Here is a 57,671-nt window from a genome sequence, read left to right on the forward strand (position 1 = left end):
TCGGCAACTTTCACTTCAATTTCGTCTCCAATTCGGAAGACGTTGCCCGTTCTTTCTCCAATCATCGCATAATGACGTTCGTCGTAACGATAATAGTCATCCGTTAAGTCACTAACATGAACTAACCCTTCAATCGTATTTTCCAGCTCCACGAACATCCCAAAGTTTGTAACAGAGCTAATAATACCATTGAATACTTCCCCAACTTTATCAGCCATAAACTCAGCTTTTTTCATATCGTCCGTTTCTCGCTCAGCGTCAACTGAACGACGTTCCATATTAGAAGAATGCTCAGCAACATCAGGCAGAAGCTCGCGCCATTTTTCTTGCGTTTGCTGATCTGTTTTTCCTTCAATTAAATACGTACGAATGAGACGATGAACGATTAAATCCGGATAACGACGGATTGGAGACGTAAAATGCGTATAGAATTCAGCTGATAAACCAAAGTGGCCTAAACTTTCTGCTTCATATTTCGCTTGTTTCATCGAACGAAGCATAACAGTTGAAATAACCATCTCTTCAGGCGTACCCTTTACTTCTTCTAAAATATCTTGCAGCGCACGCGGATGAATATCGTTGCCTGTCCCTTTCACTGTATAACCAAAGTTTGTAATAAACTCTAAGAAACGAGTAAGCTTCTCTGCATCTGGATCTTCATGAATACGATAAATAAACGGTACGTTCATCCAGTGAAAATGTTCTGCTACTGTTTCATTCGCCGCCAGCATAAATTCTTCGATTAGCTTTTCAGCAACTGAACGTTCACGCAAAATAACATCGTGAGGGTGTCCATCATCATCTACCAATACTTTTGCTTCTTTGAAATCAAAATCAATGGCACCGCGATCCATTCTCTTTTTACGAAGAATAGCTGCCAGCTTTTCCATACGCTCAAACATCGGAACGATTGGCTCGTAGCGTTCTAACACTTCTTCATCTTTATCCACTAAGATTTTGTTCACATCTGAATACGTCATTCGTTCTGTCGTTTTGATGACACTTTCAAAAATCTCATGTTTTACTACTTCACCTTGTGGATTAATTTCCATCTCACAAGAAAGTGTAAAACGGTTAACTTTTGGATTTAATGAGCAGATTCCGTTAGATAAACGGTGAGGAATCATCGGAATAACTCGGTCTACTAAATAGACGCTTGTTCCGCGCTCTGCTGCTTCTACATCAATCGGAGAACCTTCTTTAACGTAGTGACTTACATCTGCAATATGAACACCTAATTTGTAGTTTCCGTTTTCAAGCTCTGTAACCGTTACAGCGTCATCCAAATCTTTTGCATCTGCTCCGTCAATGGTTACAATAACTTGATCCCGAAGATCGCGACGGTTACCGATATCTTTTTCATCAATCGTCTCAGGTGTATCAATTGCTTGCGTTAAAGCGTCAGCAGGAAATTCTTGAGGAAGACCGTGCTTATGGATAACAGAAATGATATCGATCCCCGGATCGTTTTTATGTCCAAGAATTTGAACAACTTTTCCTTCTGCATTCATGCGGCCTTCCGGATAGGTTGTGAGCTCTACTACTACTTTATGGCCTTCAACTGCACCGTTTCTTGCTGCTTTGGGAATAAAGATATCACCTGCAATTTTTTTGTCATCCGCAATCACAAAGCCGAAATTCTTGCTTTGCGTATACGTACCTACAATTTGCTGGGTACCTCGTTCTAAGATTTTTACAATGGTTCCTTCACGACGAGCACCTGATGATTCTGATAACACTCTTGCAAGCACAATATCTCCGTGCATAGCATTGTTTGTTTCAGTAGGGGGAATAAATACATCACCCGCATCTTTTTCTTCAGGAACTACGAACGCAAACCCTTTTGCATGTCCGCTTACTTTCCCTTTGACAAAATTCATTTGTTCCGGCAGCCCGTAGCGGTCATTTCTTGCTCGGATAATTAAACCCTTCTCTTCCATAATAACAAGTGCCTTAACAAACTCTTTAAATGACTCTGCATCCTCCGTATTAAATTCTTTTGCAAGCTCTTGGACAGTCAAAGGTTTGTAATTATCCCTTTTCATAAAATCCAATATTTCATTCATATAGGGCTGATTTTCTTCTTTCACATCATGTCCCTCCTTTTTCCTTATTCGTATTATCTCTATTACCAATCAAGTGATTCCAAAAATGCATATACATCCTCGTGAAGCTGATCTCGCTCTTTATCAAAGGTAATGGTATGACCAGATTCTTCGTACCACTTTATATCTTTTGTAGGAGACTCGACGCTATTATAAATAATATTGGCGCTGTCTGTATTAATCATATGATCATGACGACCTTGTACGACAAATGTCGGTGCATAAATCATATCAACTGAATTTCGCACTTCAGCGATTAATTCCTGTAAAGACTTTAACGTGTTCATTGGTGTTTGTTTGAACTCTTCCATTTCTTGTTCAATCTGTTCAGACGATTTACCTTCACGCTTTTTATATTCGCGTGCATACGCTAAAACACCTTCATACATGACTTCTTCACTCTTTATATACATAGGCGCGCACATAGGCACAATACCCTTTATAGGTACAGTGTAACCTAATTTCAGTGAAAATACGCCACCTAGTGAAAGACCTACAGCGGCAATACTTTCATGGCCTTTACTTTTCAAAAACTCATAGCCTTCCATGACATCTTTCCACCAATCTTTTGGACCAGTATGAACAAGCTCTTCAGGCGCTACACCGTGTCCTTTATAGTGAGGTGCGTGGCATGTGTATCCTTTTTTCTCTAAAAAACGACCTAACATACGAACATCAGCAGAATTTCCGGTAAAACCGTGAAGTAATAAAACAGCCTTTTCGCCGCCTTCAAACGTAAATGGCTTTGGTTGTGCAATTTTCATATATCATTTAACTCCTTTTAGTTATAATATCTGCAGTCATAATAGAAAAAAACATGTATTTATGTGACGGTCATCACATAACAAGAGATGTGTCCGTCAACTTTTACGCTTTTATACTATATTTAGTACTTTTTTCTAAAGCTATATTATATCATTACTTAAAAATGAAATTAAAGTATTCAACACGCCCATTAAAAAAGCCACCTAATACATAAGTTGGTATACACCAAGTACGTATGCATTAGGTGGCAGTCTATCCAGTAACATATTAAAGTTTGAAATAAGATACAGCAAGTGTTAACGCAAAGAATAAGATAGATAACACTACTGTCAAACGGTGTAAAACTAAGTCAATTCCACGTGCTTTTTGTTTTCCAAATAACGTTTCAGCTCCACCGGAAATAGCTCCAGATAATCCAGTAGTTTTGCTTGATTGTAAAACGACCACAACAATCAATGCAATTGAAACAATCACTAGCAAAGTAATCAGCAATGTATGCACTAAGACACACCTCCTACACCAAGTAATAGTCAATCAGCGGGGTTTCTTCATCCCTTCTGATTGGCATTACCGGGGATAAAGTACGCGCACTACGCTAAGGTTAATTTATCATAAAAAACCCTCTCATACAAGTAATGACAGCGAAATACACCGGATTTTAACATAAAAAAACGGATGACAATCGTCATCCGTTTTTTATGATTTCAACTTATTTTTTTAAGTTGTAGAAAGATTTAGCGCCATCGTATACAGCTAGAACACCTAGCTCGTCTTCGATGCGTAGTAATTGGTTGTATTTCGCAATACGGTCTGTACGGCTCATAGAACCAGTTTTGATTTGACCAGCATTTGTTGCAACAGCGATATCAGCGATTGTTGCATCTTCAGTTTCACCAGAACGGTGAGAAACTACTGCTGTGTAACCAGCACGTTTAGCCATTTCAATAGCTTCGAACGTTTCAGTTAATGTACCGATTTGGTTAACTTTGATAAGGATAGAGTTACCTACGCCTTGTTCGATACCTTGAGAAAGTTTTTTCGTGTTTGTTACGAATAAATCGTCACCAACAAGCTGTACTTTGCCGCCAATGCGCTCAGTTAATAGCTTGTGACCATCCCAGTCATTTTCGTCTAAACCGTCTTCGATTGAAACGATTGGGAATTCGTTAACTAACTGCTCGTAGAAATCTACCATTTCAGCAGAAGTTACGCCTGTACGACCTTCGCCTGCTAAGTCATATTTACCAGTTTCTTTGTTGAAGAATTCAGAAGAAGCAACGTCCATACCTAATTGGATGTCTTGACCAGCTTTGTAGCCAGCTTTTTCGATTGCTTCAACAATTACTTCTAATGCTTCACGGTTAGAACCAAGGTTTGGAGCGAATCCACCTTCGTCACCTACAGCTGTGTTTAAGCCTTTTGCAGATAAAACAGATTTTAACGCGTGGAATACTTCAGCACCCATACGGATTGCTTCTTTGAATGTAGGAGCTCCTACAGGTAAAATCATGAACTCTTGGAAGTCAACGTTGTTATCAGCATGAGAACCACCGTTGATGATGTTCATCATTGGAGTTGGTAATTGCTTCGCGTTGAATCCACCAAGGTAACGATATAATGGAAGACCTACGAAATCAGCTGCTGCGTGAGCTACTGCCATAGATACACCAAGGATAGCGTTAGCACCTAATTTACCTTTGTTTTCCGTACCATCTAGCTCAATCATAAGGCGGTCGATACCGATTTGATCAGTTGCGTCCATACCTACTAATTCAGGAGCGATAATTTCGTTTACGTTTTCTACTGCTTTTAATACACCTTTACCTAGGTAGCGAGATTTGTCACCATCGCGTAATTCTACTGCTTCGTGTTCACCAGTAGAAGCACCACTTGGTACGATTGCGCGTCCGAAAGCGCCTGATTCAGTATATACTTCTACTTCAACTGTTGGGTTACCGCGAGAATCTAATACTTCGCGTGCATAAATGTCAAGAATTGTTGGCATTTTAAAACTCTCCTTTATAATTAATTATTTAATTAATGTTTTACCTGTCATTTCTTTTGGCTGTGCTACATCTAGAAGAGTAAGCATTGTAGGAGCTAGATCCCCTAGAATACCGTCTTCACGAAGCTCTAAGCCTTGTTTTGTTACAATTACCGGAACAGGATTCGTTGTATGAGCCGTCATTGGATTACCTTCAAGTGTAATCACTTCATCAGCATTACCATGGTCTGCTGTGATAATTGCTGTACCGCCTTTAGCTAAAATTGCATCTACAATTTTGCCTAAGCACTCATCTACTGTTTCAATCGCTTTTACCGTTGGTTCTAACATACCTGAATGACCTACCATATCAGGGTTTGCAAAGTTTAATAAAATAGCGTCCTGCTTGTCGCCCTCGATTTCTGCAAGCAACGCGTCCGTCACTTCATAAGCACTCATCTCAGGTTTCAAGTCATATGTTGCTACTTTTGGTGAATCGATTAAGATACGTGTTTCACCAGGAAACTCTGCTTCACGTCCACCGCTCATAAAGAACGTTACGTGAGGATATTTTTCCGTTTCAGCAATACGAAGCTGCTTTAAGTTATTTTGAGATAATACTTCACCAAGCGTATTATCTAAGTTAATTGGCTTAAAGGCTACATATCCGTCAACTGTTTCGCTGAAGTGAGTTAGACATACAAAATGTAAGTTTTTCGGATGTTTCTCACCGCGATCAAATGAGCGGAAATCTTCGTTTGCGAACGTATTTGAAATTTGAATTGCGCGATCGGGACGGAAGTTGTAGAAAATGACTGCATCTTCGTCTTGAATTGTCGCAACTGGCGATCCGTCTTCCTTTGTAATAACAGAAGGTAAAACGAATTCGTCATAGATTCCATTTTCATATGAATCTTTTACGCACTCTTCAGCGCTTGTATATGATGGACCTTCACCGTACACCATTGCGCAGTATGATTTCTCTACGCGCTCCCAGCGTTTGTCGCGGTCCATTGAGTAGTAACGTCCTGAAAGTGTTGCAATTTCACCAACGCCGTACTCTTCAATTTTTTCATTAAGTTCTTTTAAATACGTTTCAGCAGATTGAGGTGCTACGTCACGACCATCTAAGAAGCCATGAATGTAGACTTTTTCTAAGCCTTCACTCTTAGCTAGACGCAATAATGCATAAAGATGTTCGATATGACTGTGTACACCGCCATCAGATAAAAGTCCGAAAAGATGAAGGTTTGTACCCTTTTCTTTTGCGTGCTTTACAGCTGCTACAAGCGTTTCGTTTTGTTCAAACTCGCCTTCACGAATTGCTACGTTTACACGAGTTAAGCTTTGGTACACAATTCGGCCTGCACCGATGTTTAAGTGACCTACTTCAGAGTTACCCATTTGGCCTTCCGGTAAGCCTACAGCTTCTCCAGACGCCTGAAGTGTAGCATGAGGATACTCGTTCCAGAAACGGTCGAAGTTTGGTTTTTTTGCATGTGTTACCGCATTACCTTTATCTTCATCGCGTAATGCAAAACCATCTAAGATGATTAATGCTACTGGCTTTTTACTCATTACTTACCAGCCTCCAAAAGCTGTAAGAAAGAATCTGCTTCTAAGCTTGCTCCACCTACTAAAGCTCCGTCAATGTCTGATTGAGACATATATTCTTTAATATTAGCAGGTTTTACGCTACCGCCGTATTGAATACGTACAGCATCTGCAACATCTTGAGAGAATTGCTCTGCAACAACGCTACGGATGTATGCACAAACTTCGTTTGCACCTTCAGCAGTTGAAGATTTACCTGTACCGATTGCCCAGATTGGCTCATATGCGATAACCGTTTGTTTTACTTGCTCATCAGTTAGACCAGCTAATGCTTTTTGTACTTGATTAGCTACAACTGTTTTTGTTTGGTCTTGTTCATACTCTTCGTTTGTTTCACCGCAGCAAACGATTGGTGTTAAACCGTGTTTGAATGCAGCAATTGTTTTTTGGTTTACTGTTTCGTCCGTTTCAGCAAACATTTCACGACGTTCAGAGTGTCCTAAAATTACGTAGTTCACACCTAGGTCTGCTAATGCAACAGGGCTCACTTCTCCAGTGAACGCACCGTTTTCTTCGAAGTGCATGTTTTGTGCACCAATTTTTAAGTCTGTGCCTTTAGTCGCTTCTACTAAACGATCTAAAAATAGTGCAGGTGCACATACTACTGAATCTACGCTTTCAGGAGATGGTACTGCTCCTTTTACTTCTTCAACAAAGCTAGTTGCTTCAGAAAGTACTTTATTCATTTTCCAGTTTCCTGCAATAATTGGTTTACGCATGTGTAACACCGTCCTTTGTTTATTGTGGGTTTTCACTTCACGCGTTAGATGTCCAAGAGGGTGCTGTTAAAAGTGATTCGGTCCCTTTTATCTCTTGGTCATCCTTCTTCGCTGCTTGATAATTATTTATATTATCAGTCGTCAGGTCGGTCCTCCGTCTTACTGAAACATAAACTTACTTATCGTTTAGTGCAACTACGCCTGGAAGTTCTTTACCTTCCATAAACTCTAGTGACGCACCGCCACCTGTAGAAATATGGCTCATTTTATCAGCTAGGTTGAATTTTTCAACAGCTGCTGCAGAGTCTCCTCCGCCGATTACTGAATATGTGTCAGTTGCTTCTGCTAAAGCTTCAGCTACTGCTTTTGTTCCATTAGCAAATGCGTCTAATTCAAATACACCCATTGGTCCATTCCAAATAACTAACTTAGAGTTTTTGATTACGTCAGCATAGATTTCACGCGTTTTCGGTCCTGCGTCTAAGCCTTCCCAATCGCTTGGAATGTTTTCAATTGATACAACTTGAATATTAGCATCATTTGAGAAGTCATCTGCTACTACCACGTCCACTGGCATGTAGAAGTTTACTCCGTTTTTCTTAGCTTTTTCCATGAAAGATTTTGCAAGTTCAATCTTGTCTTCTTCAAGAAGTGATTTACCTACTTCATGGCCTAGTGCCTTAATAAATGTGTAAGAAAGTCCTCCACCGATGATTAAGTTATCTACTTTATCAAGTAAGTGGTCAATTACACCGATTTTGTCTTTAACTTTTGCTCCACCAACGATTGCAGTAAATGGACGTTCTGGGTTCGATAATGCTTTTGAAAGCACATCAAGCTCTTTTTCCATTAAGAAACCTGCTACTGCTGGAATGTGTTGAGCAATTCCTTCTGTTGAAGCATGCGCACGGTGAGCTGCACCGAATGCATCGTTTACGTATACATCTGCTAATTCAGCAAACGCTTTTGCTAATTCAGGATCGTTTTTCTCTTCGCCTGGGTAAAAACGTACGTTTTCAAGTACTAAAACATCGCCTTCGCTCATGCCGTCGATTGTTTTCTTTACTTCTTCACCAAAAGCTTCGTCAGCTTTTGCAACGTCTTTACCAAGAAGAGCTTGTAAACGTTCTGCAACAGCATTTAGACGTAATTCTTCAACAACTTCGCCTTTTGGACGTCCAAGATGGCTAGCTAAAATTACTTTTGCACCTTGTTCTACTAAATATTGAATAGTAGGAACAGCTGCACGAATACGAGTTTCGTCTGTTACTTTTCCGTCTTTCATTGGTACGTTAAAGTCTACGCGACAAAATACTCGCTTTCCTTTTACATCGATGTCTTTCAACGTTTTTTTGTTCATCGTTAAAAGGCCTCCTTAAGTATTTATGGTACTAAGCAAGTAGGCTTCTATGTAATCATCAATCCACAAACCAACGTACATTTCATTTTATATATTGGCGCCTTTCTATATAAAGTGAAACTCGAGTTAGCTGTTTATGACGCTTTTTCATGTAGAAGCCAATACATAAATCAAGGAAGAGGGGGTATGCCCCTCTCTTCCTTAGCAAGTCTTATTATAGTCGTTCTATTTTCAGATATCCAATAAAAAAGGAAAGTCTAGTCGATTTCTGTCTTATTGAATCAAATAGAAGCGAATTTTAAGTTATTCTTATAGTCCTTTAGCAGCGATGTATTGAGCAAGGTCTACTACACGGTTAGAATATCCGCTCTCGTTATCGTACCAAGAGATAACTTTAACCATGTTACCTTCCATTACCATTGTAGATAATGCATCGATTGTAGAAGAGTTGATGTTACCATTGTAGTCACCAGATACTAGTGGCTCTTCGCTGTAACCAAGGATGCCTTTAAGATCGCCTTCAGCAGCTTCTTTAAGAGCGTTGTTTACATCTTCAACAGTTACTTCTTTATCAAGTTCAGCAACTAAGTCTACTAAAGAAACGTTTGGAGTTGGAACACGCATAGCTCCACCGTTTAATTTACCTTTTAATTCAGGTAATACTAGAGATACAGCTTTAGCAGCACCAGTTGAAGTTGGGATGATGTTTTCAGCAGCTGCACGAGCACGACGGTAATCTTTGTGTGGTAAGTCTAAGATTTGTTGGTCGTTTGTGTAAGAGTGAACTGTTGTCATCATTCCGCGTTTAAGACCGAACTTGTCGTTTAACACTTTAGCAAATGGCGCTAAGCAGTTAGTTGTACAAGAAGCATTTGAAATTACGTTGTGGTTAGCTGCATCGTATTTGTCTTCGTTAACACCCATTACGATTGTGATGTCTTCATCAGATGCTGGAGCAGAGATAATTACTTTTTTAGCTCCTGCTTCTAAGTGTTTTGCAGCGTCAGCGCGTTTTGTGAAGAATCCAGTAGATTCAACAACAACTTCTACGCCTTGTTTGCCCCAAGATAATTGAGCTGGGTCGCGTTCAGCAGAGATTTCGATTGTTTTACCGTTTACTACTAAGTTGCTACCATCTACTACTACTTCTGCATCTAATTTTCCGTGTACAGAATCATATTTTAAAAGGTGAGCAAGCATGTTAGCATCTGTTAAGTCGTTGATTGCTACTACTTCAACGTTATCATTTTTTAAAGCTGCGCGGAATACATTACGGCCGATACGACCAAATCCGTTAATACCAATTTTTACTGCCATGGGTATTTCCTCCTTGAATGTAAAAAGTATTTTTTTATATGAGGGATTAATTAAAATCCCTTACTAACTCTTTTGCGGCGCCTTCATCTGTAATGAGAATCGAATCATGCGCTTGTTGCATAAACGCTTTAATTGCCTTTGCTTTTGATGAACCTCCTGCAACAGCAATAACACATTTATTGTTCTTTAAATCATCGAGTTGTATGCCAACTGTTTTAACTTTATGAACAACTTCGCCTTGATGATTAAAATAGTATCCAAATGCCTCACCTACAGCATGTCCATTTTTCACTTTTTCTAAGTCAGCTTGTGGTGTTTTACGGCGTTCTGCCATTGTCATAGCGTCTCCTATTCCGTGAACAACCATACCAGCGGACTTGATTAAATGAAGCATGTCTTTAATAGATGGCTCACCGATAATGGATCGGTATGCTTCATCACTAAGCTGATCTGGAACATGAAGCAAGCGATAGTGACTCATGGACTTTTCAGCCATCTTAGCACAAATCGTGTTTGCTTGGTTTTGTACATTTTCACCTAACCCTCCGCGAGCAGGTACAAAAAGTACATCAGGGTGTTTTGAATCAGGTGTCATCATTTCGGCAACGGCGGCAAGCGTTGTACCACCTGTAACAGCAACGGTATTTTTTTCACCAACAAGGCGCTCCTTGATACACGAAACAGATGCTCGACCCATTTCATTTTTGACCCAAGGAGACTGATCACTATCTCCAGATACAACAACAACTTCTGATAAAGAAAACGCCTCTTTTAATGTTGTTTCCAATAATCGAAGTCCTGAAACTTCCTTCATTACTTCTTCTAACTCAGCTAGAAGTAGTTCTCCCTCGTTTGTAAGCGTCATCCCACTAGGGTAAATGTCAATCAAATCTTGTTCTTTTAAGAATGTTACTTCGCTTCGTAACACACGCTCTGTTAGCCCAAGGCTTACAGCTAAGTTTCTGCGGCCAATCGGCTGCATTAAACGTATGTATTGCAAGATTTGATAGCGCTTTTGCATAACTGAGAGAAGTTCAGGTAATAATTTTCGTTGTACTTCTATTAAAGAACGCATGTTAAAATCCCCTTAAGGCATAAACTTGCTGGACATATTTTGTCCCATATAGACATATTATGTCCCACCTTGCGCAAAAAAAATTCACCCTGCTACAAAATCTATTCTAACAGGAGTGAATCCTTTATTCAACTCATGTGTTGCCTATTTTTAAAAGTAAGCGTTTTCTTAATGGAATACCTGTTATTTTTCCATATTCCACTTCTTCTCCATCCATTTCTACTACAGGAATCGCAAGGTGATACTTTTCCAACCACTCATCGTTTTTGTAAATATCTCGTTCCATAAGCTGAAAGGGAAACTCAGACTGCATCTCTGCAAGCAGCTTCTTTGCATCATCGCATAAATGACAGCCATTTTTGGTATATAGTACGACTTCCACATTCCCACTCCTTTACTGCGTGACAAAAAGTTTTCGTTGACTGGATGGTAGAACGTTTAATTGGTCTCGATATTTGGCTACCGTTCTTCTTGAAATAGTAACGTTATAATTGCTTTGCAAGACGTTAGCCAACTGCTGATCTGAAAGCGGACGCTGTTTGTTTTCTTCTGATACTAGCTTTTTAAGCAGTTCTTTTACGTGAGTTGTAGAAGTCGCTTCGTTGTTGCCCAGTTGAATACTAGTTGAGAAAAAAGATTTCATTGAAAAGGTGCCAAAAGGTGTTTGAATATATTTGTGCCGAGTAGCACGGCTAATCGTTGATTCATGCACAGAGGTTTGTTCCGCTACTTCCTTCATCGTTAACGGCTTCAAATACGAAGGGCCCTTTTTAAAAAATGCTTCTTGTTCAACGAGTAAAGTATTCATTAATGCGTTTAATGTGTCTTTGCGTGTGTGTAAACTTTTCATAATCCATTGAAATTCACGATATTTCTCTTGCAAATAAGAAAACATTTCTTGGTTCTGCTTATTTTTCAGCTGAAGTTTGTATTGTTCGTTCACTGAAAGACGAGGTTCCAAATCCTCATTTGCATAAGCAACGACATTTCCATCTTCAATTTTCACAATAAAATCCGGTACAATGAATCGTTCATTGGACTTCATATAAAATGATCCAGGACGAGGATTTAATTTCTTAATCTGTTCATGTAATTGTTGAAGAGCTTCAAGTGAGATTTGACATAACTTTGAGATTTTCATCCATTTTTTATAAGCAAATTCCTCAAAGTGATGTGTCAAAATTTGCTCTATTTTTTCTGTCCATTGATTACTTCTTTTTAATTGGAGCATTAAGCACTCCTGTAAACTTCTCGCCCCTACTCCTGCCGGGTCCATCTGCTGCACAAGTTGAAGAGCCTTTTCAACCTGCTCTTGATCTTGGCCAAGCTGGTTAGCAAGTATGATTAACTCATCGTGCAAATAGCCAGCATCATCCAGACTATGAATAACAAACTCAACGGCTGCCTGCTCACATTCATCTAATTTTAATAATGCGGATTGATTCATTAAATGTTCGTACAGCGTTTCTTTAGGAGCTGGTATACTGCTCATATAATCTGTTGAATCAGAAGTTGCATGATTTTTTTGATTGTGAGATGTATTGACGGGCAGCTCTGAAAAATCTATAAGCGGATTTTGAAGCGCCTGCTCATGTAAAAACGCTACAATATCCATCGATGAATATTGTAAAAGAGAAATAGCTTGTGATAATTCTTTTGACATCGTCAGTTTTAACGACTGCTGCTGAAATAATCCAATCTCCATTATTTCTCCCCTCCCCTTCATCTATTTTACTATAAAAACGCTTTCAAAGAGCATGTAACTATTTTTTATATGTAATTTTTTCATCAAAAAATCTCCGTCAACCTTTGTTAACGAAGCATTTCATCCTATTTTTAGTTACTAACCATCAAAAAAGTAATAGAGCTATACACCTTTATAACTTTTCATTATAATTCGCGCCTACTACATGATCCGAGTACTAATTCGACATGACGTTTTCTTCGTCATGTCGAATTTTCTGCATTTGTATAATATATAGAAGAATTGCTTATTGAATAGTTTGTGCCATTTGCATAAACTTGTCTAAGTTTTCTGCGTCATTTTTCGTAAAAATGGTTAGCTTCATTGGTTTCTTTCCTTTAACCAACACGGCGTTTACCGTATGATCGCCAGATGTGGCTTCATACCAAACAGAATCTTTGAAGATTCCATTCTCTTCAAGATTCTTTTTCTCTGCTGCATTTTTATTAACTGCTGTTGCCGTTTGTTTAACAGATTGAGCAGCGTCATCCAGCGATGCTTCTGATGAAAGCATTTCAATACGCATAAATTGAGAATCATCTGAAGTTAACACTAACGCATCTTTTCCAGGTTCTTCACCCGTTAGTTTATAGCCGTCCATTACTTGAATAGAATAATCTTGTTCTGGGCTTTTTGTTAGTTTTGTTTCTGAAGAAGACCTTGACTGTCCACCTTCCGCCGTTTCGCTAGTCGATGATTGACTTCCTGAAGGTTCGGCTGAGACCTCAGCAGAATCCGCATCTTTTTTCGACTCTTCTTTTGCAGCGCCTGATGTTTGATCAGATTTAGAAGCTGTATCCTGCTGAACATTTTCTGCTTGATCATTAGACTTCGGCTGAGCAGAATCTTCGTTCGTCCCGCATGCAGATAGTAATAGGGCTACCGATGCACTGACAATGAAAAGTTTGTTCATGTATTTCATATTTATTCCTCCTCCGTGTTTCTTTTCCTTATATACTGTTTTATAGTATTCTGACAAATTCCGCAACCGGTACAATGGAATTAATTTCTTGCTTCCTTACGCGTATAAAGGGTTATAGAAGGAAAATAAATATTATTTTTTGAGAAGATGAGCCTTTTTACTCAAAATAAAAAACGTTGCGTAATCCGCAACGTTTTAAGACGCCCTCGACAGGATTCGAACCCACCCTAAGAGAACCGGAATCTCTTGTGCTATCCACTACACTACGAGGGCATATTTGTCACAACTTCCATTATAGGAGAGAAAACTTCTCTTTTCAATAGAATACTACGTTTATTTTTTTTAGAAGGGGGAAAAATTTTAATAATGTCAAAGAGGAATACATAGTCTTTTAAGCGAATATGTGTAGTAGAGGTTCTTTTGTTTGACCTTTATTGACCATACGTGTATTATAGGTACATAACAAATTATTCTTGTTAAGGAGGAATTTAATATGAACTTAATTCCTACAGTTATTGAACAAACAAACCGTGGTGAACGTGCTTATGACATTTATTCACGTTTATTAAAAGACCGCATTATTATTTTAGGTAGTGCTATTGATGATAATGTAGCTAACTCGATCGTTTCTCAGCTTCTATTCTTAGCTGCTGAAGACCCAGAAAAAGATATCTCACTTTATATCAACAGCCCAGGTGGCTCTATTACAGCTGGAATGGCTATCTATGATACGATGCAATTCATTAAGCCAAAAGTTTCTACAATTTGTATCGGTATGGCTGCATCAATGGGTGCTTTCTTACTGGCTGCTGGTGAAAAGGGCAAACGTTTTGCTCTTCCAAACAGCGAAGTAATGATTCATCAACCTCTTGGTGGTGCTCAAGGACAAGCTACTGAAATCGAAATTGCGGCAAAACGTATTCTATTCCTACGTGAAAAACTAAATTCAATTTTAGCTGAGCGTACAGGTCAACCGTTAGAAGTGCTACAACGTGATACAGATCGTGATAATTTCATGACTGCTGAACGCGCTTTAGAATACGGTCTAATTGACAAAGTATTAGAAAACGACCCTAAATAAGAAAAAAGCCTTTCCCACTTTGGGAAAGGCTTTTTTATGCATCGTTCTCTACGTAAGCGACTAACGCATCCATTGCTTCTTTTTCATCTACCCCTTCAACAATGAGCGTAATAAGAGAACCGTTATTAATCGCTAAGCTCATTAACCCCATGATACTTTTAGCGTTGACTACTTTCTCATCTTTCTTCAAGTACACATCAGATGTAAAACGAGTTGCTTCTTGCACGAATAGTGCCGCAACACGAGCTTGTAATCCCGTTTTTAATTTTACTTCTACTTGTTTTTCCATGATAAAATCCTCCCCCTTGCAATTCCCCTTATGTGACTGGCTGACCGGCGCGAAGCTTGTCTGCTATTTGGTCAATTTTACGCAATCGATGGTTAATGCCTGATTTGCTAATTTGACCTCCAGATACCATCTCACCAAGCTCCTTTAACGTAACGTCTTGATATTCCACACGCAAACGAGCAATTTCTCTTAGCTTTTCTGGTAAGATATCTAATCCAGCTGTTTCATCAATATAACGAATGTTTTCCACTTGACGAATGGCCGCTCCGATTGTTTTGTTTAAGTTAGCTGTTTCACAATTAACTAAGCGATTAACGGAATTTCGCATATCTCGGACAATTCTTACATCCTCAAACCGTAAAAGAGCGTTATGGGCTCCAATGATATTTAGAAACTCCGTAATTTTTTCAGCTTCTTTCAAATAGTTAATATAGCCTTTTTTTCGTTCTAATGTTTTACTATTCAATTGAAATTCGTTCATTAAATTGCATAAAGCTTCGTTGTGCTCTTCATACAATGAAAAGATTTCAAGATGGTACGATGATGTCTCCGGGTTATTAATAGAGCCGCCGGCTAAAAATGCGCCTCTTAAGTAGGATCGCTTACAGCATTTCTTTTGTACTAGCTCTGGTGAAATACGATGTGTAAACGTGAATCCTTCTTCTACAATTTTTAAGTCTTCCAAAAGCATTCTTGTTTTCTCTACTAATCGAACAATATACACATTGTTTTTCTTCAGCCGCATTTTCTTACGTACAAGCAGTTCTACTGACACATCATAATTTTTCTTAAGCAGGACATAAATGCGTCGAGCAATCGCTGCATTTTCAGTTTGGACATCAACTGTGAATTTTTTATTCGAAAAAGAAAGTGAACCATTCATTCGAATTAATGCAGAGAGCTCTGCTTTTGCACAGCAATTCTTGACTTCTAAATTCGTTAACTCTTTTTTTGTTTCTGATGCAAATGACATAACTTCACCTCCAATCTACATACGGAAATAGTGTTAAACACCAGTATTCGCTTTACCTTGCAGCGATGTCAGCATAGAATACACAAGCTTTGCTACTTTTTTTGTATCATGCCTAATTACGCTGCCGTCATACTGAATAATTTGATCTTCAATCACTTCTAAACCTAATTTTAGCAATACTTCACGGTCATATTCTACAGGCTGAGCCTGCTCTACTTGATATTTCTTTTTTAAAGGTGCCGGAATAGGTGCATTATTGACAATAATCGCATCTAAAAACGCACACGGCATATGGTTGTAAAGCGCTTTAATATGATCACTTGCCTTAAAACCCAATGTCTCACCCGGCTGCGTCATCACGTTGCACACGTACACTTTCTTTGCTTTTGTCGAACAAAGCTCATTACAAATATCTTGCACCAGTAAATTCGGCAAAATACTTGTATAAAGACTTCCCGGCCCCAATACAATTAAATCGGCGCGTCGAATAGCTTTTATTGTCTCGACAAGCGGTTTCACATCGGCAGGCGATAAAAACACTTTATTAATTTTTTTATTAACTTCTGGAATTTTAGATTCACCTGTTACGATGGATCCATCTTGCATCTCCGCATGCAGCACAACACTTTGATTAGCTGCCGGAAGCACTTTCCCTCTGACGTTTAGTACTTTGCTCATTTCTCGTATAGCATGCACAAAATCGCCAGTAATAGACGTCATAGCTGCAAGCAACAAATTGCCAAGAGAATGGCCTGTAAGCTCATTTCCTGTATCAAATCGATGTTGAAAAAGCTCTTCAACTAGTGGCTCTACATCAGATAAAGCAGCTAGCACATTTCGAATATCACCAGGAGCAGGGATTTCAAGTTCATCGCGCAATCGGCCAGAACTTCCCCCGTCGTCTGCTACGGTTACGATGGCTGTAAGATCAAGAGGGTATTCCTTCAACCCTCTTAACAGCACTGGTAAACCCGTTCCTCCCCCAATGACGACAACTTTTGGAAGCTGTTCACTGCTCATCTATGATTTTCCTTTCTCCTCTCAATGTCACGATGAGAAATATGAGTTTTGTATTCATTCTGGAAATGGTGACCTAAATATTCAGCTAATGTGACGGAGCGATGCTGTCCCCCTGTACACCCTATAGCGATGACCAGCTGGCTTTTACCTTCTCGCTTGTACTGCGGAAGCATAAACGAAAGTAGGTCTACTACTTTTTCAATGAACTTTTGAGTTTCCGTCCATTTTAATACGTAAGAAGAAACCTCTTCTTCAAGCCCTGTTTTAGGACGCATATGGTCAATATAGTGAGGGTTTGGCAAAAAGCGCACATCAAAGACTAAATCAGCGTCAATAGGCACCCCGTATTTAAAACCAAATGACATCACATTAACAGTAAAAACTTGTGAAGCGTGCGAAGAAAACTGAGTTAAAATCTTTTCTCTAAGCTCTCTTGGCTTTAACTCTGATGTCTCATAAATAAGCTGAGCTCTTCCTTTTAACTCCTCAAGCAGCTCCCGTTCCATACCAATTCCTTCTAACGGTAAACCCGAAGGAGCTAGCGGATGTGAACGTCTCGTTTCTTTGTAGCGCGTCACCAGTACAGAATCTTTTGCATCTAAAAATAAAATTTGTGGCGTGACCCACGTTGTTTCACTCATGTTATCTAATGCTTCAAATAGGCTTTCAAAAAACTCTCTGCCTCGCAAATCCATAACAAGAGCAACTTTATTCATTTTATTCCCTGACTCTTTCATGAGTTCCAAAAATTTCGGTAGCAATGTAGGGGGTAAATTATCTACACAAAAGAACCCTAAATCTTCAAAACTCTGAATTGCTACTGTTTTTCCTGCACCTGACATTCCAGTAATAATCACTAATTGAATATCGCTTACAGACCCAGTACTCATTTTTCATCCCCCTCAATCTATGCATACATGTCTATTTATCATTAACAAGGATCAATTCGATAAGATAATAACTCGAAATCCGTTGTATACGTAAAGTTGCCATAAATAACACCCGACCCTTTTGCTACATAATCGATAATGTGATGATCTCCCGGGGCCATCGGCAATTCACTTACTTCACTCAAATTATGCCAACCGAGTTTGCCTTCTTCTGATTCTAGCACATTTGTCCCATCAAAATCTGTAGCAAAAAAAGTAAACATCATCCACTCAGATGAAATTTGATCGTTTTCTTTCATCGTAAATGTAAAAATACCTTTTACAGTGGGATTTTTCAAATAAATTCCTGTTTCTTCACGAAACTCTCTTACAACAGAGTCTTTTACAGATTCTCCTTGCTCCATTTTCCCACCCGGGGCCACCCACCAGTTTCTTCGTGGCTTTTGAAGCAACAATACTTTATCGTCTTTCATTAATACACAATTTGTGACCCTTTGCATGTTTTCCACCTCATCATATGTATACTGACATTTTCTTTTATTATACTACGAAACAAACTTCTCTCACAACGGAGATGAACTAACTATTACTAAATTTTCTGAAAATAAACGCTTGCTGTTATATACGTAAATTCAATCTGTTATAGTCAAAAAAAAGAGGCATAGGAACACGTCCTATGCCCGACATACATATATTTTATAAAAGGGGGTCAATTACTATCTATATAGTACCCCATCAATGTTTCACAGGTGTTACAGAACAGTTAAAACCGAATTACGTTTTGTAAACGATTGATTTCAGCCTTATTGCTGAATAGCTTTTAACTTTTCTTTTAACTCTTCTACATAGTGCTGAGCCGCTTGAGCAGCAATGCTGCCATCACCTGTAGCTGTTACAATTTGACGAAGAGCCTTTTCACGAACGTCTCCAGCTGCGAACACACCTGGTACTTTTGTTTCCATTTGCTCGTTCGTTTCAATATATCCTTCTTTATTCGTGATGTTTAGGCTTTCGAATGGTTTTGTTAGTGGAACCATTCCAACATAAATGAATACGCCGTCCGCACCAAACTCGCGCTCTTCACCTGTTTTTGTGTCTACTAACGTTACGCTGCCTACTTTACCGTCTTTTTCATTTACTTCTTTGACTGTTGTATTCCAAATAAAATCAACTTTTTCGTTGTCAAATGCACGCTGCTGTAGGATTTTCTGCGCGCGAAGCTCATCGCGTCGGTGAATAATTGTTACTTTTGTTGCGAAGCGTGTTAAATATACGCCTTCCTCAACCGCAGAGTCTCCACCGCCTACAACGACTAGCTCTTTACCTTTAAAGAATGCACCGTCACATACAGCACAATAAGATACGCCGCGGCCGCCTAGTTCTTTTTCTCCTGGCGCACCTAATTTTTTATATTCAGCACCAGTAGCAACGATTACTGAACGTGTTTTATATTCTTTGCTGCCTGCACGAACTGTCTTGTATTCTTCTCCGTCGATGATTTCTTTAATATCACCGTACGCATATTCCGCACCGAATTTTTTTGCATGCTCAAACATTTTGTTAGAAAGGTCAGGACCAAGGATATGATCATAACCTGGATAGTTTTCTACATCTTCCGTATTAGCCATTTGACCGCCTGGAATTCCGCGTTCAATCATTAGTGTTGATAAATCTGCACGAGATGTATATACAGCAGCAGTCATACCTGCTGGACCTGCCCCAATAATAATGACATCATAAATTTTTTCTTCTGTCATTTCTTTACACTCCTTTTAGGAAATTCCTTCGTAGTTGATTCCAAATTTATGGATAATTATTTCGTTACCACTATCCTAATATGTTCTTCCTATTATCGTCTATTTTTTTGCTCAATTTAATAACGTATTCACAATTTTACTGTACTTTCTAACTGTTGCAGCCGAAATGGAATATTGTTTTGCCGCATCGGCTTGAGTAATAGACTGGTTTTGTTCTTTCGCCCATATATATGTGACGGCTGCAGCCCATGCATTTACGTTCACATGCTGAAAATCATAGGATTGTTTATATACCTGTACATATACATAAAACCAAAAGCTTAAAAGATCCTGGGTATCACTTTCAGTCTGCGATTCCATCTCCAGTTCAATAACATCTGCCACCTCAAAAATCACATGTTGTTTATCCTGCCATACATACGTATATACTTCATCCAAAAGTGTACTCATATGTATGGACGATTTGATTTCTTCTAAAAGAAGCAGACGCTGCTGTTCAGGAAGCTTTTTTGCCATATACAAGCTGTAAAGCTGATCGTGAACATTGTTTGTTGCACACTTCTTTTTCGCTGTAACATCCACTTTCGATTGAAAAACCTTCGCAGCTTTTTGACTGATGCGCCAAGGCTCCTCTCCTTCTTTATCAGGAACGTCTTCCAATGCCAGCTTCCACATTTCTTTAGAGAAGGCTTCATGTCCAGTATAGTAAGAGGCGTATGAAAGCCAATAATGAAATGAGTTGTCTCCTTGAAAACCTTGTGTATAAAGCTTTTTTAACCATCTGTATGATAGTTTGTATTGACCAATCAACGCAAATGTTGCTCCAAGCTTATAGCGGTGTTCAAATGACATCGGATAAACGCGGCTAAGCCCGTCTGTAAGCTCCTCAACTTCTTTATGCTTATGGCAATAATAATAGAAAATCAGCTGATTGCATAACGCATGAAGATTTCCAGGGTTTTTCTCCAATACTTCATTCAGCAAATCCATTGCCTCATCAATTTTATTTAAATAAAAATAAGCTAACGCTAAATTATTATATGCAGACCAGAATTCTGGATACTCATCAATTATTTCAGTTAACAAATCCACTGCTTCTTCAAAATTCGTTGCTTCAAGCAGTCGTTTTGCTTGTTCTTGTTTTATAATCAGCATGTCGCCTAGCTGATTTTTAGGCTCTTCATCTTCTTCATCCACATCAATTGATAGTAAATCTAACAGATCTGTAGCCGATCGAAAGAGGTCACCATTTGGAAAATGCTCAATGTAATACATCGCGTATTTTTTTGATTCTTCAAACAGTCCAAGATGCGCATAGCTGTTGGCTATATAGTAGTAACAGCTTCCTAATGTATCGTCCATATGATGAATCACATGGAGAAAAAGCTCGTTGGCATCTTGATAATCTCCCTGCTCCGTTAAAGCTACTCCAACGTTTGTAAGAAGCTGTGGATTACGGGCATTTTCTTTGTTTGCACGCGTTAAATACTTGAGCGCTTTATCTGACTCCTCTTCTTCAAACGCCTGCAGCGCTTTTTCGAAATAGAAGTCACCCGTTTGCGAAAATGGAATTACTTGTGCCATTTTTTGAATTACTTTTGAGTGTTTTTCCATTAAGCCCTCCAAATAAGTTGATAATTTCGACGTTCGTAGTATATCACATTTGCCAAGAAGTTTAATACCTCTATTCAAAAAAGGAGCCTGCAAGCAGTCGTTTCTTGACGCAAATAAGAGAAGGTTTTGCCTCTTTTATCTAAAATGAGACAACTCCTTCTCTCCTTTCACTATGTAGCTATTAGCTAGAGTGACGTTCCTTTAATACTGATAGGACATCGTCCAAAGGCAGCTTTTGCTCACGAAGTAAAACAAGTACGTGGTACAGTAAATCCGCAACTTCCCACTTCAGCTCATCATGGTCACGATTTTTTGCTGCAATAATCACTTCACCTGCTTCTTCTCCTACTTTTTTGAGGATTTTATCTACGCCTTTATCGAATAAGTACGTCGTATAAGCTCCTTCTGGCATTTCAGCTTCACGCTTAGCAATCACTTCTTCTAGCTCATTAATAATAGCAAACCGATTATCATTTTGTTTATTTTCGCCAAGAATTGTTTCATTAAAACAGCTGTAAGCCCCCGTATGACAAGCAGGACCTTGAGGCTCCACTTTTACAACAAGAGAATCAGCATCACAGTCATATGCCATGCTCACAATTTTTTGTGTGTTCCCAGAGGTTGCGCCCTTGTGCCATAACTCTTGTCGAGAACGGCTGTAAAACCATGTTTCACATGTATCAATTGATTTTTGAAGTGATTCTTCGTTCATATAAGCCAATGTTAAAACTTCTTTGCTCACAGCATCTTGTACAATAGCTGGCACAAGTCCATCACTGTTGAATTTAATGTTTTCAATCGTCATCGAATGCTCACTCCTTGTTGTTTTGCATAGCTTTTAATTTCTTTTACAGATGTTTCTTTATAGTGAAAGATCGAAGCCGCCAAAGCCGCGTCAGCTTCTCCTTTTTCAAACGCATCGACAAAATCTTGACCATTTCCTGCGCCGCCAGAAGCAATAACAGGAACGCTCACCGCTTGGCTGACTGCTTTGGTTAACGCTAAATCAAACCCTGACTTTTCGCCGTCTTTATCCATGCTCGTTAACAAGATCTCACCCGCACCGCGCTTCACTGCTTCTCTTGCCCAGTCGATTACTTCCCAGTCCGTTGCATTGCGGCCTCCGTGTGTATAGACTCGCCATGATTGTAAGCTTTCATCGTACTTAGCATCGATTGCTACCACAATACACTGAGCTCCAAAAAAGTCGGACCCTTCTGTAATCAGTGCTGGATTGAGTACTGCCGCTGTATTTAATGACACTTTGTCTGCACCAGCACGAAGCATTCTCTTCATATCTTCTAATGCATTAATTCCTCCGCCCACCGTAAAAGGAATCGCTAGCTGAGATGCTACTTCTTCTACAACATGTACCATTGTTTTGCGTCCTTCATGAGAAGCAGAAATATCTAAAAAGACTAATTCGTCTGCGCCTTCTTCATCATAAAATTTCGCCAACTCTACAGGATCTCCTGCATCTCGAAGTTCCACAAACTGAACTCCTTTTACCACACGGCCGTCCTTTACATCTAAACAAGGAATGATTCGTTTTGTAATCATTACGCTTTCACCTCTTGAAGTGCTTCAGCTACTGTAAACTTATTTGTATAAAGTGCTTTCCCTACAATCGCACCAATAATGCCGTCAGCTTCATATTTCTTTAGTGCATCTAGATCAGCAAGCTTACTAACTCCCCCTGATGCAATCACACCTTTTCCAGTAGCCTTAGCCATTTCAACAATTCCTTCCACATTAGGACCAGACAGCATACCATCTGTAGAAATATCCGTGAAAATAAATGTTTCCGCACCAGCATTAGCCAATTCTTTTCCTAGTTCTGTCGCTTTGATTGTAGATGTTTCCACCCAGCCTTCCGTCGCAACATAGCCATCACGTGCATCAATACCAATAGCAATACGCGCACCATATTCCTTCAACATTTTTTTCACAAATTCAGGATTTGAAATAGCTGCACTTCCTAAAATGACGCGGTCAATTCCGTTTTCTAAATAGTAAGCAACGTCAGCTTCTGAGCGAATGCCTCCTCCAATTTGCACACGTACATTTAATTTCTTTTTCACGCCTAGCACAAATTCATCATTCACGCGCTTAGCCGCTTTTGCGCCGTCTAAATCAACCATGTGAATCCACTGAGCGCCTTCACTTGCGAATTGTGTGGCCATATCTACCGGAGAGTCTCCGTACACCGTTTCTTTTGTGTAATCTCCTTGAAGCAAACGGACGCACTTCCCTCCGCGCATATCAATGGCTGGATATATTTCAAATTTGCTCATACGATGGGCTCCTTTTCTCTACGAAGTTTGCATAATTTTGAAGCATTTGCATTCCGATTGCACTGCTTTTTTCAGGGTGGAATTGAGTGCCAAATACGTGTTCTTTTCCAACAACTGCTGGAACTTCAACATCATAAGGACTTGTTGCTAAAAGCACGTCTTGGTCGTTTGTTTTTACGTAATAAGAGTGAACAAAGTACACGTGACCTGCACTGATTCCATCAAGCAGAGCGGACTGCTGATGAAAATCTAAAGAGTTCCAGCCCATATGCGGAACTTTATATGTCTGTCCTTCCGCAGTAATGCCGGGAATACGCTCGACTCTCCCTTTTAACAGTTCCAGCCCTTTTGTTACACCGTTCTCATCGCTTTCTTCAAATAAAAGCTGCATACCTAAACAAATTCCAAGCAAAGGCATTCCTTTTTCTACTTCTTCTTTAATAAAGTCCGTCAGCTTTGTTTGATTCAGCTGTTCCATCGCATCTTTGAATGCTCCAACTCCAGGAAGAATCAGCCCTTTTGCCTTTCTTAGTTCTGCAGGATCTGCGGAGATGATATAGTCATAGTTTAATCGTTCAAGAGCTTTACTTACGCTGTATAAGTTTCCCATCCCATAGTCAATAATGCCAATCATTTACAACATCCCTTTCGTCGAAGGCACACCTTTGACACGCGGATCAATCGTTGTCGCTTCGTCCAAAGCACGTGCTAATGCCTTAAATACCGCTTCAATAATGTGGTGCGTATTTTTACCGTAGTGTACGATTACATGTACATTCATGCGAGATTCTAATGCAAATTTCCATAAAAATTCATATACAAGCTCTGTATCAAATGTACCGACGCGCGAAGCGGGAATGTCACCTTTAAATTCAAAATGAGGACGATTGCTTAAATCTACTACGACTTGGGCTAACGCGTCATCCATTGGTACAAACGCATTTCCATAGCGTTTAATTCCTTTTTTATCACCGAGCGCTTCTTTGAACGTTTGACCAAGGCAAATACCGATATCTTCCGTTGTATGGTGATCATCAATCTCCGTGTCTCCATCTGCTTTTACATCAAGGTTAAACTGTCCGTGTTTTGTAAATAAATCGAGCATATGATTTAAAAAAGGAACGCCTGTATCAATGTTCGCTTTTCCTTCTCCATCGATTCCAATCGCTAATGCAATATCCGTTTCGTTTGTTGTACGTTTAATACTTGACTCTCTCATTGTGAAACTCCTTTCAACTGTGCATGTAATAAGTAAAGAAAAGAACATTTCTACTCTTTTTTTTAATCTCCGCCTTATTTTTTAAAGCGTTCTTCAACCGCCCTTGCATGAGCTTCTAGCCCTTCTAAACGAGCAAACGCTGCGATTTTTGAGACATTTTTCTGCAGGGCTTGTTGGCTGTATGAAATAATACTAGACTTCTTCACAAATGAATCAACTGATAAAGGACTTGAGAATTTTGCTGTCCCATTGGTTGGAAGAACATGGTTTGGTCCAGCGAAATAATCGCCAACAGGTTCTGAACTGTATCTTCCTAGAAAAATAGCACCGGCATGACGAATGGAACCTAAAAGTTCAAGCGGACTTTCAGTCATAATTTCTAAATGCTCAGGGGCTAATTGATTCACAGCTTCAACCGCTTCTTCTAATGACCCGGTCACATAAATAGCGCCATGGTTATCAATAGAAGGTTTGGCAATTTCTTTACGTGGTAAAGATTCTACTTGCCTTTCCACTTCTTCTTTAACAGCTTCGGCTAACTTCATAGAAGGCGTAACTAAAATACTTGAAGCTAATTTGTCATGTTCTGCTTGAGACAATAAATCAGCGGCCACTTCGTTCGGCTTAGCCGTATCGTCTGCTAGTACGACAATTTCACTAGGTCCAGCAATTGAGTCAATGTCTACTAAGCCATATACTTCTCTCTTCGCCAATGCAACAAAGATATTACCAGGCCCTACAATTTTATCGACGGGTTGAATTGTTTCTGTTCCATAGGCAAGTGCTCCTACTGCCTGAGCTCCCCCTACTTTATAAATTTCTTCGACCCCAAGCTCACTCGCTGCTACAACTACTCCAGCAGGAAGCGCGCCGTCTTTTCCTGGAGGTGAAACCATCACGATACGTTTTACACCTGCCACTTGAGCAGGAATGACATTCATTAAAACGGAAGAAGGATACGCTGCAAGACCTCCCGGTACATAAACACCTACTGCATCTAAAGGCGTTACTTTCTGCCCTAAAATGGTGCCGTCTTCTTTTGTTGTCATCCAAGACTGCTCGACCATTCTTTCGTGGTAATCACGAATGTTGTCAGCAGCTTCACGAATGATTGACAGCATATCTGCATCAACCAGCTCATAAGCACGCTTCTTTTCTTGTTCTGTCACAAGCAAAGAAGAAAGCTCAACGCCGTCAAATTGGGCTGTATATCTTTTTAAAGCTTCGTCTTTTTGCTCTTGCACTTGCTTTAAAATATTTACGACAATTTCTCTTTGGGCACTCGTCCCTTGATCAATCGTACGCTTTAAGCTCACTTGTTCTGTTACACGTGTAATTTTCAATGTATGTCACCTCTTTTATACAGGTTGAACCACTTGGGCTAAACGATTCACTAAATCATCAATTCGTTCGTCTTTTAAACGATAGCTTACAGGGTTCACAATCAAACGCGATGTAATACCTTCAATGTGCTCCAATTCAACAAGTCCGTTCTCTTTTAGTGTTTGTCCTGTTGATACAATATCAACAATCCGATCAGCAAGGCCGATTAAAGGCGCTAATTCAATCGAACCATTCAATTTAATAATCTCTACTTGCTCTCCTTGCTCCCTGAAATAAGTAGATGCTACATTTGGATATTTGGTTGCCACTTTTTGAGCAATTTCTGATTTTTTAGCATTAGGCAAGCCGGCAACGGCCAGATGACATTTACTAATATTTAAATCCAACAGCTCATAGACATCTCGTTCTTCTTCTAACATTACGTCTTTGCCTGCAATACCAAGATCCGCTACTCCGTATTCTACATAAGTAGTAACGTCCATTGGTTTCGCTAAAATAAAGCGCATGTTCTCTTCAGGAATGTCTACAATCAGCTTGCGCGAATCGTCAAATTCTGGCGGCAATTGAAAGTCTGCTTGACGCAAAAGTTCAGCTGCTTCTTCAAAAATACGTCCTTTTGGCATTGCAATTGTTAATAGTTCACTCATTATTGTCCCCCCTTGCCTCGTTTTCCAATTAGAAACGTGACTTCTTCAAACTGTGCAGTAAATACATCAACATCATCAACGCCCGCAATTTCCTGAGTCACTACCCGGTATCCTTGCTTGCGCTGTTCAGCAGCTAAAGCTAATGCCTCATCTAAACGCTCTTGACTATATAATATGCCGTATACTACTGAAGGCTCATATACTTCTTCGCCCAGCGCTTCAATTAAGCGGTCGAGCTGAATTCCAAATCCTGTAGCTGGTGTTTTAGACGCGAATTTTTCAAGAAGCTGGTCATAACGTCCTCCATTACCGATATGGAAACCAACGTTTTCAGCAAAAACTTCAAATAAAATACCTGTGTAATAGCTCATATGACTGACTAAGTTAAAATCAATTTTAATTTCATCCGTTACACCGTACGCATCAAGCATATTCCATAGCTTTTTCAAATCACCGGCTGCTTTTTGCCCAGCTTCGTTTTCAACGAGTTCAACCGCTTCTTCAATCTTCTTTTCATCTCCACGCAGGTTAAGCAGCTGAAGGAGACGCTGTTTATCGATAGAAGATAGATTCAAATCTTTTACATGATTACGATAACCCACGTAATTTTTCTCATATAAAAAGCGGCGAAGCACGTTAGCACGTTCTTCATTTCCGACAATCTCTAAAAAAAGCGAATTAACGAACCCGATGTGGCCAATTGCGACTTTAAATGATTTAAGTCCCGCTCTTTTTAATGCGCCGATCATGAGAGCAATGACTTCAGCATCGCTGCTCATCGTAGCGTCTCCAATTAGCTCAACGCCTATTTGTTCAAACTCCGCCGGGCGGCCACCCTCACGCTGCTGAGCTCGGAATACATTTGCTTCATAAGCTAAGCGCAAAGGAGAATTATTTAAAAGTTTTGAAGCGGCCACACGTGCAAATGGCGTTGTTACATCCGGTCGCAGCACAAGCGTATGCCCTTCTTTATCTAAAAGTTTAAACAATTGTTGATCTAAAATAGCTGATGCGCTTCCTACCGTCTCGTAGTATTCCACAGTAGGTGTTGCCATATATTGATAGCCCCAGCTGCTGATTTCATCTGCCAGCTGACTGCGAACTTGTTTTTTTCTTTCAAAAAGAGCTGGCAGGGTATCTCTCATTCCAAGGGGTTTTTCAAACATAAATAACTTTGACATTCTGACACGTCCTTTAAGCTTGATTTTATCTATTAAGGAACCATTGATAGGTTGATTTTACTTTATCACGCTAATGTATTAGCGAAATAACAAATTAAAGTTATTGATAGTTTACACCCGATAAAGTCAGCCGTCAACCGCCAGCTGTTCAAATTTACAAAAAAAACCACAGCTTAGTTCTTGCTAAGTTGTGGCTTTAGGTTCTGCTTCCCTGCGCTTTTCCATTTCTTCTTTTGTATAGATGACACGCATAGGGTTACCTCCAACAAAGAAACCGGGTGCTACATCTTTATGAACCACCGTTCCAGCCGCTACAACCGCTTCGTTGCCGATTGTTACACCTGGAAGGATGGTGCTATTTGCTCCAATCATCACTTCATCCCCAATGATGACATCTCCAAGACGATATTCCGTTATCAGATATTCATGAGCGAGAATAGTGGTATTGTATCCAATGACCGTATTGCGTCCTACTTGTATTTTTTCAGGAAACATAATATCGAGCATCACCATAAGGGCAAAGGATGTTTGAGGTCCTACTTTCATCCCTAAGCACGCTTTATACAGCCAGTTTTTCATCGAAAGAAAAGGCGTATAACGAGCGCATTGAATGATGAGGAAGTTGCGCACTACTTTCCAAAAAGGCACGGTCTTATAGACATGCCAAAGGGAGTTAGCTCCTTTAACCGGATAGCGCGTTGTTTTTCTCACTGACGTTCTCCTTTTAATATATCAATTAAATCCGTCATATTTTCTAAAATAATATCAGGGTTATAAGAAGCGATATGATCTCTTCCTTTTGCACTCCAAGCAACTCCAGCTGTTTTCGTGTAAGCTCTTTGGCCGGAAACGATATCGTGATGGTTATCTCCTACCATCAGCGCTTCTTCAGGTTTAGCATCAAGCAGATTCAGCGCTTTTTCGACCGGCTCAGGATGCGGCTTTGCATTTGTTACGTCTTCAATTGCGACAATCGTATCAAAGAACTGATCTAACTTTGTTAACTTAAGCCCCATCATGACCGTATTTCTTTGCTTAGTTGTGACAATACCTAATTTATAATTCTGCTCGTGCAGCCATTTAACTGTTTCAAGTACGCCTTCAAATTTTTTCACAAGCAAATCATGATTAGCTAGATTATGCGTGCGATACATCTCAATCATTTCGTTTACTTTCGTTTTATCCATTTCTACAAACGTGTCGTATAAAGGCGGACCCATGAACTGTAAAATATCTTCACGAGTGTATTGTTCAGGATAATAGTGATTAAGCGTATGAGTAAACGAAGCAATAATTAATTCATTTGTATCAATTAACGTACCGTCTAAATCAAACAAAACCGTATTAATCGTCATTATTCATTTCCTTCCCTTGCGTCAAATCAAGTTTGTCTAAACCTTGTAGCTTTTCTTCATTTACGCCTTAGATTGTGCTTCTTCATTCTCTAAGTATTTCTGTTTACTCATTCCCGTCACGCGGCGGATAATAATTAAAATAATGGCGATGACAATCAGTGCAAGTGAAACAACTTGAGCGATTCTGAGTGTATGCGTCAGCATTAAACTATCCGTGCGAAGCCCTTCTACAAAGAAGCGTCCAACTGAGTACCAGATTAAATAAGATAAGAAAATTTCTCCTTTTCGCAGACTGGTGCGGCGAAGTACCATCAACAGGATAAATCCGGCAAAATCCCATAATGATTCGTATAAAAACGTAGGGTGATAATATGTACCATTAATATACATTTGGTTAATAATAAAATTTGGAAGGTGCAACCCTTCTAAAAAAGCACGGGTAACCGGCCCCCCATGTGCCTCTTGATTCATAAAGTTGCCCCAGCGCCCAATGGCTTGGCCAAGGATTAAACTAGGCGCAGCAATATCAGCCAACTTCCAAAATGAAATCTTTTTTACTTTCGAATACACAATGGCAGTTAATACGCCTCCGATTAAGCCACCATGAATGGCGATCCCGCCTTGCCAAATCTGAGGTATTTCGTTCAAATGCTTTGAATAGTATCCCCATTCAAAGGATACATAATAAATTCGTGCACAAATAATAGCTATTGGCACAGCAAATAGAATAAGATCAACAAATGTATCTTTTGATAAGCCTCTTCTTACGCTTTCTCTTGTCGCAATATAAAGACCCAACAGAACACCTGCACCGATAATGACACCATACCAGTAGACCGTTAGAGGGCCAATTTCAAGGAAAACGCGATCTAACGGCTGAATAGTTGCTTCCACAAGTTAACACCCTTTCTTATAAATCTTCACGGTCTCCTTCTTCAATTACATCTGTTAGACGTGCAGAAAATTGTTCTGCTGCGTTAATACCCATACGCTTTAAGCGGAAGTTCATTGCTGCCACTTCAATGATAACAGCTAAGTTTCGTCCCGGACGTACTGGCAATGTAATTTTTGTAACGTCTGTATCAATAATTTTCATTTTATCTTCTTCTAAACCAAGGCGATCATAATGTTTCTGCTGATCCCATGTCTCTAACTGAATAACAAGTGAAATTCGCTTATAGCTTCGTACAGCTCCTGCGCCGAATAGGGTCATCACATTGATGATCCCTAGTCCTCGAATTTCAAGCAAATGCTCGATTAAACCAGGCGCATTTCCTACAAGGGTGTCTTGATCTTCTTGACGGATTTCCACACAGTCATCGGCTACTAGACGATGCCCCCTCTTAACAAGCTCTAGAGCTGTTTCACTTTTACCAACGCCGCTTTTTCCCATGATTAATACACCAATTCCGTATATATCAACTAATACGCCGTGCAGGGCAGTCGTAGGTGCTAGCCTGCTTTCAAGAAAATTCGTTAAATGGCTGGAAAGTCGCGTTGTTTTAAAGCTTGAACGCAGCACGGGAACTGATTCACGCTCTGAAGCTTCGATAAGTTCTTTCGGTACATCCATTTCGCGGGAAACAATGATAGCCGGCGTGATATCTGTACACATTTTTTCCATTCGAACTTTTTTTTGTTCCTCATCTAACTGTTTAAAAAATGATAGTTCTGTTTTACCTAACAGCTGGATACGTTCTGCTGGGTAGTATGTAAAATAACCTGCCATTTCAATACCTGGACGTGAAATATCACTCGTTGAAATAGGGCGGTCGATTCCTTCTTCTCCGCTAATAAGCTCTAATTTAAATTTCTCAATGATGTCTTTTGTACGTACTTTAACCACCGTGCATCCTCCTTTTATAAACAGTCATATACCTGTTCATGTCTACAGTATATCCAACTCTCGCTTTTATGTCGCGTTTGGTTCTACTAGCCACTTTATTTTATCATTAATACAGAAAGAAAAGAAAAAAAAGATGGCATAGGCTGCATCGCCTTACCATCTTTTTTAGAAAATTAAATATTGCAAGAAAGTTATCTTCTATTTTGAAGCGGTTCAACAATCACTCGTTGAATAAGCGCATTTAGAAGCGACATAATTACCGAGGCTAAAAGCGCTGTACCAAACCCGTCAATATTAAAAGAATCTCCCATAACACTTTGTGTAATCATCAGCGTAATGGCATTAATGACGAATAAGAATAGGCCAAGCGTAAGAAATGTCACCGGCAGGGTAAGTAAAATTAAAATCGGCTTAACAAACACATTCAAAATCGATAGAATTAAGCTCGCGATAATAGCTGCACTGACCGATTCCAAGTGAAAGGTGTCAATATAACCTGCGATTACGATTAATACGAGGGCATTGATTAAAATACTAATGATTCCACGCAATAACATTTTTAGAAATCTCCTTCTTCATTTGGAACTAAAAACACAAAAATCATATATAAAATGACCGGAGTACCTACTGTAAAAAATAAACTGATGATAAACAATACGCGGAGTAGTGAAGCATCTATTCCGATATACTGAGAAATACCGCCGATAACACCCGCAAGCTTGCGATTTGTTCGCGAACGATACAACTTTCGCACGTTAATCATCTCCTTTGTTTTTTTACTAAAACAAGCATTTTCTATTTTATAACAATTGAGCCCGTTTTGGATTCAGCTAACAATTTATAGCCTTTCGGCGAAGCGACATTTGCTTTGAAACGAAGTTGTTTCATCACCGTTTCTTTTTTCTCATCTACTATTTCCATCTCAGGAAGTGTACACGTAAAATTCCCAAAGTTAGATTTCAAATCTCCATCAACGGAGAGGTGGGACGGCGTATAGAGCGTAATGCTTCCTGTAGTCGTTTTGAAAAATGCTTTTTCAATGCGCTCTCCTTTTAAATACGTATCAATATCCCCGTTAAATGTCTGAACATCAATCTTTTTTGTATCTCCATCAAATTTAACCGTTCCATTGATTGTTTCAAGCTCACATTTCGAAGCGAGTATTCGAGAAAGTTCCATATGCCCGTTTGATGTCTCCATTTCAAGAGAATGGCTATTCACATCGTAAAAGCGGATGGTGCCATTAGCTGTTTTGGCTTTCAGGTCTCGTACGCTTAGTCTTTCCCCATCGATTGAACCATTAAACATACGGAGCTTGACGCGTTCATATTCCATTTCTGGAATATAAATAATCGCTTTCACCTTCATTTGCTTTTGCTGAATTGCAAAGCGCAGTTTGCCATTTTCGATGGAAAATGCGGTATGCTGCAAGAAAGTGCGGCGCGCTTCATCCGAATTCTCTACTTTGTAGATAGCAGCTTCACACTCTATTCGTACTTCTGTACTTCCCCAAGGTCGGAGTTGAACGCTTCCATTTGCTAAATCTACGTCAATCTCTTGAATATATGCTTCTGATTGCTGAAAGATGTGCTGAACGTCAATCGAAGGACCAAAGTTAAAATCTAAATCTCCTTCTTTTACTTTTTTTACCGTTTGATCTACAAATGTAAATAATTTTTCCTTTAAAGAGCTTTGAGATGACTTAGAAGCGTACGTTTTTTTCTGTTTTCCTCCTACATAAGGGGATAGCTCAGCTTTATCAGGCGTAGCATAGTAAGAGTCATTAGCTGAGTCTTTTTCCAGTGAATTCAGCAAGGTTAAAGCCTCATCTACGCTAAGTTTCCCTTCTTCTACCATCTGTAAAATTTGTTTGCGCTTTTCACTCATACCTTCCATCTCCTCTTTACGTTTTAGTCATTTAACTTTTATCTGCTTAATATTTGTATCCCTTTTACAATATTCCATACAAACACAACAACATTAACTAAAGAAACAACAACTAAAGCTACAATTAAAAGAATAAATACCGTTCCACTAGAGCCAGTAAGAGCAGGAAGCAAGAAAAATAAGAACAAGATCGCTGTAGCGATAGGTAATAAATGTGACAAAAATGCAGTTTTTGCATGTTTCTTTACTTCTATGTTATGAACAACAAAATAAATAATAATAGGTAATAAAAATGGTGCAAAGAAAACGCTAAAATAATTTAAGGAAGATAGTATGCGATTTCCTTCCATAATAATCAGCTCCTTATATCATGTATTACGTTTTAATGAGTTAAAAAGTTTCATTCTTTATAAAAAAGACACCAATGCTGGTGTCTTTTAACGAGTTAATGCCTCTGCTTTTTCAACTTTTTTCTCCATACGCTTACGGTCACGTTCTAAAATTGGTTTCAAATAATGGCCCGTATAGGATTCTTTTACTTTCGCCACTTCTTCTGGCGTACCCGTAGCCACAATTTGTCCGCCTTTATCTCCACCTTCAGGCCCTAAATCAAGTAGATAATCAGCTGCTTTGATCACGTCTAAATTATGTTCGATCACTAGAACTGTATCTCCATTTTCAACTAAACGCTGAAGCACTTTTAATAAACGTGCGATATCATCGACATGAAGACCGGTAGTCGGTTCGTCTAAAATGTACAGCGTTCTTCCTGTTGAGCGACGGTGAAGCTCTGAAGCTAACTTTACACGCTGGGCCTCTCCACCCGATAAAGTAGTGGCCGGCTGTCCAAGCGTGATATAGCCAAGCCCTACATCGTAAATGGTCTGTAGCTTCCGCTTAATCTTTGGAATGTTTTCAAAGAAGTGAAGCGCGTCTTCAACTGTCATATCCAACACATCTGAAATGTTTTGATCTTTGTATTTTACTTCTAAAGTTTCCCGGTTATATCGTTTGCCGTGGCAGACTTCGCAAGGAACGTATACATCTGGCAGGAAATGCATTTCGATTTTAATAATACCGTCTCCTCGACAAGCTTCACATCGGCCGCCTTTCACGTTAAAGCTAAAGCGGCCTTTTTTATATCCGCGCACTTTTGCTTCGTTTGTTTGGGCAAATACATCTCGAATGTCATCAAATACACCCGTATAGGTTGCAGGGTTTGAACGAGGCGTACGGCCTATGGGAGACTGATCAATATCAATGACTTTATCTAAATGTTCAATGCCTTTGATTTCTTTATGTTCTCCTGCTTTGCTTTTTGCTTTATGCAGCTTTTGCGCCAATGATTTGTGAAGGATATCATTTACAAGCGTACTCTTACCTGATCCAGATACACCTGTAACAGCTGTGAATACACCTAACGGAAGCTTTGCTTTTACATTTTTTAAATTGTTTTCTTTTGCTCCTATAATTTCAATCATCCGATCTTTATCTATCGAACGTCTTTCGGCTGGAAGTGGAATAAACTTCTCTCCTGATAGATATTGACCCGTTAAGGAATTTTCATCATCCATCACTTCCTGAGGCGTGCCTTGAGAAACAACGGCACCCCCGTGTACGCCGGCTCCTGGTCCGATATCAATTAAATAATCAGCTGCCATCATCGTATCTTCATCATGCTCTACAACAATCAACGTATTTCCAATATCGCGCATGTCTTGCATTGTGCGAATTAAGCGATCGTTGTCACGTTGATGAAGACCGATAGAAGGTTCATCTAAAATATAAAGAACCCCCGTCAAACGAGAACCGATTTGAGTAGCCAAGCGAATGCGCTGCGCTTCCCCTCCTGAAAGAGTTCCAGCAGAGCGGTTCAATGTTAAGTAATCAAGTCCCACGTTAATGAGAAAGCTTAGACGCTCACGAATTTCACGCAGTATCATATCCGCAATCTTCATGTCTTTTTCAGATAAACTGAGACTTTCAAAAAAGTCATATGCTTCTTTTACTGAAAAGCGTGTTGTATCTCCTATATGCTTTTCGTCAATAAGCACCGCTAAGCTTTCGCGTTTTAAACGATTTCCTTTACATTTTGGACAAGCTTGCTGAGCCATGTATTTTTCCATTTGCTCACGGATATAATCAGAACTTGTTTCATGATAACGGCGTTCTACGTTCCGAAGCACACCTTCAAATTCGATATGATTTTCTCTTACTTGGCCAAAATCATTTTCATAGCGAAAGTAAATTTTTTCTTTACCGCTGCCATATAATACTTTATCAAATAAATGTTCCGGGATATCTCGAACCGGCACATCCATGTCGATGCCGTAATGTGTACATACGGCTTCAAGCAGCTGCGGATAGTATTGAGAACTTGTTGGCTCCCAAGGTGCAATAGCGTGCTGATGAAGTGTTAAGTCATAGTTAGGAATCACTAAATCTTTATCCACTTCCAATTTCGTTCCTAACCCGTCACACGTTGGACACGCCCCGTACGGACTATTAAATGAAAACATGCGGGGCTCAAGTTCTCCAATGGAGAAGCCACATTTTGGACAAGCATGATGCTCGCTAAAAAGTAATTCTTCCTCACCTATTACATCAATAATTACTTTCCCATCTCCAAGGCGAAGAGCTGATTCCAAAGAGTCCGACAAACGAGCGGCTACACCTTCTTTGACAACAACGCGATCAATCACTACTTCAATGGAGTGCTTTTTGTTTTTTTCCAGTTCAATTTCTTCTGTTATTTCACGCATTTCTCCGTCTACTCGAATGCGAACGTACCCTTCCTTTTTAATATCTTCTAATACTTTTACATGGGTGCCTTTTCGGCCAGATACCACAGGGGCCAGTACTTGAAGTTTTGTACGTTCAGGGTACTCTAAAATTCTATCTACCATTTGCTCAATCGTTTGAGACGTAATTTCAATTCCATGATTAGGACAAATCGGCTTTCCTACACGAGCAAACAAAAGGCGCAAATAGTCATAGATTTCGGTCACAGTTCCGACGGTTGAACGAGGGTTTCGGCTCGTTGTTTTTTGATCGATTGAAATAGCAGGCGACAATCCTTCGATCGAATCTACATCTGGCTTATCCATTTGACCTAAAAACTGTCTTGCATACGCCGAAAGTGACTCGACATAACGTCTTTGTCCTTCAGCATAGATTGTATCGAAAGCTAAAGAAGATTTACCAGAACCTGACAACCCTGTTAATACCACTAATTTGTCTCGCGGGATTTCAATATCGATATTTTTCAAATTGTGGGCTCGTGCACCTTTTACCACGATTTTTTCCATCGCCATGTTTTATCACCCTTCCGCTTTTAATTCTAGAATCAAGTCACGAAGCTCAGCTGCGCGTTCAAAGTTAAGCGCTTTGGCTGCTTCTTTCATTTCTTGTTCCATTTCTTCTACGAGCTTTGCTTTTTCTTTTTTATTGAGTTTATCAAATGCCGGTGCTTCTTCATACGTTTCTGTATCTTCTGCTACTACTGTTGCACGAATTGAGCCTCGAACTTCTTTTTGAATCGTTGTCGGTGTAATACCATGCTCTTCGTTGTAAGCTTCTTGAATACTTCTACGACGCTTGGTCTCATTGATAGCAATGTCCATGGAGTTTGTGATGCGATCTGCATACATAATGACATGTCCATTAGCATTTCGCGCAGCACGTCCGATGGTTTGAATAAGCGATCGTTCTGAACGCAAGAATCCTTCTTTGTCCGCATCTAATATGGTTACTAACGAAACTTCTGGAATATCTAAACCTTCACGAAGTAAGTTAATCCCTATGAGCACATCATATTTTCCAAGCCGCAGCTCTCGGATAATTTCAATACGCTCGAGCGTCTTCACCTCAGAGTGAAGATATTGAACTTTAATGCCAATTTCTTTTAAGTAGTTCGTTAAATCCTCAGACATTTTCTTTGTTAACGTCGTGACGAGCACTCGTTCATTTCGCTTAATCCGGTCGTGAATTTCTCCAATTAAATCATCAATCTGCCCTTCAATTGGTCGAACTTCAATATTTGGATCTAATAATCCCGTTGGACGGATAATTTGTTCAATCACCTCAGGCGCCTTCTCAAGTTCGTAAGGACCTGGTGTTGCTGAAACATGGACGATTTGTTTAATATGCTGTTCAAATTCATCAAATTTAAGCGGACGGTTATCTAATGCAGACGGCAAGCGGAAACCATGGTCCACCAACACTTGTTTACGCGCTTGGTCTCCATTATACATTCCTCTAACTTGAGGAATGGTAACGTGGGATTCATCCACCACAAGAAGGAAATCTTCCGGGAAGAAATCCAGCAGTGTATAAGGTGTAGAACCAGCCGGACGAAGCGTTAAATGACGAGAGTAATTCTCGATTCCTGAACAAAATCCCATTTCTCTCATCATTTCTAGGTCGTAGCGAGTGCGCTGTTCCAAGCGCTGCGCTTCTAAAAGCTTTCCTGCTTCTTTTAACTTCTCTAGCTGTTCTTCTAGTTCTTTTTCAATGTTTTGAATGGCCACACGCATTTTTTCTTCCCTCGTGACGAAGTGAGATGCCGGGAAGATAGCCACGTGTTCACGATCTCCAATAATTTCTCCTGTTAAGGCGTCGACTTCGCGAATGCGGTCAATTTCATCCCCGAAAAATTCCACGCGAATACAGTGTTCATCTCGAGACACAGGAAAAATCTCAACAACATCACCGCGAACGCGGAACGTTCCGCGCTTGAAGTCAATATCGTTTCTTTCGTACTGTACATCCACTAGCGTACGAAGCAGCTGATTGCGTTCTTTTTCCATTCCTACTCGAAGAGATACGACCATTTCTTTGTATTCTTCCGGAGACCCTAATCCATAAATACAGGATACGCTGGCAATAATAATGACATCTTTTCGTTCAAAAAGAGCAGAAGTTGCTGAGTGACGAAGTTTATCAATCTCGTCATTAATGCTTGCATCTTTTTCAATAAATGTATCTGTTTGAGGTACATAAGCTTCAGGCTGATAGTAATCATAGTAACTGACAAAGTATTCGACTGCATTATTAGGAAAAAACTCTTTAAACTCACTGTACAATTGACCAGCAAGCGTTTTGTTATGAGCCATAATTAATGTTGGCTTATTTATTTCCTTAATAACATTAGACATAGTGAAGGTTTTTCCCGTTCCTGTAGCACCTAACAAAACTTGATGCTGCTTACCTTCTTTAATTCCTTTCACAATCTTTTCAATTGCCTTTGGCTGATCACCTTGCGGTTGATATGGGGATACTAATTCAAACTGATCTTTCAAATGAAGGCCTCCGTTTCTATTTTCTTGTTTTATCTATTTTTATTACGATATGTAAAAACCGAAAACACGAACTGATATTCGTATTTTATCACTTTATACTCATAAATGAAACTAATGAGTATTAATCTTATATAGTGTTTGTTTGTTTTGATTTTTTACCCTGTTACTTTATTACCCACTAAATTCTTATACTACCCTTTTCGAGGGGAATACAACTCTTTAGATGAAAGCAATAAAAGAAAGTAAGCTGCCTAATTGTCTGAAAAGGATAGGCTTTTGCGCCAATTTCTAAATTATGATACAGTATAAAAAATATGTACTGAGAGGGGTTTAGTATGGCAAGCGTTGATCAAGTTCTTATAAATAACTCCTTTATAACAGTTGAAGAATCAACTTCTTTAGCTAAAGTGAAATCTGAACTTTCCAACTATGATTTCGTTGTAGTCACAGCAAGTACCTTTTATGTAATACAAAAAGATGAACGATACCTTTTAACAGGTCATGACGAGGCATCGTCCATTAAAAAAGTAATAGCGGACACAAATTGGCCTTCATCTTCTACTTCTACGTTAGCCAATTTACAAGCCAACACAAACTGGAATAGACCAGTCCTCATTCAAGCAGAAAACCAAGAAACCACAATAGGACTTGTAACACCTTCACAGTGGATTACACATTTGCATAGCCAAAATGAGATATTAGCTTCCTATTTTGATACATTGGCAGAAACCATTAATGATGCAGTGACAGCGGTCGATCATGAAGGAAATGTAATCTTGTGGAATACTGCTGCGGAACATACGTATAAGATTCAGAGAGATGATATTATTGGTAGAAAAATCGGAGAGCATTTTAAAGATGAATCCATCATTCTACATACGATTCTAAATGAAGGGCGTCCTGTGCGCGGAACGTATCATCGTCCTAATGAACAAACTCACGTGCTCATCAATGCATCTCCTATTATAAGAAACAACCGAGTCATAGGTGGAGTCGCAACCGAACATGACATTACCAATATTGTAAGACTAAATGAAGAAATTGATGTATCTCTTCTCATTCCGAAAGATAATCCATTTTCTTCTTTTGCGGGTATCAGTCCTGAAATTAAGCAAGCCGTTGACATTGCCAAAAAAGTGGCATCTACAGATATGCCTATTTTATTAACAGGAGAACCTGGTTCTGGGAAAGAAATGCTGGCTCAGGCCATCCACTACGGGGGATCCAAACATAAAGAACCTTTTTTATCTTTAAATTGCGCCACTATTCCATCTGGACTTCTGGAAATTGAACTCTTTGGTCATCAAAAAGACGTCTTTTCAGAAGATCCAACGACCATTGCAGGAAAACTGGAGCAGGCTCATAACGGGACGTTATTTATTGAAGAAATTGATAAAATGCCTCTTGAAATTCAAGTTAAGTTTCTCCGTTACTTGGAAGAACGAGCCTTTTATCACGTTGGAGGCACGGAAGAAATTCAAGTCCAAACCCGAATTGTAGCCTCTACTACGACGCCTTTGGAAGAGTTGCTAAAAGCCGGTGAATTCCATGAAAATCTTTACTATTTGCTGACCGTCATTAATATTATCATTCCGCCGCTTCGAGACCATAAAGAAGACATTGAAGCATTAACGCAGCAATTTGTACAGGAATTTAGTAAAAAGTATAAAAAGAAGGCTCCTTTCATCAGCTCTGAAGTTCTCGAAGCCTTTATGCAATACGATTGGCCAGGAAATATTCGCGAGCTGAGAAATACGATTGAACGAATGATTTTTCTTAGTGATCAGTCGTTGATTACCCTTACGCACCTTCCTGACAATCTGAAGGATGCCAGTTCTTTCACAGAAGTTCAAAAAGAAGAAGATTCTCTCCAAGAAGCTAGGCTAATAGAAGAGACTCTTCAAAAAACCTATGGAAACAAAAGTGCAGCAGCAGATCTGCTTGGCATTTCACGCGGCACCCTTTATAACAAAATCAAAGAATACGGATTAAACTAATTAAAAAATTCGACACGAAGCTCAGGATACTTGTGTCGAATTTTTTATGTTTCTTGGACTGAACTTATTTGGAGAAATTTTTTAATACGAACCATACGTTGGCGGGGCGTTCGGCTAGGCGTCTCATGAAATACCCAAACCAATCAATTCCGTAAGGAACATAAACCCTGACTTTATATCCTTCTTTGACCAGACGATCCTGTAGCTCTACGCAAATTCCATAAAGCATTTGGAACTCAAACTGATCATTTGAAATGCCGTTTTCTCTTACTAATCGTTTTGTATACTGAATCATTTCCTCATCATGACTTGCTACAGCTGTATAGTGTCCATTTAATAAATGCATTTTAATGATTTTTTTATAGTTTTCATCTACGTCTTTCTTTTCCGGAAACGATACTTCTGGCGATTCTTTGTAAGCTCCTTTTACCAGACGTAAATTGGCTTGATATTGATGTAAGTCATTCATATCTTGTTCTGTACGATAAAGATACGCTTGAATCACAATTCCAATATTATCAAATTCTTTGCGTAATTCTTTATACATATCAAGGGAGATTTGGCAGTGCAAGTAGTCTTCCATATCAATTCGAACAAAAATATCATTCACTCTGGCTGTGTGTAGAATTCTGCGCATATTTTCCATACAAAGCTCTTTGCTAATATCCAATCCTAAAGAAGTCATCTTTAATGATAAATTTGATTGAACGCCCGATGCTGCAATGGCTTCTAGTGTCTGAATGCACATGGCCGTAGATAACCTAGCTTCCTCTTCTGTAAAAACAAATTCGCCTAAATGATCGAGTGTCACAACTTTCCCACCATTGTTAAGCTCCTTGGATGTTTGAATTGCTGATTCAATTGAGTCTCCAGCAACAAAACGAGCTGCCCCCATCCGCAATCCATACTTTTTAGCTAATTTATTCATTGAATGATTTTTGCCAAGCGACTGAAACATCGTTCTCATTAACACTTCCATCGATACTAAACCTCCTTTTATTTTTAAAAATCAAAATAAATATAATTTTCAGATTAATTTCTTTATTTTTCTATACCCCAACTACATATTTGTACACACATTTAAAATAATTTACACAAAATTGTTTAAGTTATTTTATTTACAAACATATTTGTATAATTAATTTAATTATACTCATTTATCGATGGAACCGTAACAACAGTGTTATGAGTTCTAACTCGTTTTTCGACATAAAAAAGCTCTCCACATTTCGTAGAGAGCTTTTGCGTACGTTTTGATAATAGGACGATTCACTTATTATCAAAGCAACAATCTTTATTTTCCAGCTGCTAGCATGCCTTTTGCATATGTAAAACCAATGGCTGCTGAAAGTAAATCTATTAAAATAATAAGCGGATAATCTGCGTACCCTTTATATACAGAAACAGCTATCAACAAAAGCGTCAGCGCTGTGGCAACATATAGGTTATATGTTACTCTAGCAAACAGAACAAGCAATATGGCGGGTAGAAAAACTGCGGCAATCGTTTTGACTTCCACAAACATTTCTCCTTTTTATCCGTCTTTTAACCAGCTTGTGAATTACGTTTTGTATAATTGTGTACAAACAAAATACCTAGTTCATGATGTTCGTTGTCATACAATGCTCGCTGAGTAAAGCGAACTTCTCCATTTTCGTCAATAACTTCTAGCTTACAAAAAGCACGGTTATTCACTTGTAATGCTTCATAAAATTTATGGACTTCAGATATAGCGATTCCATTTACTTTAATAATCACTTCTCCTACTTTCAAACCCATTTTCTCTGCCGGAGAATGAGGGATGATTCCTAACACAACCAAACCTTGTGTACGCTTAGTAAATAGTGCGGGCGCTTTTTCATCGCTTCGACGCTGCTGCAAACGAATCCACTCTCTTCCTATGATCGCTAGAATAACAACAGCGACAGCGGCAGGAGGATAAAAAATAGCAGCAATTGTAATAATCGTTAATCCCACGCCTAATGCTAATACACGCTTACCGGTAAATTCAATAGATTTAAACGGAACCATACTTTGAATTCGCTGATAAAAACCGATAGCAAAAGGAACAAAAAACAGGCTAAATGATGTTTCGTCAATAGATAACACAGGCCACCATGGAAACACAGACGTAATGGCGCTGCCTGGAATTAAGACAAAAAGCGGAACAACCCATAATTTTTGAGAATAATGAGCCCCAATTTCCTGCCCTCTTTTACTTTTCACAATGGCTGGAGACGTACCTTTTGCTCCAAACTTCCAAATTAAATATCCTTCTGCTAATACAAGCAGCGACATTAAAATAGTAAGAGAAGGTAAATCTGCGTTATGAGCTTGCACAGACCACGTTTGAATAAACCCTTCACCGAAACCAGCTGCAGGAATAAGCAAGGTCGCAAGCACAGCCAGTCCTACGGTATAAGAAGGAGAAAGCCATTTAAACGTCCACGGGCCGCTTATGATAAAAGTTAAAACAGCTACAAGTACAATCGTTCCTATAGATACATAGACACCTAGCAACACGGTAACAACGGATAAAATCAAACCAATAATGATACCTGGAAAAAATAAATATTTTGCTTCTAAAATAAAATCAAACACGCGAACATGAAAATTCTGACGCTCTCTCTTGACGCGAGAAAGACCTACAAAAAACGAGACGAGCAGAAATAAATAAGTTAACGGGTGCAAAAATAAACGCCCGATACCTTTTAAAAGCTCTAATGCAAAATCCATTTTTTCACCACCTGTATTTTTCACATTTTTATTACAACATTTACGATTGATTGTTATGTATCATAGGCTTCTTTATTTTATCAAAATGCATCACTAACCGACAATGTTGTTTTTACTAAAAAAGTTCCGTGCTTTGGAAAAGCACGGAACTTTTTCTACTTCTTATTGACTAGCTAGCTTTAAAGCCGTTTGAAGCTGACGATCTTCATCTTTGGATTTAATTTTTTCTAATAGTTTTGTTTGTAAAAGCGCTGCTGTATCTTCATCAATTTCACCTGTAGCTTTTTGCTTATTGGCTTTTTGGAATGCAGTTACAGCTGTTTCTGTCTCTTTACTAAAATATCCGTCTGTACGTCCAGGTTCAAAGCCAAGGCCTTTTAGCATCACTTGAGCATTCTTCACTTGGTCACCTGTCATATCACGTGTTAATGGCTTTTTATCAACTTGAATTGGATTTGCATAATAGTAATCCGGCTGCTTGACTTCTACCGTTGGTTTTATACCTTTTTCGTTAATCCAGTTTCCATCAGGCGTTAGCCATTTATAGAACGTTAATTTTAAATTACTGCCGTCTTCCATTGGAACAGCTTGTTGAACCGTTCCTTTTCCATAGGATTTTTCACCGACTAGCTTGTATCCGCCTGCTTCTTTTAATGCCCCGGCAAGAATTTCAGAAGCAGATGCACTTCCTCCATCAATCAAGGCCACAATTGGATAATCCTTTTGCTTTTTCATTGAAGAAACCACTTTTTGACGTTCACCGTTACGATCTTCAATTTGAATGTATGGCTTTTTATTCGTTACTAATTTATCGAGCATTTTTTCAACACTCGTTAAATAGCCACCAGGATTTCCACGAACATCTAGAACTAAACCATCAATATGTTTATTTTCAAGTTTTTTCAACTGTTTCGTAAATTCGTCTCCCGTTGACTCAGAGAATGACGTAATTTCCATGTAACCAATTTTTTTATTGTTTACATTTTTAACAGAAGAATAGACGGTTTCAATTGGAATCTCATCTCTTACAACTTTTACTTTCATCGTTTCTTTCACGCCTGGTCTTTGAACATCTAATGTCACGGTAGAGCCTTTTTTACCGCGAATTTTTAATACCGCTTCATTCAATTCAAGACCCGCGATACTTTTACCATCGATCTTTAAAATCTGATCATTTGGTTTTAATCCTGCTTTTTCCGCAGGAGATTGTTTAAACGGAGCTACGATTGTTACTTTTCCATCTACCATGCTTACTTCAGCACCAATCCCCTCAAACGATGAATCAAGAGACTGCGTGAATTGCTGTGCCGTTTTCTTATCCATGTAAGATGAGTGAGGGTCTCCTAAGGTTTGTACCATTCCTTGGATTGCGCCATCTAATAATTTTTTGTCATCTACATCTTTGTAATATTTTGAAGATATCAGTTCGTAAGCCTGCTTGATTTTGTCTAGCTCTTCCTTTTCCACTTTACTATCATTTGAAGAAGTTGTAAGGGGGGTACTGACCGTTCCAGCATTTGCATACTGAATGCCAAAATATGTACCTGCTGCTCCAACAACTAAGGAGAGTGCCATTAATAGTGCAACGATTTTCCGATTCAAGTTCTTTCATCCTCCTCAACCTTAAGCCATCTCTTCTTATTATAATAGATACAACCAAAACTATGTAATAAAAAGGATGCATGTGTTATTTGTAGCAAAAGGCACCACACAAATCAAGTGCGATGCCTTTTTGTTAAACTATATGTTGAGCTTGTACCACGTATGCTAGGAACTTAAAATTTAATATAACGTTCAGGGTTTACAGCAGAGCTTTTGCCTTTCCAATCGCCCTTATGCAATTCAAAATGCAGGTGAGCACCAAACGAACGTCCTGTGTTCCCTATATAACCTAATTGTTGACCTTTATTGATAGATTGACCACTTGAGACGCTGTAGCTCTCTAAGTGAGCATAAACTGTAACCCACGTCTGACCTTCGACATTGTGACGAATAAATACGGCATTACCAAAAGAAGAAGAATGATATGCTCTAATTACTTTTCCGCTTGCTGCGGCTACAACTGGCACACTTTCTCCTCGCTTTCCAATATCAATACCGTAATGTCCTCTTCCAAACGTTTCTCGATATCCAAAATGAGATGTTACCGGGCCCTTTGCCGGCCTCATAAACGACCCGCTTGTAACAGGTGGTGCCTCCTCTGTTGCCCCGGCTTTTTCAATTTCTTGCTGTTGAGCTTGTGCTGCATTTTTTTGATCGGCTAAAATAGAAGCTTGCTCTTCTAATCCAACGGCTTCTTCATTAAATTCTTTTTCCTGATCTTTGAGCGTTTGCATGAGGTGATTCTTTTCATCCACTTGTTTTTGCAGCTGCGCACGAAGATTTTTAAGTTCTTCAAGCGCTTGATTTACTTCCGTTAGCTTGTTTTGAACTTTTGTTTCTTTCTCTTCTTTTGCCTTTTTATCAGCTTCATGCTGCATTAACAAATCGCGGTCAGCCCCTACAATTGTCGAAACCGCACTCACTCTGCTAATAAAGTCTCCGAAGCTTTCAGAGCCTAGCAGTACATCTATGTAATCCACAGACCCGCCGTTTTCTTGTAAAGCACGAGCACGCTTTTTTAATAGCTCATTTCGTTTTTCAATTCTTTTTTTTACAACGTCAATTTCATTTTTCAGCTTTTCGATGTCTTGCTTTGCTTTTTCTACTTCAGCTTCACGGCTGCGGATGTCTGCATTTGTCTGTCCGACTTCTGAATCCAAACGCGCAATCTCAGCTTCTTCGTTTTTTTGCTGTTCTTGAACTTCTTTTAATTTCTCTTTATTTTGATTAATATTTTGGTTCACATCGTTACTTTTTTTCTCTAAATCACTGAGTTTAGTAGTGCTGGCACTTTCTGCATAAGCAACTTTTTCATTACCTATCCAAGCTGTACCTAGTCCAACTAAAACTGCTGCTGTCATTACTAATGTCTTACGTGTCATTTGTTTCTCCCCATTTGCACATATTTCCCCGTATAAACGGGCATTAGCAAGACCCCCATTAGCACTTTTTTCTATTTTTATCTGTAATTACACAACAACCTCACATCTGATAAACATCAAATGTGAGGTTGTTATAATCTATTATGTTAAAAATCTATCTTTATTTTCGTAAGAATTTACGGATGGATAATGTACTTCCCCACATCCCAATTAGACCACCGATTACAAGTAGTAATAGCGATACTTGAAGCACGAATGGAAAAGCAGGTAAAAGTTCAAAGAATCCATCGAACTTAGGCTGAACTTCATTATACAAAACGCTGTACACACCGATAATAACAGCAATTGGCACAATAGAACCAAGCACTCCTAAAAACAGACCTTCAATAAAGAACGGCCAGCGAATAAAGGAGTTTGTGGCTCCAACTAAGCGCATAATTTCAATCTCTTCACGGCGAGCTACAATCGTAATTTTAATTGTATTTGAAATGAGGAACATCGCTGTAAATAGAAGCCCTAAAATCAGTACTACTCCGATATTACGAGCTACTTTCAGCACTTTAAATAACTTTTCAACTTGATCTTGTCCGTATTGAACTTTTGCTGCATACGGATATTTCTCAATTTGTTTAGCTACTTTTGCGACATCAGTCGGCTCTTTTGTTTTAACAACAAACACATCATTTAATGGGTTTTGCTGCTCAAACGGTTCAAAAGCTTGTCCTTCATCACCCATACTATTAATTAAATCTTTTAACTCTTTATCTTTAGAAGAAAACGTCACCGTATCAACTTGCTTAATTGCATCTAGCTTTTCTTTCATTGCTTTTCGATCATCCGCTGTCGCTGCAGCATCAACGTGAACGCGAATTTCCACATCATTTTCAATCAATTTAGCAATGTGATTTAAATTCATCATCAACATAAAAAATACGCCTACAAGCAAGAGCGTCACGGTAACCGCGCTTGCAGATGCGAATGTCATCCAGCCGTTTCTTCCTAAACTTTTAGATCCTTCACGTAAGTGGCGACCGAATGTCCTAGCCTTCATATCCGTATTCACCTCTTACTTCATCACGCACAACATTTCCATTTTCAATCGCAATTACGCGCTTTCGAATTGTATTTACAATTTCACGGTTATGCGTTGCCATTAAAATAGTCGTACCGCGTTTATTAATCTCCTCAAAAATATCCATGATTTCCCATGAGGTCTCCGGATCAAGGTTCCCTGTCGGTTCGTCGGCGATGACAACCTTAGGACTATTCACAATTGAACGCGCAATAGACACACGCTGCTGCTCTCCTCCAGATAATTCATCAGGGAAAGAATCCATTTTACCCTTTAACTTAACAAGCTCTAGCACCTCTAGCACTCGCTTTTTAATTTCTTCGGGACTTTGCTCAATTACTTCTAGTGCAAAAGCAATGTTTTCATAGACCGTTAATTTTGGAAGCAGCTTGAAATCTTGAAAGACTACACCAATATGACGTCTAAAGATAGGAACTCTGCTATCTTTTATTTTTGCTACATTTGCACCGTTTACAATGATATTTCCTGAAGAAGGCTTTTCTTCACGATACATCATTTTAATAAAAGTGGATTTTCCTGCTCCACTTGGTCCTACGATATAAGCAAACTCACCTTGATTAATCTTGATGCTAATGCCATTGATTGCTTTTACACCGTTCGGATACGTTTTATATACATTTTGCATTTCAATCATAAGTAATCACCTAATCAAGTGTGTTATTTTAATACTATGTAAAACTTGTCAAAATACGACAAAACTCTACAATTCAAACCAAAAATTCGACTCTTCTCACGCGCTTTCTCATTATAACATCACTCTTCGTGAAAATAAGCCCCAAAAATATTACATTTTTATTTCAAATATGACATAAGTAGGATATTTTTAGCAGGGTATGAGAATTTATCCTTATTTTTAATTCTGTTGTTTTTTGCTGTTCATTTTTTTACGAATATCGTTAGACAAAGCACATTCATGTCTACTTTTTTACAAACAAGGTATGATAAATAAGAAAAACGATGAGGAGAGATAACATGATCACTATTTATGGAAGTTCACGGGAAAACGGAAATACGGAAGAATTGGCTAAAGCAGTCTTAAAAGATATCAATACTGAAGAAGTTTACTTACGTAGGCATACCATTAACCCCATTACTGATATGCGTCACGATGAACATGGATTTACCAATCAACAAGATGATTATTATGATATAGCGAAAAAGATGGCAGCGCACGATACTATTTTATTTGTTACGCCTCTTTACTGGTACGGTATGAGCGGATTGATGAAGAACTTTGTGGATCGTTGGTCTGAAAGCCTTAGAGATTCGACAATCAACTTTAAAGAACAAATGAAAAATAAGCGCGTCTATGTATTAGTAGTCGGGGGCACAGGCGCATCTGTAAAGGCCCTTCCTCTTATTATGCAATTTCAATACATTGTCGATTTTATTGGTTCTTCCTTTAGCGGATACATCATTGGAGAAGCCAATGCACCTGGAGACATAGCAAAAGATGTCAAAGCTCAACAGCAAGCTATTGTCTTAAATGAACAATTAAAGCAGCTTTAACACAAAAATAAGACGGATACCCGTCTTATTTTTTCTTTGCCAGCCAAGCCGCAACTTTTTTGGCATCTTCTTCATTAATCAGTCCTTTTGGCATACCGCCTTGACCATTGTTAATAATGTTTTCAATTTCAGCTTCTGAGTGCTTGCTGCCTACATGCTGCAAGCTTGGCCCATTTGCTCCTCCTAAATCTACACCGTGACAGCCTGTACAGTTTTTCTTCACAATATCTTCTGCACTCGCTGAAGATTCACCGGCAGATTCATTTTTGGAACTGCCTCCGCCGCACGCGGACAAAACAAGCGCTAGGCCAATTGTTAACGTTAATAATACTTTTTTCAAGCCTTCTCCCCCTTGCTGTAGAGTTTTCACTCTATTATAACCTACTCAAGAATGTTTAAAACACTCTGTTTACAAGGACTTTGTTTCAATTTCATGAATTCTCTCATCGTATTTATGTATGAGGTCAAGCAATTGATTCGTTTCCTAAACGTTTTTTGTATACTACGCGTGAAATTGTCACACTGAGCTCATATAAGAGCAGAAGCGGGACAATGACTAAAATATCCGAAATAAAATCAGGAGGAGTAATAAGCACAGATATCACAATTAAAGCAAAATAAGATAACTTCCTTGCTTTAGCTAACCTCACTGGATTTAGAACCCCTAAACGCGTTAAAAATAAGACAACTAAAGGCATTTCAAATAAAAAACCAAATGGTAAACACAGATTAAGCATAAAACGGAAATAATGCTCCGCCGTAAACATGAGTGAAAACTGATCATTCGACAAACCTGTTAAAAATGCTAAAACCATTGGAAATAAAACAAAATAACCAAACCCCAAGCCACTTACAAATAAGAGAAAAAAGAATGGAATGAAGGTAATCATAATCTTATACTCTTCCTTTTTTAATCCCGGTGAAACAAACCGAAATACTTGATAAGCAGCTACTGGAAGTGTAAAAGCAAGCGCAAAAACAAATGCAATCACCATATAAATCCATACAATTTCACTTGGTCCAAGTACAGCAAGCTTGCCGTCCAAATCTTTCACTAGCCACTGATAAATATCTTGTACAAATACAAAACTGACAATAAGTAAAACTACAAATGCACAAAGTGTTTTAATAATACGAACACGCAATTCTTCAAGGTGCTCCATCAAGCTCATTTCTCCCATTGTCTATTTCTCCTTTCTGACAAGTAGAAATAGACGAGTTTCCTCGTCTATTTCCTTACTTACAATGTCGATTCATTCCTTTTTTGTTCAGAAACGGTTGCTGCCTGCTTTTCTTTAACACTTTCATCATCTGATACGAGCCCTTTTGCTGCTCCTTTAAATTCAGTTAATGTTCGCCCAAACGCCCGTCCAACTTCCGGCAGCTTAGACGGCCCAAAAATAATTAACGCAATGACCAAAATAATAACTAAACCAGGAATTCCAATATTAGAAAGCATACTTGACCTCCTTTCCCTTACTCAATTTACTGCTGTACTTTTTCTTTCTTTTTCAACTCTTGTTTTTCATGTGCTTTCCCGTGTGCCCGCATACGATCTTCCTCTACTTCCTTAGAAATCTTTAGCCCACGCGGCACGTTATTTACTTCAACTTCTGTCATACCTTTTCCATCTTTTTTATATTGAAAGGAAGCTCGAGTTGAAATTTCCGCACCAGGTTCTGTTACAAAAGGCACAACGCGATAATCAGCTTGCCATATATCAGGAGTGACCGTACACCTTACATATCCTCTGTAATCATTAAAGAATGTGAGATGTGGATTTTGACTTAAAATTTTATCCGTATCAGCTCGTTTATCTGCTCCGTTCCCTCCGGAAGTGATGGAGGTGCCAACGAACTCTGCACCAATAATTCTTGAATTAAGATTGGCAAAATCCGTGTGTAAATTAGAAGCCCAGTTAGCGTGCACATCTCCAGTTAGTACAATGACGTTGTCCAACTTTTTCTTTTCAATAAAATCAATAACACGCTGACGATTCGCCGTATACCCATCCCATGCATCCATGCTGTATGTAGGCTTAGCCGCCGTTCCAAATTTTCTGGGAGCAAAGAAAATTTGTTGAGCCAGTACGTTCCAATGACACGCTGATTTTTCAAGATTAGTAAAAAGCCATTTTTCTTGTTCAATCCCTAATAGCGTACGTTTAGGATCAAGAGATTCTGGCGTTTGCGGCTTTGTTCCGTCTCCGTTTGCTTGATCGTCTCTGTATTGACGCGTATCCAACACTTGAAAGGAAGCTAGTTTCCCATATGAAAAGTCACGATACAATCTCATATCCGTTCCGTGAGGCAAGGATGTTTGACGCAAAGGCATATGTTCGTAATAAGCTTGATAAGCTGCCGCGCGGCGTTGAATAAATGCTTCTACTGATTGTCCTTTTTCAGGAATTACATTTGCATAATTGTTTTCTACTTCATGATCATCCCACGTCACAATCCACGGAAAAGCAGCATGAGCAGACTTCAAATTGGCATCTGACCTGTACTGAGCATGCCTGTTTCGATAGTCTTGAAGCGTTTGAATTTCTGCGCTGCTGTGAGTACGAACATTTCCGCTTGCAGCCACATACTCGTTTGGTCCATATTCATAGATGTAATCGCCCAAATGAACCACAAAATCCAATTGTTCTTTAACCATATGTTCATAAGCTGTAAAGTAACCATGTTCATACTGTTGACACGAAGCGAATGCAAACGTCATGCTGGCTACTTCTGCATTTGCTGAAGGAAGTGTTTTTGTTTTTCCAACCGGGCTTAACTCATGACCGCTTTTAAATCGATAATAATAAATACGGCCTGGCTTTAATCCTTTTACATCAACGTGAACAGAGTGAGCAAGTTCAGGTCTAGCTATTTCTGTTCCTCGTTTGACAATTCGATGAAAGTCTTCATCTTCGGCAAGCTCCCATTTTACTGGAACGGGTTGATTAGGCATTCCCCCGCCATTCAATGGGTCTGGTGCTAATCTTGTCCAAAGAACAATACTATCTGCTAAAGGATCTCCCGATGCGACGCCTAAAGTGAACGGATAACTTGAAAATTTAGGCGCTGCCGCTGAAACTTCTACTGCATTTAAACCGATAGACTGAGCAATTGTTAAGCCAAGTGATACTCCTGCTACTTTTCCAGCTCCTTGTAAAAAATGCCTTCTATCAAACCCTTTACTCGAAGAAAAACTGTTCTGTTTTACTTGCTCTATTAATTCGTGTAACGATTTATTTGCCACTGCACATGCCCCTTCCTCTTGATTTAACTCAAATTATAAAAGCTGTTTGTAAAAGAGGTATAAAGGATTGTAAAGAAGCATTTACCATAAAATAGGTATTTTAAACCATTTTATTTCATTGACAAAATAAGCGAACGGACGACAGCAACCTTTAAATTTCTGCATTTTCTTAATTTTCTATCTACAAATAGTTCTTTACGCTCGTTTTTCTTCATTCAAATTTTACAAAGTCCTAACAACTAAAAAAAGGCAGCATACCGAGGTATACTGCCTTTTGATTAAATATGAGAACGTAAATACGCATCAATAAACGGATCTAGATCTCCATCCATTACACTTTGCGTGTTTCCGACTTCCGTATTTGTGCGGTGATCTTTTACTAACGAATACGGATGGAATACGTAAGAACGAATTTGACTTCCCCATCCAATATCTTTTTGTTCTCCGCGGATTTCAGCTAGCTGTTCTTGCTGCTTCTCAATTTCTAACTGATACAACTTAGATTTTAACATCTTCATTGCTTGCTCACGGTTTTTAATTTGTGAACGTTCCGTCTGACAAGATACGACTACATTAGTTGGGAGGTGAGTAATACGAACAGCTGAATCTGTTGTATTGATATGCTGACCTCCGGCACCGCTTGCACGGTACGTATCAACCTTCAAATCTTCCGTACGAATATCAATTGAAATTTCATCGTTAAATTCCGGCATTATGTCGCACGATACGAATGACGTATGACGACGGCCTGATGAATCAAACGGAGAAATACGAACGAGACGATGAACGCCTTTTTCAGCTTTTAAATACCCGTACGCATTATGGCCTTTAATTAAAAGCGTTACACTTTTAATACCAGCTTCATCCCCAGGTAAGTAATCAAGTGTTTCTACTTTGAAACCTTTTTTCTCCGCCCAGCGCGTATACATACGTAGTAACATTGAACCCCAATCCTGTGATTCTGTTCCACCAGCACCTGGGTGCAATTCTAAAATGGCGTTATTTTTATCATACGGCTCGCTTAAAAGCAGCTGTAATTCAAAGTCGTTCATGCCTGAAATAAGCTCTTTTAGTTCACTAACTAGTTCTTCTGCTAAATCTTCATCGTATTCTTCTTTTACAAGTTCATGAGATATCTGTAAATTTTCGTATGTTTCATCTAAGTGGTTAAATTGATTTACTGCATCTTTTAAACCATTGGCTTCATTAATAACAGTCTGAGCTGCCTGCTGGTCATTCCAAAAATTTGGATCAGCCATAGTCTCATCTAATTCATCGATACGAGCTTGTTTTGTATCGAGGTCAAAGAGACCCCCTAAAGTCCGCTAATCGCTTAGCTGTTTTGTCAAGTTCTTGCTTAATTTCTACTAAATCCATGAGTTAAACACCTCTATTTTATTTTTGACGCACAGGAAGGAAATGAGAAGACTCATTTCCTTCCTGTACTAGTTCATTCTATACTAATTGACTCTTATTTTATGATTCTTTACCGCAGCAGTTTTTATACTTTTTGCCACTTCCACAGATACAAGGATCATTTCGGCCAACTTCTATCGCATTTACTTTTGGCTTCTTCTTAGCCGGCGCGTCTCCTTCTTTTGGATGAACAGCCGCCTGACCTTGCGCTACTTCTTGACGCTCAAGGTTGTTGTTAATTTCTGCTTTCATGATATACTTCGTCACTTCTTCTTCAATGGTTGCAATCATATTTTCAAACATCGCAAAACCTTCCATTTGGTATTCGCGAAGAGGATCTGTTTGGCCGTACGCACGAAGGTGGATACCTTGGCGAAGCTGATCCATCGTATCGATATGATCCATCCATTTAGAATCAACTGCTCTAAGAACAACTACTTTTTCGAATTCACGCATTTGTTCTTCAGGGAGCTGCTCTTCTTTTTCATTATAACGAGCTTTTGCATGATCTACCAGCAGTTCTACCATTTCTTCAGGCTCTTTACGGCGAAGATCTTCTTCTGTGACTTCGCCTTCCTCAAGAACATTAGCATTTACGTAATCAATAATCGCTTGTAAATTCCATTCTTCTTCTAATTCTTCACGCGGTGTATTTACCTCAACCACACGCTGTAGCGTTGATTCAATCATACGTTCTACAATCGCACGTAAGTTGTCTGAATCAAGCACTTCAAAGCGCTGTTTGTAAATAACTTCACGCTGCTGACGAAGAACATCATCATATTGAAGCAATTGTTTACGCGCATCAAAGTTATTACCTTCAACGCGTTTTTGAGCGGATTCAACAGCTCTTGTTACAATTTTACTTTGAATTGGCTGTGAGTCATCCATACCAAGACGATCCATCATTGCCATCATATTATCTGAACCAAATCGGCGCATTAATTCATCTTCCATGGATAGATAGAATTGAGACACCCCTGGGTCCCCTTGACGTCCAGCACGTCCGCGGAGCTGATTATCAATACGGCGTGATTCATGACGCTCTGTACCAATTACAGCAAGACCTCCAGCTTCAACGACACCTTCACCTAGTTTAATATCCGTACCACGACCGGCCATATTCGTTGCGATTGTTACCGCACCTTTGTGACCCGCATTCTCGATAATATCCGCTTCACGCTCATGCTGTTTTGCATTTAAAACGTGATGGCGAATGCCTTTTTTCTTTAATAAAGCTGATAAAACTTCAGATGTTTCGATCGCAACTGTACCAACAAGAACAGGCTGTCCTTTTGCGTGGCGCTCGGCAATATCTTCCACTACCGCATTAAACTTGCCTTCCATTGACTTGTAAATTAAATCCGCTTTATCATCACGTGAAATTGGCTTGTTTGTCGGAATAACGACAACGTGCATGTTGTAGATATTACGGAATTCTTCTTCTTCCGTTTTAGCTGTACCCGTCATACCTGATAATTTTTCATACATACGGAAGTAGTTTTGGAATGTAATTGTAGCTAACGTCATGCTTTCATTTTGAATCTCAACGTTCTCTTTAGCTTCGATAGCTTGATGCAAGCCGTCACTAAAACGTCTTCCTTTCATCAAACGACCAGTAAATTGGTCAACGATTACGACTTGATCTTCATCAATTACATAATCCACATCGTTTTGCATCGTTACATGTGCTTTAAGCGCTTGGTTGATGTGATGGTTTAGCGCTACGTGTGAAATATCAAATAAGTTTTCAATGCCAAATGCGCGCTCGGCTTTTGACATACCTTCTTCGGTTAGCTGAACGCTTTTTGTTTTGATATCAAAAGTAAAATCGGTTTCTTTATCAAGCGTGCGAACGAATGCATTAGCTTGAATATAAAGCGCAGTCGATTTCTGTGCGCTGCCGGATATAATAAGCGGCGTACGTGCTTCATCAATTAAGATAGAGTCAACTTCATCGATTACAGCAAAATGAAGCGGACGTTGAACCATTTGTTCTTTATAAAGCACCATGTTATCACGTAAATAGTCAAATCCTAGTTCATTATTTGTACTATACGTAATATCCGCTGCATATGCTTCTTGTTTTTCTTCACGCGTTAAATGGTTTAAGTTTAACCCTACTTTCAAGCCTAGGAATTCATATAAACGACCCATTTCACTAGCATCACGGCTCGCTAAGTATTCATTGACTGTTACTACATGTACACCTTTGCCTGTAATGGCGTTTAAATATACAGGCATAGTAGCTGTCAACGTTTTACCTTCACCCGTTTTCATTTCCGAGATATTCCCTTCATGCAGAGAAATACCCCCCATTAGCTGAACTTTGTACGGATACATGCCTAACACACGTTTCGCTGCTTCACGTACAACCGCAAAAGCTTCATCTAATAGGTTATCGAGCGATTCACCATTTTGGTAGCGTTGTTGAAATTCAGCTGTTTTTTCACGAAGCTGATCGTCCGTTAAAGACGCTATTTCAGGACCTAACGCATCAATTTGGTCCGCCATTTTTTCTAAACGGCCGATTTGGCGCTGATTGCCGTCAAACACTTTTTTAAATAATCCAAGCATATTAAAACGCTCCTCTATTTATAATCAGTACATTTTATACTATTTTCATTCATATCTGTATCTTTCATTATAAAACATTCTGAGTAAAATTGTAACATTGCAGCTAAACAAGTAGCAACTTGTACCCTTTTTCGTCTGTCTCTTTACTAGTACTACTCTATTAAGGAGTTATTTTCTATTGTGATTTTCCATGCCTCACTCTTACAATAAAAAAGGGGAATGTAGAATGAACGTTCAAACGATTACGAAAGAACAAGCTTGGGAAGTCCGACATATCGTCATGTGGCCTCATAAAGATTTCAGTTATGTTCAGCTGAAAGAGGATCCATCAGGCATGCACTATGGACTGTTTGAAAAAGGAGAGTTAAAATCAGTTGTTTCCTTATTTATAACAGGTGATGAAGCTCAATTCCGGAAATTTGCTACGCTCAAAGAAGAACAAGGAAAAGGGTACGGCAGTCATTTGCTAAAAGAGGTTTTGTTCAAACTCAAGAATCTTGGGATACGAAGGGTCTGGTGTAACGCACGAGAAAATAAAGTATCTTTTTATCAGGCATTCAAAATGAAAGAAACCACGCGTGTATTCACCAAATCTTCTACACGCTATGTAGTTATGGAACTATTTTTTTAAACAGCTAAAAAAGCAGCGTGCGGAAGCACGCTGCTTTTATTTTGCTGCTCTTATTTAAGAAAGACTGTAACCTTTAGTTTGGTTCAATCAATCCATATCGGCCATCTTTTCTTCGGTACACAACGTTTGTAATGTTTGTCTCAGCATTTGTAAATACAAAGAAACTATGTCCTAACATATTCATTTGTAAAATAGCCTCTTCGCTATCCATTGGTTTTAAATTAAATCGTTTTGTACGAACTAGCTCTAATTCATCCTCTTCAGTTGCAACAGCTACGTTCGCTTCACTTTCTAATGCTGCAAATAGATACTTCTCAGCACCTTTTTCACGCATTTTTCGATTCACTTTTGTTTTATGTTTACGAATTTGACGCTCTAATTTATCTAGGACAAGATCGACAGCTGCGTATAAATCACTGTGGGTCTCTTCAGCTCTCAATACGAGATCATTCATTGGGATTGTGACTTCTATTTTTTGATCGTTATTGTAGACTTTTAAGTTTACATTTACGTCAGCAGTTGGTGTCTCGTCGAAATAACGCTCTAACTTACCAAGCTTTTTCTCTACGTATTCCCTAATTGCTGGAGTCACCTCAATGTTTTCACCGCGAATGTTATACATCATGTTCGAACTCCTCCTTTAATCCATTGCTATACCTCTACAATTCTACAATACCCGACACAATCCCTTCCTAAACTATTAAAATTTTTAGAAAATTTAGTGAAAATTTTTGGAACCTGAGAAAAGTTTATGAAAAAACCAAAAAAATAGACCTTCTTCATAAGAAGAAGGGTTGTATTTTTTGCGCAAAATTAATTTTTTTTATCGTAAAACATCCCATCAAACGATTTCATTTCGTAAGGGTTTACATAGCTGTTATTATGCTTTTTTTTCACTTTTAGCAAACGGAGATCTTCCATGATTCGATGCCGGATGAAGATCAGATTTTGATCAATCGTCTTATTCATTTCGACAATTTTCTTACCCATCCATTCATGATCTCTACTTTTTGGCGGCAGCTTCTCCATGAGGTCACGTCTTTTTAATAGAAGATACTCTAATTTCTGAATGTCCTCTTCTCGATTTTTGTCAGAAAATATTTGAGTAAGTTGGTAAATCTCGTCAGTTATCTGATACAGTTCGTTTATCATATTTATGCTTGGCCGCCGCTTCCATGGA

At 39.0% G+C, this 57,671-nt stretch carries 57 protein-coding genes and 1 tRNA gene (2 of these 58 cut by a window edge); 4 read left to right on the plus strand and 54 right to left on the minus strand.

Annotated features, from left to right (window positions below; translation table 11 throughout):
• From rnr to ACH6EI_RS22040, 13 genes are all read right to left on the minus strand, one after another.
• On the minus strand, window positions 1-2,090 hold the 5' portion of the coding sequence (rnr, locus tag ACH6EI_RS21980; protein WP_028412057.1) for a ribonuclease R. 253 nt of this gene lie to the left of the window's left edge; the window shows 2,090 of its 2,343 coding nt (coding positions 1-2,090); it begins with the start codon at window positions 2,088-2,090; the stop codon falls past the left edge of the window.
• 38 nt (window positions 2,091-2,128) lie between these two features.
• A complete protein-coding gene (locus ACH6EI_RS21985; protein ID WP_028412056.1) occupies window positions 2,129-2,869 on the minus strand; it encodes an alpha/beta hydrolase in 741 nt (246 codons plus the stop codon).
• Window positions 2,870-3,137: 268 nt separating this feature from the next.
• Window positions 3,138-3,371, minus strand: a complete 234-nt coding sequence (gene secG / locus ACH6EI_RS21990) for a preprotein translocase subunit SecG (RefSeq protein WP_014457843.1) — start codon at window positions 3,369-3,371, stop codon at window positions 3,138-3,140.
• Window positions 3,372-3,579: 208 nt separating this feature from the next.
• The gene (gene eno, locus ACH6EI_RS21995; RefSeq protein ID WP_028412055.1) at window positions 3,580-4,875 is read right to left on the minus strand and encodes a phosphopyruvate hydratase; all 1,296 of its coding nucleotides are present in this window, start codon (window positions 4,873-4,875) and stop codon (window positions 3,580-3,582) included.
• 24 nt (window positions 4,876-4,899) lie between these two features.
• On the minus strand, window positions 4,900-6,432 hold the full coding sequence (gene gpmI, locus ACH6EI_RS22000; RefSeq protein ID WP_108674344.1) for a 2,3-bisphosphoglycerate-independent phosphoglycerate mutase: 1,533 nt from the start codon (window positions 6,430-6,432) through the stop codon (window positions 4,900-4,902).
• Window positions 6,432-7,187: a triose-phosphate isomerase gene (tpiA, locus tag ACH6EI_RS22005; protein WP_013085385.1), complete on the minus strand. Its 756-nt coding sequence runs from the start codon at window positions 7,185-7,187 to the stop codon at window positions 6,432-6,434. Before tpiA ends, gpmI begins: the two co-directional genes overlap by 1 nt.
• Before the next feature lie 175 nt (window positions 7,188-7,362).
• Window positions 7,363-8,547, minus strand: coding sequence for a phosphoglycerate kinase (locus tag ACH6EI_RS22010; RefSeq protein ID WP_028412053.1), 1,185 nt, complete (start codon window positions 8,545-8,547; stop codon window positions 7,363-7,365).
• Window positions 8,548-8,856: 309 nt separating this feature from the next.
• The gene (gap, locus tag ACH6EI_RS22015) at window positions 8,857-9,864 is read right to left on the minus strand and encodes a type I glyceraldehyde-3-phosphate dehydrogenase (RefSeq protein WP_014457839.1); all 1,008 of its coding nucleotides are present in this window, start codon (window positions 9,862-9,864) and stop codon (window positions 8,857-8,859) included.
• Between the two features lie 46 nt (window positions 9,865-9,910).
• Window positions 9,911-10,939 (minus strand): sugar-binding transcriptional regulator, encoded by a 1,029-nt coding sequence (locus ACH6EI_RS22020; protein ID WP_014457838.1) that lies wholly within the window; start codon window positions 10,937-10,939, stop codon window positions 9,911-9,913.
• A gap of 133 nt (window positions 10,940-11,072) precedes the next feature.
• The gene (locus tag ACH6EI_RS22025) at window positions 11,073-11,321 is read right to left on the minus strand and encodes a glutaredoxin family protein (protein ID WP_033580423.1); all 249 of its coding nucleotides are present in this window, start codon (window positions 11,319-11,321) and stop codon (window positions 11,073-11,075) included.
• 12 nt (window positions 11,322-11,333) lie between these two features.
• Complete coding sequence (gene rpoN / locus ACH6EI_RS22030) at window positions 11,334-12,644, minus strand: RNA polymerase factor sigma-54 (RefSeq protein WP_028412050.1); 1,311 nt, start codon at window positions 12,642-12,644, stop codon at window positions 11,334-11,336.
• Window positions 12,645-12,930: 286 nt separating this feature from the next.
• Window positions 12,931-13,605 (minus strand): hypothetical protein, encoded by a 675-nt coding sequence (locus ACH6EI_RS22035; protein ID WP_028412049.1) that lies wholly within the window; start codon window positions 13,603-13,605, stop codon window positions 12,931-12,933.
• 201 nt (window positions 13,606-13,806) lie between these two features.
• Window positions 13,807-13,878, minus strand: a tRNA-Arg gene (locus ACH6EI_RS22040).
• Window positions 13,879-14,098: 220 nt separating this feature from the next.
• On the opposite strand from ACH6EI_RS22040, the gene clpP reads away from it, so the two are divergent.
• Window positions 14,099-14,686 carry an ATP-dependent Clp endopeptidase proteolytic subunit ClpP gene (clpP, locus tag ACH6EI_RS22045; protein WP_013059707.1) on the plus strand — a complete coding sequence of 196 codons (588 nt, stop codon included), beginning with the start codon at window positions 14,099-14,101 and terminating at the stop codon, window positions 14,684-14,686.
• 34 nt (window positions 14,687-14,720) lie between these two features.
• Here the strand turns inward: clpP and ACH6EI_RS22050 are convergent, their stop codons facing one another.
• The 25 genes from ACH6EI_RS22050 to uvrB form a co-directional block, all read right to left on the minus strand.
• Complete coding sequence (locus tag ACH6EI_RS22050; protein ID WP_013059708.1) at window positions 14,721-14,975, minus strand: HPr family phosphocarrier protein; 255 nt, start codon at window positions 14,973-14,975, stop codon at window positions 14,721-14,723.
• Window positions 14,976-15,003: 28 nt separating this feature from the next.
• Complete coding sequence (gene whiA / locus ACH6EI_RS22055) at window positions 15,004-15,948, minus strand: DNA-binding protein WhiA (protein WP_108674346.1); 945 nt, start codon at window positions 15,946-15,948, stop codon at window positions 15,004-15,006.
• A gap of 33 nt (window positions 15,949-15,981) precedes the next feature.
• On the minus strand, window positions 15,982-16,968 hold the full coding sequence (locus tag ACH6EI_RS22060; RefSeq protein ID WP_028412048.1) for a gluconeogenesis factor YvcK family protein: 987 nt from the start codon (window positions 16,966-16,968) through the stop codon (window positions 15,982-15,984).
• Window positions 16,965-17,858, minus strand: a complete 894-nt coding sequence (gene rapZ / locus ACH6EI_RS22065) for an RNase adapter RapZ (protein WP_013059711.1) — start codon at window positions 17,856-17,858, stop codon at window positions 16,965-16,967. The genes ACH6EI_RS22060 and rapZ overlap by 4 nt, the downstream gene beginning before the upstream one ends.
• A gap of 41 nt (window positions 17,859-17,899) precedes the next feature.
• On the minus strand, window positions 17,900-18,358 hold the full coding sequence (locus ACH6EI_RS22070; RefSeq protein ID WP_013059712.1) for an 8-oxo-dGTP diphosphatase: 459 nt from the start codon (window positions 18,356-18,358) through the stop codon (window positions 17,900-17,902).
• A gap of 303 nt (window positions 18,359-18,661) precedes the next feature.
• Window positions 18,662-19,615, minus strand: a complete 954-nt coding sequence (gene trxB, locus ACH6EI_RS22075) for a thioredoxin-disulfide reductase (RefSeq protein WP_013059713.1) — start codon at window positions 19,613-19,615, stop codon at window positions 18,662-18,664.
• 111 nt (window positions 19,616-19,726) lie between these two features.
• Complete coding sequence (locus tag ACH6EI_RS22080; RefSeq protein ID WP_099000234.1) at window positions 19,727-21,229, minus strand: tetratricopeptide repeat protein; 1,503 nt, start codon at window positions 21,227-21,229, stop codon at window positions 19,727-19,729.
• Between the two features lie 181 nt (window positions 21,230-21,410).
• On the minus strand, window positions 21,411-22,034 hold the full coding sequence (gene hisIE / locus ACH6EI_RS22085) for a bifunctional phosphoribosyl-AMP cyclohydrolase/phosphoribosyl-ATP diphosphatase HisIE (protein WP_033580421.1): 624 nt from the start codon (window positions 22,032-22,034) through the stop codon (window positions 21,411-21,413).
• Window positions 22,031-22,789 carry an imidazole glycerol phosphate synthase subunit HisF gene (gene hisF, locus ACH6EI_RS22090; protein WP_025752585.1) on the minus strand — a complete coding sequence of 253 codons (759 nt, stop codon included), beginning with the start codon at window positions 22,787-22,789 and terminating at the stop codon, window positions 22,031-22,033. The genes hisIE and hisF overlap by 4 nt, the downstream gene beginning before the upstream one ends.
• A complete protein-coding gene (hisA, locus tag ACH6EI_RS22095) occupies window positions 22,789-23,523 on the minus strand; it encodes a 1-(5-phosphoribosyl)-5-[(5-phosphoribosylamino)methylideneamino]imidazole-4-carboxamide isomerase (protein WP_099331330.1) in 735 nt (244 codons plus the stop codon). Before hisA ends, hisF begins: the two co-directional genes overlap by 1 nt.
• Window positions 23,510-24,157, minus strand: a complete 648-nt coding sequence (gene hisH / locus ACH6EI_RS22100; RefSeq protein WP_034264272.1) for an imidazole glycerol phosphate synthase subunit HisH — start codon at window positions 24,155-24,157, stop codon at window positions 23,510-23,512. Before hisH ends, hisA begins: the two co-directional genes overlap by 14 nt.
• Window positions 24,158-24,742 carry an imidazoleglycerol-phosphate dehydratase HisB gene (gene hisB / locus ACH6EI_RS22105; RefSeq protein WP_013059719.1) on the minus strand — a complete coding sequence of 195 codons (585 nt, stop codon included), beginning with the start codon at window positions 24,740-24,742 and terminating at the stop codon, window positions 24,158-24,160.
• Window positions 24,743-24,816: 74 nt separating this feature from the next.
• Window positions 24,817-26,085, minus strand: a complete 1,269-nt coding sequence (gene hisD / locus ACH6EI_RS22110) for a histidinol dehydrogenase (protein ID WP_028412044.1) — start codon at window positions 26,083-26,085, stop codon at window positions 24,817-24,819.
• Window positions 26,086-26,100: 15 nt separating this feature from the next.
• Window positions 26,101-26,733, minus strand: coding sequence for an ATP phosphoribosyltransferase (hisG, locus tag ACH6EI_RS22115; protein WP_397378082.1), 633 nt, complete (start codon window positions 26,731-26,733; stop codon window positions 26,101-26,103).
• A complete protein-coding gene (locus ACH6EI_RS22120; RefSeq protein WP_028412043.1) occupies window positions 26,733-27,914 on the minus strand; it encodes an ATP phosphoribosyltransferase regulatory subunit in 1,182 nt (393 codons plus the stop codon). The genes hisG and ACH6EI_RS22120 overlap by 1 nt, the downstream gene beginning before the upstream one ends.
• Before the next feature lie 183 nt (window positions 27,915-28,097).
• Complete coding sequence (locus tag ACH6EI_RS22125) at window positions 28,098-28,625, minus strand: acyltransferase (protein ID WP_013059723.1); 528 nt, start codon at window positions 28,623-28,625, stop codon at window positions 28,098-28,100.
• Window positions 28,622-29,269, minus strand: coding sequence for a pyrophosphatase PpaX (gene ppaX / locus ACH6EI_RS22130; protein ID WP_099331331.1), 648 nt, complete (start codon window positions 29,267-29,269; stop codon window positions 28,622-28,624). Before ppaX ends, ACH6EI_RS22125 begins: the two co-directional genes overlap by 4 nt.
• A 60-nt stretch (window positions 29,270-29,329) precedes the next feature.
• Window positions 29,330-30,163 (minus strand): prolipoprotein diacylglyceryl transferase, encoded by an 834-nt coding sequence (gene lgt, locus ACH6EI_RS22135; protein WP_028412041.1) that lies wholly within the window; start codon window positions 30,161-30,163, stop codon window positions 29,330-29,332.
• Window positions 30,164-30,179: 16 nt separating this feature from the next.
• Window positions 30,180-31,115: an HPr(Ser) kinase/phosphatase gene (gene hprK, locus ACH6EI_RS22140; protein WP_028412040.1), complete on the minus strand. Its 936-nt coding sequence runs from the start codon at window positions 31,113-31,115 to the stop codon at window positions 30,180-30,182.
• Between the two features lie 191 nt (window positions 31,116-31,306).
• A complete protein-coding gene (locus ACH6EI_RS22145) occupies window positions 31,307-31,672 on the minus strand; it encodes a phage holin family protein (RefSeq protein WP_013059727.1) in 366 nt (121 codons plus the stop codon).
• Window positions 31,673-31,674: 2 nt separating this feature from the next.
• Window positions 31,675-31,869 (minus strand): PspC domain-containing protein, encoded by a 195-nt coding sequence (locus tag ACH6EI_RS22150; protein WP_013059728.1) that lies wholly within the window; start codon window positions 31,867-31,869, stop codon window positions 31,675-31,677.
• 41 nt (window positions 31,870-31,910) lie between these two features.
• Window positions 31,911-33,002 carry a DUF4097 family beta strand repeat-containing protein gene (locus ACH6EI_RS22155; protein ID WP_028412039.1) on the minus strand — a complete coding sequence of 364 codons (1,092 nt, stop codon included), beginning with the start codon at window positions 33,000-33,002 and terminating at the stop codon, window positions 31,911-31,913.
• Between the two features lie 38 nt (window positions 33,003-33,040).
• Complete coding sequence (locus ACH6EI_RS22160; RefSeq protein WP_013059730.1) at window positions 33,041-33,352, minus strand: hypothetical protein; 312 nt, start codon at window positions 33,350-33,352, stop codon at window positions 33,041-33,043.
• An 87-nt stretch (window positions 33,353-33,439) separates the two neighbouring features.
• Entirely contained in the window at window positions 33,440-36,316 is a 2,877-nt protein-coding gene (uvrA, locus tag ACH6EI_RS22165) for an excinuclease ABC subunit UvrA (RefSeq protein ID WP_028412038.1), read from the minus strand.
• 6 nt (window positions 36,317-36,322) lie between these two features.
• Window positions 36,323-38,302, minus strand: coding sequence for an excinuclease ABC subunit UvrB (gene uvrB, locus ACH6EI_RS22170; protein WP_033580416.1), 1,980 nt, complete (start codon window positions 38,300-38,302; stop codon window positions 36,323-36,325).
• A gap of 335 nt (window positions 38,303-38,637) precedes the next feature.
• Between uvrB and ACH6EI_RS22175 the strand changes: the two genes are divergently transcribed.
• Window positions 38,638-40,299: a sigma-54 interaction domain-containing protein gene (locus ACH6EI_RS22175; RefSeq protein WP_047749599.1), complete on the plus strand. Its 1,662-nt coding sequence runs from the start codon at window positions 38,638-38,640 to the stop codon at window positions 40,297-40,299.
• A gap of 64 nt (window positions 40,300-40,363) precedes the next feature.
• Here the strand turns inward: ACH6EI_RS22175 and ACH6EI_RS22180 are convergent, their stop codons facing one another.
• From ACH6EI_RS22180 to ftsE, 7 genes are all read right to left on the minus strand, one after another.
• On the minus strand, window positions 40,364-41,278 hold the full coding sequence (locus ACH6EI_RS22180; RefSeq protein WP_028412035.1) for a proline dehydrogenase family protein: 915 nt from the start codon (window positions 41,276-41,278) through the stop codon (window positions 40,364-40,366).
• Window positions 41,279-41,593: 315 nt separating this feature from the next.
• On the minus strand, window positions 41,594-41,818 hold the full coding sequence (locus ACH6EI_RS22185; protein ID WP_099331332.1) for a DUF2198 family protein: 225 nt from the start codon (window positions 41,816-41,818) through the stop codon (window positions 41,594-41,596).
• Window positions 41,819-41,844: 26 nt separating this feature from the next.
• Complete coding sequence (locus tag ACH6EI_RS22190) at window positions 41,845-43,035, minus strand: PDZ domain-containing protein (protein ID WP_108674347.1); 1,191 nt, start codon at window positions 43,033-43,035, stop codon at window positions 41,845-41,847.
• A 162-nt stretch (window positions 43,036-43,197) separates the two neighbouring features.
• The gene (locus tag ACH6EI_RS22195) at window positions 43,198-44,637 is read right to left on the minus strand and encodes a S41 family peptidase (protein ID WP_028412032.1); all 1,440 of its coding nucleotides are present in this window, start codon (window positions 44,635-44,637) and stop codon (window positions 43,198-43,200) included.
• A 173-nt stretch (window positions 44,638-44,810) separates the two neighbouring features.
• Window positions 44,811-46,019: a murein hydrolase activator EnvC family protein gene (locus ACH6EI_RS22200; RefSeq protein ID WP_033580413.1), complete on the minus strand. Its 1,209-nt coding sequence runs from the start codon at window positions 46,017-46,019 to the stop codon at window positions 44,811-44,813.
• A gap of 160 nt (window positions 46,020-46,179) precedes the next feature.
• Entirely contained in the window at window positions 46,180-47,070 is an 891-nt protein-coding gene (gene ftsX, locus ACH6EI_RS22205; RefSeq protein WP_014457813.1) for a permease-like cell division protein FtsX, read from the minus strand.
• The gene (gene ftsE, locus ACH6EI_RS22210; RefSeq protein WP_013085414.1) at window positions 47,060-47,746 is read right to left on the minus strand and encodes a cell division ATP-binding protein FtsE; all 687 of its coding nucleotides are present in this window, start codon (window positions 47,744-47,746) and stop codon (window positions 47,060-47,062) included. Before ftsE ends, ftsX begins: the two co-directional genes overlap by 11 nt.
• A gap of 338 nt (window positions 47,747-48,084) precedes the next feature.
• On the opposite strand from ftsE, the gene ACH6EI_RS22215 reads away from it, so the two are divergent.
• Window positions 48,085-48,621, plus strand: a complete 537-nt coding sequence (locus tag ACH6EI_RS22215; protein WP_028412030.1) for a flavodoxin family protein — start codon at window positions 48,085-48,087, stop codon at window positions 48,619-48,621.
• A 25-nt stretch (window positions 48,622-48,646) separates the two neighbouring features.
• Here ACH6EI_RS22215 and cccB read toward each other — a convergent pair whose 3' ends face one another.
• The 6 genes from cccB to secA all read right to left on the minus strand — a co-directional run bounded on the left by cccB (window position 48,647) and on the right by secA (window position 55,860).
• Window positions 48,647-48,961 carry a cytochrome c551 gene (gene cccB / locus ACH6EI_RS22220; RefSeq protein WP_013059743.1) on the minus strand — a complete coding sequence of 105 codons (315 nt, stop codon included), beginning with the start codon at window positions 48,959-48,961 and terminating at the stop codon, window positions 48,647-48,649.
• 124 nt (window positions 48,962-49,085) lie between these two features.
• Window positions 49,086-49,802 carry a twin-arginine translocase subunit TatC gene (gene tatC / locus ACH6EI_RS22225; protein ID WP_028412029.1) on the minus strand — a complete coding sequence of 239 codons (717 nt, stop codon included), beginning with the start codon at window positions 49,800-49,802 and terminating at the stop codon, window positions 49,086-49,088.
• Window positions 49,803-49,861: 59 nt separating this feature from the next.
• A complete protein-coding gene (locus tag ACH6EI_RS22230; RefSeq protein ID WP_028412028.1) occupies window positions 49,862-50,080 on the minus strand; it encodes a twin-arginine translocase TatA/TatE family subunit in 219 nt (72 codons plus the stop codon).
• 26 nt (window positions 50,081-50,106) lie between these two features.
• Window positions 50,107-51,840 carry an alkaline phosphatase D family protein gene (locus ACH6EI_RS22235; RefSeq protein WP_372456118.1) on the minus strand — a complete coding sequence of 578 codons (1,734 nt, stop codon included), beginning with the start codon at window positions 51,838-51,840 and terminating at the stop codon, window positions 50,107-50,109.
• A gap of 305 nt (window positions 51,841-52,145) precedes the next feature.
• Window positions 52,146-53,244, minus strand: a protein-coding gene (gene prfB / locus ACH6EI_RS22240; RefSeq protein WP_114896991.1) for a peptide chain release factor 2 whose coding sequence is annotated in 2 segments (ribosomal slippage) — window positions 52,146-53,180 and window positions 53,182-53,244 — 1,098 coding nt in all. Because the reading frame shifts where the segments join, the coding sequence is not laid out codon by codon here.
• A gap of 99 nt (window positions 53,245-53,343) precedes the next feature.
• Entirely contained in the window at window positions 53,344-55,860 is a 2,517-nt protein-coding gene (gene secA / locus ACH6EI_RS22245; protein WP_013059748.1) for a preprotein translocase subunit SecA, read from the minus strand.
• 226 nt (window positions 55,861-56,086) lie between these two features.
• On the opposite strand from secA, the gene ACH6EI_RS22250 reads away from it, so the two are divergent.
• Entirely contained in the window at window positions 56,087-56,491 is a 405-nt protein-coding gene (locus ACH6EI_RS22250; protein WP_028412025.1) for a GNAT family N-acetyltransferase, read from the plus strand.
• 73 nt (window positions 56,492-56,564) lie between these two features.
• On the opposite strand, the gene hpf is transcribed toward ACH6EI_RS22250, so the two are convergent.
• The 3 genes from hpf to fliS form a co-directional block, all read right to left on the minus strand.
• Window positions 56,565-57,116 (minus strand): ribosome hibernation-promoting factor, HPF/YfiA family, encoded by a 552-nt coding sequence (gene hpf / locus ACH6EI_RS22255; protein WP_013059750.1) that lies wholly within the window; start codon window positions 57,114-57,116, stop codon window positions 56,565-56,567.
• A gap of 188 nt (window positions 57,117-57,304) precedes the next feature.
• Complete coding sequence (gene fliT, locus ACH6EI_RS27845; protein WP_099000237.1) at window positions 57,305-57,643, minus strand: flagellar protein FliT; 339 nt, start codon at window positions 57,641-57,643, stop codon at window positions 57,305-57,307.
• 2 nt (window positions 57,644-57,645) lie between these two features.
• A protein-coding gene (gene fliS / locus ACH6EI_RS22265; RefSeq protein WP_028412023.1) for a flagellar export chaperone FliS crosses the window boundary here: on the minus strand, window positions 57,646-57,671 show its end. Its footprint extends 376 nt past the window's final position; the window shows 26 of its 402 coding nt (coding positions 377-402); its start codon lies off the right edge, out of view; the stop codon is at window positions 57,646-57,648.

The organism is Priestia sp. JSM ZJ58 (genome assembly GCF_044383985.1).
GTDB classification, from domain to species: Bacteria; Bacillota; Bacilli; order Bacillales; family Bacillaceae_H; genus Priestia; species Priestia zanthoxyli.

Coding starts and splice junctions, on each gene's coding strand:
- ACH6EI_RS21985 (WP_028412056.1), bottom strand. CDS start 2,869: ATGAAAATTGCACAACCAAAGCCATTTACGTTTGAAGGCGGCGAAAAG.
- eno (WP_028412055.1), bottom strand. CDS start 4,875: ATGCCAACAATTCTTGACATTTATGCACGCGAAGTATTAGATTCTCGC.
- gpmI (WP_108674344.1), bottom strand. CDS start 6,432: ATGAGTAAAAAGCCAGTAGCATTAATCATCTTAGATGGTTTTGCATTA.
- tpiA (WP_013085385.1), bottom strand. CDS start 7,187: ATGCGTAAACCAATTATTGCAGGAAACTGGAAAATGAATAAAGTACTT.
- ACH6EI_RS22010 (WP_028412053.1), bottom strand. CDS start 8,547: ATGAACAAAAAAACGTTGAAAGACATCGATGTAAAAGGAAAGCGAGTA.
- gap (WP_014457839.1), bottom strand. CDS start 9,864: ATGGCAGTAAAAATTGGTATTAACGGATTTGGTCGTATCGGCCGTAAT.
- ACH6EI_RS22020 (WP_014457838.1), bottom strand. CDS start 10,939: ATGCGTTCTTTAATAGAAGTACAACGAAAATTATTACCTGAACTTCTC.
- rpoN (WP_028412050.1), bottom strand. CDS start 12,644: ATGGAGATTGGATTATTTCAGCAGCAGTCGTTAAAACTGACGATGTCA.
- ACH6EI_RS22035 (WP_028412049.1), bottom strand. CDS start 13,605: ATGAAATACATGAACAAACTTTTCATTGTCAGTGCATCGGTAGCCCTA.
- clpP (WP_013059707.1), top strand. CDS start 14,099: ATGAACTTAATTCCTACAGTTATTGAACAAACAAACCGTGGTGAACGT.
- ACH6EI_RS22050 (WP_013059708.1), bottom strand. CDS start 14,975: ATGGAAAAACAAGTAGAAGTAAAATTAAAAACGGGATTACAAGCTCGT.
- whiA (WP_108674346.1), bottom strand. CDS start 15,948: ATGTCATTTGCATCAGAAACAAAAAAAGAGTTAACGAATTTAGAAGTC.
- ACH6EI_RS22060 (WP_028412048.1), bottom strand. CDS start 16,968: ATGAGCAGTGAACAGCTTCCAAAAGTTGTCGTCATTGGGGGAGGAACG.
- rapZ (WP_013059711.1), bottom strand. CDS start 17,858: ATGAGTACTGGGTCTGTAAGCGATATTCAATTAGTGATTATTACTGGA.
- ACH6EI_RS22070 (WP_013059712.1), bottom strand. CDS start 18,358: ATGCAAAGGGTCACAAATTGTGTATTAATGAAAGACGATAAAGTATTG.
- trxB (WP_013059713.1), bottom strand. CDS start 19,615: ATGACAGAAGAAAAAATTTATGATGTCATTATTATTGGGGCAGGTCCA.
- ACH6EI_RS22080 (WP_099000234.1), bottom strand. CDS start 21,229: ATGGAAAAACACTCAAAAGTAATTCAAAAAATGGCACAAGTAATTCCA.
- hisIE (WP_033580421.1), bottom strand. CDS start 22,034: ATGACGATTGAAAACATTAAATTCAACAGTGATGGACTTGTGCCAGCT.
- hisF (WP_025752585.1), bottom strand. CDS start 22,789: ATGATTACAAAACGAATCATTCCTTGTTTAGATGTAAAGGACGGCCGT.
- hisA (WP_099331330.1), bottom strand. CDS start 23,523: ATGAGCAAATTTGAAATATATCCAGCCATTGATATGCGCGGAGGGAAG.
- hisH (WP_034264272.1), bottom strand. CDS start 24,157: ATGATTGGCATTATTGACTATGGGATGGGAAACTTATACAGCGTAAGT.
- hisB (WP_013059719.1), bottom strand. CDS start 24,742: ATGAGAGAGTCAAGTATTAAACGTACAACAAACGAAACGGATATTGCA.
- hisG (WP_397378082.1), bottom strand. CDS start 26,733: ATGAGTGAACTATTAACAATTGCAATGCCAAAAGGACGTATTTTTGAA.
- ACH6EI_RS22120 (WP_028412043.1), bottom strand. CDS start 27,914: ATGTCAAAGTTATTTATGTTTGAAAAACCCCTTGGAATGAGAGATACC.
- ppaX (WP_099331331.1), bottom strand. CDS start 29,269: ATGACGATTAATACGGTTTTGTTTGATTTAGACGGTACGTTAATTGAT.
- ACH6EI_RS22145 (WP_013059727.1), bottom strand. CDS start 31,672: ATGTTATTGCGTGGAATCATTAGTATTTTAATCAATGCCCTCGTATTA.
- ACH6EI_RS22155 (WP_028412039.1), bottom strand. CDS start 33,002: ATGAGTGAAAAGCGCAAACAAATTTTACAGATGGTAGAAGAAGGGAAA.
- ACH6EI_RS22160 (WP_013059730.1), bottom strand. CDS start 33,352: ATGGAAGGAAATCGCATACTATCTTCCTTAAATTATTTTAGCGTTTTC.
- uvrA (WP_028412038.1), bottom strand. CDS start 36,316: ATGGCGATGGAAAAAATCGTGGTAAAAGGTGCACGAGCCCACAATTTG.
- ACH6EI_RS22175 (WP_047749599.1), top strand. CDS start 38,638: ATGGCAAGCGTTGATCAAGTTCTTATAAATAACTCCTTTATAACAGTT.
- ACH6EI_RS22180 (WP_028412035.1), bottom strand. CDS start 41,278: ATGGAAGTGTTAATGAGAACGATGTTTCAGTCGCTTGGCAAAAATCAT.
- ACH6EI_RS22190 (WP_108674347.1), bottom strand. CDS start 43,035: ATGGATTTTGCATTAGAGCTTTTAAAAGGTATCGGGCGTTTATTTTTG.
- ACH6EI_RS22200 (WP_033580413.1), bottom strand. CDS start 46,019: ATGACACGTAAGACATTAGTAATGACAGCAGCAGTTTTAGTTGGACTA.
- ftsX (WP_014457813.1), bottom strand. CDS start 47,070: ATGAAGGCTAGGACATTCGGTCGCCACTTACGTGAAGGATCTAAAAGT.
- ftsE (WP_013085414.1), bottom strand. CDS start 47,746: ATGATTGAAATGCAAAATGTATATAAAACGTATCCGAACGGTGTAAAA.
- ACH6EI_RS22215 (WP_028412030.1), top strand. CDS start 48,085: ATGATCACTATTTATGGAAGTTCACGGGAAAACGGAAATACGGAAGAA.
- tatC (WP_028412029.1), bottom strand. CDS start 49,802: ATGGGAGAAATGAGCTTGATGGAGCACCTTGAAGAATTGCGTGTTCGT.
- ACH6EI_RS22230 (WP_028412028.1), bottom strand. CDS start 50,080: ATGCTTTCTAATATTGGAATTCCTGGTTTAGTTATTATTTTGGTCATT.
- secA (WP_013059748.1), bottom strand. CDS start 55,860: ATGCTTGGATTATTTAAAAAAGTGTTTGACGGCAATCAGCGCCAAATC.
- ACH6EI_RS22250 (WP_028412025.1), top strand. CDS start 56,087: ATGAACGTTCAAACGATTACGAAAGAACAAGCTTGGGAAGTCCGACAT.
- hpf (WP_013059750.1), bottom strand. CDS start 57,116: ATGATGTATAACATTCGCGGTGAAAACATTGAGGTGACTCCAGCAATT.
- fliT (WP_099000237.1), bottom strand. CDS start 57,643: ATGATAAACGAACTGTATCAGATAACTGACGAGATTTACCAACTTACT.